This is a genomic window from Salinibacterium sp. NYA9b (assembly GCF_976973725.1).
In genome coordinates this window covers 2,446,942-2,501,250 of sequence record NZ_OZ333476.1, presented here as the reverse complement: position 1 = coordinate 2,501,250, position 54,309 = coordinate 2,446,942, and the positions used below count along the sequence as shown (strand labels likewise).

The window sequence follows — 54,309 nt, the reverse complement described above, 5'->3', positions numbered from 1 at the left end:
GTGTAGTGGCCGCGCGGGCTACGGCTGAGCAGCGCCCCGCGCTTGAAGTCTCGTTCGAACTGGTCAATGAAACGCTCATGGCCATTCGTGCCACGATCGCTTACTTTCAGAACGCGCGTAACAACCGTGCAATCGATCGGATCGTCATGACCGGTGGTGGCTCACAGCTCCTCGGCCTCGTCGAAACGGTTTCTGAGTTCACGAAGACGCCAGCATCGTTGCCTGATCCGTTCACCATGACCGCGGTATCTCGTGGGCTCAAGGGAACCGGATCGCCGTTCGACATGGCAGTGGCACTGGGACTGGTTACGGGGGTCTCGGCATGAGCGACGACAAGAAGAAGGCGCCCAAAGCTCGCAAGGAACTGAAAGTTCCCACTGCGTACCCGCCTTACGTTAGCCTGCTGCCGCCAGAAGTCGGCCAGAAAAAAGCTGCAGCTCGTGCACGTGGTCGGGCGATTTTTGTTGCGATCATCGCTATTGGTGTCGTAATTCTTGCGTCTGTAGGCATGAACTTGTATGCGTTGCAGCGCTACCTTGCGCTCGAGAATGCGCGTGCGCTGACATCGAGTTTGATCGAACAACAGGGTCAATACAATGATGTTCGAGTTGCTGGACAGTTGGTGCAGTCAACGACGAGTGCTCGTATTTTTGCGCTGTCAACCGAAGTGTCAGTACAAGACACCATTGCGGCCTTAGGGAAGAAGCTGCCTACTGGCGCGGCGGTGCTGTCCTATAGCTTCGAGACGTCGACGCCGTTTCAGCCGTATGGTGAAGACACATCAGTCCTGGACCCCGACCGCCTGGCCCAGTTCGGCATGGAAATTAGCTTCGCCAATCTAGCCGACGCTGATAAGTGGGTCCGCTCCACTTCGAGTATCGCTGGCGTTCTTGACGCAACCTTGGTGAATGCCGAATCCGAGCTAGATGGTTCGTTCACTGCGGATGTGGTGGTTTTCCTCGACCTAGAATCACTCGTTCATCGCTTCGATGGTGTTGAAGATGAGGCCGAGACGGAAGAGCCGGAACCAGAAAGCACGCCGGCTCCGTCTGAATCGGCAGAGCCCACGTCGACTCCCGCGCCGACTGAAGAAGCAACCGATGAAGGGAGCGGATCATGAGCATGACACGCTTGTGGACACTAATTGGCGCCTTGGCTGTGATCGTTATCCTGTTTGCGGGATATGCGGTTGGGGTTGGGCCCGCGTACAACGCGGCTGCAGACTCGGATGCACAGCTTGCCGAGGTCGAAATTCAGAACCAAGTCAAGGCTGCGGAACTGGCGCGATTGAAGACACTGTCAGAGAATTCTGATGAGCTGTTCGCTGAGCTAGAGGACCTCCAGCGCGCAATCCCGTCAGGGCACGACACGTCGGTTTTTGCCGCCCAATTGGAAGCCTTGGCTGCGAAGGCGGGGGTCAAACTCGCGAAAATCAGCTACATCAATGCAGAAGAAGCGGTGGCGCCACCTTCGGATACAGCCACGGCCGAGCCAGCAGAGGGTGACGACGCCGCAGCAGAGGACTCCACCACAGTCGACACAGAATCGCCAGCGATTGCGCAAGAGGTTTCCTCAGTGCCTGGTCTTGTCTCGGTTGCGGTGACCATTGAGGTTGTAGGCGACTACGAATCTGTTCACCGGTTCTTGGGAAGTGCTCAAGAGGGTATTCGGGTCTTCACACTAGAGACAGTAACTATCGATGGATCGACGAGTGCGGCAGAATATGAGCTCAAGGTGAGCGGATACGTTTATGTGCTGCCGGGCACGTTTGTTTCAACTGTTGACGCCGACACTGGCGCTGACGGCACCACAGTTGGCTAGTCTTTCCGCACGATGAAGAAGAACGCCACGACCTTTGGGTCGTGGCGTTCTTCTCGTTTCTGAGGGTTGCTTCGGTAGACTGAGCGGATCAGTCGCTGGCACGAGGAGGCATCAGTCATGACCGATCCATCTGTAGAGCGTGGTTCTTCACCGGAGAACGACGACAACATTGAGGATGCTGTGGTTGTCGACGAGACCCCCGCGGCTTCCGAACCCGTCGCACCTCTTGTCGACCCCGTTGAGGTGCCCACGGCATCCGCGGAGTCCGCTGCGTACGACGACGCCACCCTCGAAGCTGAGGCGGAGCCCGTTGTTGAGCCCGCGCTCGTTGTTGAGCCCGAAATTATCGCCGAGCCCGAGCCGGCCGTTGCCGAGACGACAGGAGCCGCAGCATCCAGTGAGCCCCGCGTCGTTTATGTGACTGCGCCGACGCCGCCCAAGGTGGCTGGCAACCGTGGATTCGGTATTTTCATTGCGCTGGCATCGACCGTCGCATTCGCGATCGTTTTCGCCATCGCTGTCGTCATCATCGGTGCAGCAGCATCCGGCCGAGTCGCGGTCGCTTTTGTGCAGGCGCCGTCGTTCTACGTTCCCGTCGCCTTCTTTGCACTTGGCGCAATCGTGATTGCGCTCATTGTGAACCGCGCAGGCTGGGCGGCGCACGTCTTTTCGAGCATCATCGTCGGGCTTGTCGTGTACTTCGGCACCGTCGGGGCGCTCCTGCTGATCAACGGAGTCATTCAGAACACTCCGGAACAAGCACATGCAATGTTCCTCGCAGCGCTGGCGGATCCACTAGTCATCGCAGCAGGTTTGCTTGGCCGTGAGGTCTCACTGTGGACGGGTGCGCTGGTCGCGAGACGAGGCCGCAAGGTCACGCAACGCAACGTGGATGCGCGTGCCAAGTGGGAAGCCGAGCTCGCGGAGAAAACTGCTGCTCAGCGCTAAAGTCTCTACCGTGCTCGCGTGCCCCGTTCTGGAGCCTGCGTGTGGGCTGTGACCATTTGACCCCGGCCTGTCCCGGGGGCTATTCTTTCTGAGGTGTGCGCTTTGTCGTGCGCTTAAGCCATGCCTCTCGAGGATTACCGCTCACGCGGGGTTTAGGTGCGAGTCACTCCACACCACAGGGTTCGACCTTCCGGTTGGCCCCCACGGCATACCCGCAAACCAACCGATCAGTTCGGTAGGGGCGTGGGTCCAGATGAACTCGGTGTTCTGAAAAGAACGTCGAATGCTAACCATCATGACGCTGTCACCGTGCAGCAAAATCAAGGAGTAATTTAGTGCCCACCATTCAGCAGTTGGTGCGTAAGGGACGCACGCCAAAGGTCGTCAAGACCAAGGCTCCCGCCCTTAAGTCCAACCCGCAGCAGCGCGGCGTTTGCACGCGCGTCTACACAACAACTCCGAAGAAGCCGAACTCGGCTCTTCGCAAGGTTGCTCGTGTCAAGCTTTCTAACGGCACCGAGGTCACGGCCTACATTCCCGGAGAAGGTCACAACCTTCAAGAGCACTCGATGGTGCTCATCCGCGGTGGTCGTGTAAAGGACCTCCCCGGTGTTCGCTACAAGATCGTTCGCGGAGCGCTCGACACCCAGGCCGTTAAGAACCGTAAGCAGGCTCGTAGCCTCTACGGCGCGAAGAAGGATAAGAAGTAATGCCTCGTAAAGGACCAGCACCAAAGCGTCCCGTAGTCGCAGATCCGGTTTACGGCGCACCCATTGTCAGCCAGCTTGTCAACAAGATTCTTCTTGATGGCAAGAAGGGCCTTGCTGAGCGCATCGTTTACGGCGCACTCGAAGGCGTAACCGAGAAGACCGGCCAAGACGCCGTTGTCACGCTCAAGAAGGCTCTCGACAACGTTCGCCCGACCCTCGAGGTCAAGTCGCGTCGTGTCGGTGGATCGACCTACCAGGTTCCTGTTGAGGTCAAGTCGCACCGTGCTAACACGCTCGCATTGCGTTGGCTCACGAGCTACGCAAAGGGTCGTCGTGAAAAGACGATGACTGAGCGTCTCACCAACGAGATCTTGGACGCATCGAATGGCCTTGGCGCCGCTGTAAAGCGCCGCGAAGACACCCACAAGATGGCCGAGTCGAACAAGGCATTCGCTCACTACCGCTGGTAGTCAGCACCTCGCAGTGAGGCGGGTCAGACGCTGTCTGGCTCGCTTCACTCTTGAGATTCTCGCTTCACCAACATACTTCGGAGGAACCTGTGGCACAGGACGTGCTCACCGACCTGACTAAGGTCCGCAACATTGGCATCATGGCTCACATCGATGCCGGCAAGACCACTACGACTGAGCGCATCCTGTTCTACACGGGTGTAAACCACAAAATTGGTGAAACTCACGATGGTGCGTCGACTACTGACTGGATGGAGCAGGAGCAAGAGCGTGGCATCACGATCACGTCCGCTGCTGTCACCTGTTACTGGAACAAAAACCAGATCAACATCATCGACACCCCCGGCCACGTTGACTTCACGGTTGAGGTGGAGCGTTCGCTCCGCGTTCTCGACGGTGCAGTCGCTGTGTTCGACGGTAAAGAGGGTGTGGAGCCGCAGTCGGAGACTGTCTGGCGCCAGGCCGACAAGTACGACGTTCCTCGCATCTGCTTCGTCAACAAGATGGACAAGATGGGCGCGGACTTCTACTACACGGTAGACACCATCGTGAAGCGCCTCGGTGCTCGTCCCCTCGTTATTCAGCTCCCCATCGGACTCGAGTCTGAGTTCGAGGGTGTTGTTGACCTCGTTGAGATGCGTGCACTCACGTGGCGCGGAGACTCCAAGGGTGACGTTCAGATGGGCGCTAAGTACGCCATCGAAGAGATCCCCGAAGACCTCAAGGAGAAGGCTGCGGAATACCGCACCGCTCTGCTCGAGGTTGTCGCTGAGACCGACGACGCCATCATGGAGCGTTACTTCGCCGGCGAAGAGATCAGCGTTGCTGAGATCAAGGCTGCGATCCGTAAGCTCACCGTCAACAGCGAGATCTACCCGGTTCTCTGTGGTTCTGCTTTCAAGAACCGTGGCGTTCAGCCGATGCTCGACGCTGTTATCGACTACCTTCCTTCGCCGGTTGATGTGCCTCCCATGGAAGCACGCGACCCCCGCGATGAAGACAAGATCATCATCCGCAAGCCTGACGCTTCGGAGCCGTTCTCGGCTCTGGCCTTCAAGGTTGCTGTGCACCCCTTCTTCGGTCGCCTCACGTACATTCGCGTGTACTCGGGACACCTTGACTCTGGTGGAGCTGTTGCTAACTCCACCAAGGGCAAGAAGGAGCGCATCGGAAAGATCTTCCAGATGGCTGCTAACAAGGAAATCCCTGTCGACAGCGTTACCGCTGGACACATCTACGCCGTCATTGGCCTCAAGGACACCACGACTGGTGACACGCTGTGTGACCCGAACGACCAGGTCGTTCTCGAGTCGATGACGTTCCCTGAGCCCGTGATCGAGGTAGCGATCGAGCCGAAGACGAAGGCTGACCAAGAGAAGCTTGGTATTGCTATTCAGAAGCTCGCTGAAGAAGACCCCACGTTCCGTACCGAACAGAACCAGGAAACTGGCCAGACGGTAATCAAGGGAATGGGTGAACTTCACCTCGACATCCTCGTAGACCGCATGAAGCGCGAATTCAACGTTGAAGCCAACGTTGGTAAGCCGCAGGTTGCGTACCGCGAGACCATCCGCCGCATTGTGGACAAGCACGACTACACCCACAAGAAGCAGACGGGTGGATCGGGACAGTTCGCTAAGGTCCAGATCTCGCTCGAGCCGATGGAGGTTGAAGGCGACAAGATTTACGAATTCGTAAATAAGGTCACCGGTGGCCGTATTCCTCGCGAATACATTGGCTCAATCGACCAGGGTTTCCAGGCATCGATGAACGTCGGAATCCTCGCAGGATTCCCGATGGTCGGCGTCAAGGGAATCATCCTCGATGGTGCTGCTCACGATGTTGACTCGTCAGAAATGGCGTTCAAGATCGCGGGAACCATGGCATTCAAAGAGGCAGCGCGCAAGGCTGACCCAGTTCTCCTCGAGCCGCTCATGGCGGTCGAGGTTCGTACTCCCGAGGAGTACATGGGAGATGTCATCGGTGACCTTAACAGTCGCCGCGGACAGATCCAGTCCATGGAGGACGCGACCGGCGTAAAGGTCGTTCGCGCCCACGTACCACTGTCGGAAATGTTCGGCTACGTCGGTGACTTGAGGTCCAAGACTTCAGGTCGTGCGGTGTACTCGATGACGTTCGACAGTTACTCTGAGGTTCCCCGCGCGGTAGCTGACGAGATTGTTGCAAAGAACAAGGGCGAGTAATCGCCGCACTACCAGCGCGCAACTAACATAGATACACACCAACTTGCGAAACATTCGGCAGTGAAAAGTCGTCGGGTGCAGAGCAACCGAGTCCTGAGGAGGACCCACAGTGGCTAAGGCCAAGTTCGAGCGGACCAAGCCGCACGTAAACATCGGAACCATCGGTCACGTTGACCACGGAAAGACCACGCTCACGGCAGCGATCTCGAAGGTACTTGCTGACAAGTACCCTTCGGCGACGAACGTGCAGCGCGACTTCTCGTCGATTGACTCGGCTCCGGAAGAACGTCAACGCGGCATCACAATCAACATCTCGCACGTTGAGTACGAGACCCCCAAGCGCCACTACGCACACGTAGACGCTCCGGGCCACGCTGACTACATCAAGAACATGATCACCGGTGCAGCTCAGATGGACGGTGCAATCCTCGTGGTTGCAGCGACCGACGGACCGATGGCTCAGACTCGCGAGCACGTTCTGCTCGCGAAGCAGGTTGGTGTTCCTTACCTGCTCGTTGCACTCAACAAGTCCGACATGGTAGATGACGAAGAGATCCTTGAGCTCGTTGAGCTCGAGGTTCGCGAACTCCTCTCCAGCCAGGGCTTCGACGGTGACAACGTTCCTGTTGTCCAGGTTTCAGGTCTCAAGGCTCTTGAGGGCGACGAGAAGTGGACCCAGTCCATCCTCGACCTCATGGATGCTGTTGACGAGAACGTTCCTGACCCCATCCGCGACAAGGACAAGCCGTTCTTGATGCCGGTTGAAGACGTCTTCACGATCACTGGTCGTGGAACCGTTGTTACGGGCCGCGCCGAGCGTGGAACGCTTTCGATCAACTCTGACGTTGAGATTGTTGGAATCCGTCCGACCCAGAAGACCACGGTCACTGGTATCGAGATGTTCCACAAGCAGCTCGACGAAGCATGGGCTGGCGAGAACTGTGGTCTGCTTCTCCGCGGAACCAAGCGTGAAGATGTTGAGCGTGGACAGGTTGTTGTTAAGCCTGGTTCCGTTACTCCTCACACGAACTTCGAGGGAACCGCATACATCCTGTCAAAGGATGAGGGTGGGCGTCACAACCCGTTCTACGCGAACTACCGTCCGCAGTTCTACTTCCGTACCACCGACGTCACCGGCGTCATCACGTTGCCTGAGGGCACCGAGATGGTTATGCCTGGCGACACCACTGACATGACCGTTGAGCTTATTCAGCCCATCGCCATGGAAGAGGGCCTCGGCTTCGCCATCCGTGAGGGTGGACGTACCGTAGGTGCCGGTAAGGTAACCAAGGTTCTGGCGTAAGCTCAGTAACTAATTACGACGAGGGTCGAGCCGAAAGGCTCGGCCCTTCGTCGTTTAACCAGCGCGGCCGGTGAGCCGCGAGGTGAGCGCGCGAGCGGCGGCCACGGTGGCCTGACCGAGCTCGTCCCACTGGTCATCGACGGCATCCGTTCTGAAGGTCAGCCCGATCGCTGCCGAAGGATAGCCGTTGCGGTCGAACGCGGCAGCGCCCACCGAGGCGTACTCCGCAGTGATGTCGCCCACTTCGCTGGCCCAGCCGCGCTCACGAGTCGCAGCCAGCAACTGGTCGAGTTCTGCCAGTGTGTTCGGCCCGGCAGTCTGGCGTCGAGTGAGGCTACTGCGTGAGGGATACAGCGCCCGCACTTGCGGAGCTGTCAGTTGCGCGAGCATGGCTCGACCGGTAGCGGTCAAATGCGCGGGAAGTTTCACGCCGACAGCCGAAACAGTAGTGGGCGCTCGGGTTCCTTGCACTCGAGCGGCGTAACTGACATCGGCACCGCTGAGCACGGCAAGGTGCGCGACGACAGGGATCGGGGCTTCAGCCGCGAGGCTCCGCATGAGCGGGCTAGCGAGTGCGGAGAGCCGTTCGCTACGCAGCGCAGATGTGCCGATCTCGGAGACGAGCGAGCTCAACCCATAGGTGCGGTCTTCCGGGTAATGCACCACGAAGCCTTCGTCGATCATGACGGTAAGCAGCTGGTAGACGGATGACCGGGGGAGCGCTAGCTCGCGCGCCAAAGCAGAGGCGGGCACGGGCCCTTTGCGGGTCGCGAGGTGACGCAGCACGGCCATGGTGTTGCGCGCGGCAGGAATGTTGGACACTCGACTCCTGTCTGGTATTTCAGACACCATATCGCGATATCCGCTCGTGGTGGAGGGTCGATGCGCGTTCACTGGGATCATGACCTCAGCCCCCAGCCAGACAGTGACCATCGGCGTCGGCGCCGTGAGCATCTCCGATGTTGTGGCGGTCGCGCGCTACGGTGCGCCGATTGCGATCTCGGTCGAGGCGACGAGCGCAATGGCTGCGTCGCGCGCGGTGATTGAAGCGTTGGCCGACGACGTTCGCCCGCACTACGGTGTCTCCACCGGTTTTGGCGCGCTGGCGACGAAACACATCGCCCCGGAGCAGCGGCTGCAGTTGCAGCGGTCACTCGTGCGCAGTCACGCCGCAAGTTCCGGTGCAGAAATTGCCGACGAAGTGGTGCGTGCGACGATGTTGCTGCGCCTCTCCACAATGGCCACCGGGCGCACGGGTGTGCGGCCCCTCGTTGCCGAAACCTATGCGGCAGTGCTCAATGCGGGCATCACCCCAATCGTGGGTGAGTACGGCAGCCTCGGCTGTTCCGGTGACCTCGCTCCGCTCGCGCACTGCGCGTTAGCGGTGATGGGCGAAGGCGACGTACGGGTTGCCGGCGAGCAGCTGCCGGCATCCGCAGCTCTCAGAGCTGCCGGCATTACCCCCGTTATCTTGCATGAAAAAGAGGGCTTGGCGCTGATCAACGGCACCGATGGGATGCTCGGCATGCTGTCGTTGGCGATTACTGATCTTGAGGCGTTGCTCACCACCGCCGACCTGTCCGCTGCCATGAGCGTGGAGGGCTTGGCCGGAACCGACCGAGTCTTCGCGGAGGATCTGCACGCCCTTCGTCCGCATCCGGGCCAGGCGCAGTCGGCGGCCAACATGCGCGCGGTGTTGCGCGACTCGGACACGATCGCGGCCCACGCCACGGGCGGCTTCACGCGAGTGCAGGATGCCTACTCGTTGCGGTGCGCGCCGCAAGTGCACGGAGCGGCGCGCGACACGGTTGATCACACGCGTCGGGTGGCCGAGCGCGAGCTTATGAGCGCGATCGATAACCCGGTGGTGACGGTGGATGGCCGGCTGGAATCCAACGGTAATTTCCATGGGGCGCCGGTGGGCTACGCTCTCGATTTCCTCGCGATTGTTGCCGCCGATGTTGCGAGCATGAGCGAGCGTCGCACTGACCGCTTCCTTGACAGCAATCGCAGCGGCGGGCTCAACGCGTTCCTGGCCGATGATCCCGGGGTGGACTCGGGGCACATGATCGCGCAGTACACCCAGGCGGGAATCGTCAGTGAGATGAAGAGGTTGGCGGCTCCGGCATCCGTTGATTCAATTCCGACGAGCGCGATGCAGGAAGACCACGTCTCCATGGGGTGGAGCGCTGGTTTGAAACTTCGCCGCAGTATCGATGGGCTATCACGAGTGATCGCCATTGAGTTGCTGACGTCGGCACGCGGGATCGAGATGCGTGGCGAGCGACCGTCACCGGTATCAGCGGCGGTGATCGCGAACCTGCGCCAGCACGTTCCCGCTGCAGGGCCCGACCGTTACTTGGCGCCCGACATTGCAGCGAGCGTTGCGCTTGTGCAGTCGGGTGCGCTCTTGTCCGCCGCACGCACTATTACTGAACTCAGTTAGGAGACGTCATGATTCAGGCACACCGCGGTTCCACACTCAACACTCTTGGCTGGCAGCAGGAGGGTGCTTTGCGCATGCTCCAGAACAACCTCGACCCTGAGGTCGCCGAGCACCCGGAAGATCTCGTCGTCTATGGCGGCACGGGCAAGGCTGCGCGTAATTGGTCCAGCTATCACGCGATTGTTCGTTCGCTCACGACCCTCAAAGGTGACGAGACGCTGCTGGTTCAATCAGGCAAGCCCGTCGGTGTGATGCAGACCCACGAGTGGGCTCCACGGGTGTTGTTGGCAAACTCCAACTTGGTTGGCGACTGGGCCAACTGGGATGAGTTCCGTCGGCTCGAGCAGCTTGGCCTCACCATGTACGGCCAAATGACAGCAGGATCATGGATCTACATTGGCACGCAGGGCATTCTGCAAGGCACCTACGAGACCTTCTCTGCAGTCGCGGCTAAGCGATTTGGCGGCACTCTCGCTGGCACCATTACCCTCACGGCTGGCCTCGGAGGCATGGGTGGGGCTCAACCGCTTGCCGTAACCATGAACGACGGTGTTGCGATTTGTGTTGATGTTGACCAGAGCCGCATCACGCGTCGCATCGATCACGGCTACCTCGACGTTGAGGCGAAGTCGCTCGCGCACGCGGTCGAACTCGCTGTTGCCGCGCGCGATGCGAAGAAGCCGCTCTCGATTGGGGTGCTCGCCAATGCGGCTGCTGCCGTCCCTGAGCTGTTGGCCATGGGTGCGCCGGTCGATATCGTCACTGACCAGACGAGCGCCCACGATCCTCTCGCGTACCTTCCTCTCGGCGTGGAATTCCACGACTGGCAGAGTGCCCGCAGCCATCCTGACTTCGCCCAGCGCGCCCGCGAGTCGATGGCGATCCACGTCGAAGCGATGGTGGGCTTCCAACGTCAGGGTGCCGAGGTCTTCGACTATGGCAATAACTTGCGTACCGAGGCGCTTGCGGCCGGGTATGCCGATGCGTTTGCTTTCCCCGGGTTCGTGCCGGCCTACATCCGTCCATTGTTTGCTGAAGGCAAGGGCCCGTTCCGGTGGGCCGCTCTCAGTGGCGAAGCCAGCGACATCCACAAGACAGACAAGGCGATTCTCGAGTTGTTCCCTGAGAACGAATCGCTCGCGCGCTGGATCAAGCTTGCGGGAGAGCGCGTGCACTTCCAGGGCCTTCCTGCCCGCATCTGTTGGCTCGGCTATGGCGAGCGCGACAAGGCTGGGCTGAAGTTCAATGAGATGGTGGCGTCGGGAGAGCTGGCCGCACCGCTGGCGATCGGGCGCGATCATCTCGATAGCGGCTCTGTCGCGTCGCCGTATCGGGAGACCGAGGCCATGAAGGATGGTTCGGACGCCATCGCCGACTGGCCGCTGCTCAACGCGCTCGTGAACACGTCATCGGGCGCAACGTGGGTCTCCATTCATCACGGTGGCGGTGTGGGCATCGGCCGGTCGATCCACGCCGGTCAGGTGACGGTCGCTGACGGCACCGAGCTCTCTGCCCAGAAGCTTGAGCGCGTACTCACGAACGATCCCGGTATGGGCGTGATCCGTCACGTCGATGCTGGCTACGATGAAGCTATTGCGGTCGCTGATGATCTCGGCGTTCGCATCCCCATGAACGAGGCTCCGCTCACGAAGGGTCACAATGCTCAACGCTGATCCGCTGTGGCCGCGTGCGGGGGATTGGCCTTCGCCGGTTGACGACGAGTGGGCGGATGTCGCACTCATCGGTATGCCGACGTCGCGCACGTCACTCTCGCCGACGCAGGCTCACACGACTCCCGCTGCGGTTCGTGAGGCACTTCGTCGTTATGCCGCGCTGTCTGATCTTCGGATCGTAGACGCCGGCACCGTGCGCGAGCCTGATCTGAATGAGCAGGGTGCGATTGATGCGGTGGCGCAGTTGCGGGCTGAGCTCGTTATCGCCCTGGGTGGAGACAATGCGGCGACGGTTCCGACGGCGTTGGGACGGTGGGGTTCAGAGATCGAGTCGGCTGGATTGATCACGCTCGATGCTCACTACGACCTACGAGACGGCACCAGTAATGGTTCACCCGTGCGTCGCCTTCTTGAGGCCGGCCTCGATGGAAGCCGTGTGGTGCAGATCGGTATTGAGCCGCTCGCGAACTCGCTGGCGTACGCCGAGCGGGCGCGCGAGGCAGGAATCACGGTCATTACTCGCGACGAGTTGCGTTCGCGCTCGATGGACGAGGTGATGGCGCAGGCGCTGGAGATTGCTGGCGCAGCGGGCGGGTCTATCCACGTCGATCTTGATGTCGATGTGTGTGATCGCTCGGTCACTCCCGGTTGCCCCGCGTCGGTGCCGGGTGGCATCTCGGCGATTGAGTTGCGCACGGCTGCACGGCTCGCTGCCGCGCATCCGGCAGTCTCCTCGATCGATTTGGTCGAGGTGGATGCCGCCGCTGACGCTCCTGACGAACGAACGGTGCGTCTGGTGGCGCTCTGCGTCCTCGAAGCAATCGCGGGAGTTTCGCTGCGATGACAAGCACGGTGATCGAGAACATTGGGCTTTTGCTCACGCATGATGAAGAGCGTCCCGAGATCTCCGCTGCCGCTCTGGTATTCGACGAGGGCCGGGTGGCGTGGTGGGGTGCTTCGGCCGATGCTCCTGCTGCCGACAGGCGAGTGGATGCCGCAGGCCGCTGTGTCCTTCCTGGTTTTGTCGACAGCCACAGCCACATCCTCTTCGCAGGGGACCGCTCGGATGAGTTTGAGGATCGCATGGCTGGCCGTCGCTACGAGGCGGGCGGAATCCGTCGCACGGTCGCACTTTCGCGCGCAGCGACTGACGCTGAGTTGCTCGCGAACGCGACCGCTCTGGTTGCGGAGATGCGCCGCCAGGGCACGACGACGGTCGAAATCAAGAGCGGCTACGGTCTGAGCGTTGCAGATGAGGCGCGGATGTTGCGGCTCGCGGCCACGCTCACTGACGAGACCACGTTTCTGGGTGCGCATGTCGTGCCGACCGAGTACGCGGACGATCGCGCCGCCTACGTGCACCTGGTCATGGGCGACATGCTCGAGGCGTGCGCTCCCCATTCGCGCTGGATCGACGTGTTCTGCGACAGCGGTGCCTTCACCGAGGCGGAGACGCGCGCCATCATCACGGCCGGGCAGGCGCGTGGCTTGGGCGCTCGTCTGCACGGTGCTCAACTGGCGGAGTCAGGTGCTGTGCAACTCGCGGTCGAGCTTGGCGCAGCGAGTGTCGACCACTGCACCTATCTCAGCGATGACGATGTGCAGGCGCTCGCCGGCAGCAGCACGGTCGCCGGACTTCTTCCCGGTGTCGAGTTCTCCACCAAGCATCCGTTCGTGGATGCCCGGCGACTCCTCGACGCGGGAGTGACCGTTGCGCTCGCCAGCGATTGCAATCCCGGCTCAAGTTTCACCTCATCCCTCCCGTTCTGCATTGCCCTCGCGGTGCGCGAGATGGGGATGACGTCGCTCGAGGCGGTGACAGCGGCGACGCTCGGGGGAGCCGAGTCGCTCCGCCGCGATGACGTGGGTCGTTTAGCGGTCGGTGCACGAGCGAATGCCCAGATTCTGGATGCCCCGCACTACCGTCATCTGGCGTACCGGCCGGGGGTCCCCCTGGTCTCCAGCGTCTTTGTGGATGGCGTTCACGAGTTGGTGCGGCCGTTGGCCTGAGGCTCCCCAAAAGTCCCGCTATCAGGCGGTAGCGGATGCTCACATCGAGGCATCACGCCGTCAGCAGGACGACACCGATCGGTGCCGTAAAAATCCGACACGCCCGGGTTGCAGTAAATGCGTGGATGTGACAAACTCTTCTAGTTCAACATTTCGCCGCCACGTGCGTGCGGATCACTTCCAGGCAGTGCATAGTTCCACATCGTATGACCCACGCAGAGCGTGAGTTATGCACCGTGTTGTAGCTAGGCCGCGGGGAGCAGAACCAAGCTTAACCAACTCCCCAATTCGATTCGAAAGAATTCGTGCTGCGGGAGACGCTTGTGCCAGTTCGCTGGCATGTGCTCCTCGCGGCTTCGCGGGTTGGTATCACAAGCAGTGACAGCAAGAACTTGACAGATAAATAGTGGTGCGAAAGCAAAAGTGCTGAGCGTCTTCGGGTGGCAACATCCGGTGTCGAACAGCCCAGGTGCACGCAGTGCAGCCAAAGTACTAAGGGAAGAGAGCCAGTCATGGCGGGACAAAAGATCCGCATTCGACTTAAGTCGTACGACCACGAGGTCATCGACTCGTCGGCACGCAAAATTGTTGACACGGTTACCCGCGCGGGTGCCACGGTAGTAGGCCCGGTGCCGCTGCCCACCGAGAAGAACGTGATTGCAGTTATCCGTTCTCCCCACAAGTACAAGGACAGCCGCGAGCACTTCGAGAAGCGCACCCACAAGCGGCTCATCGACATCATCGACCCGACGCCCAAGGCTGTGGATTCGCTTATGCGTCTCGACCTGCCGGCCGACGTCAACATCGAGATCAAGCTTTAGCTCGCGCAGTTATTGAGCGACAGAGCCGATAAGGAAAATAATGTCTACAACTAAGACGACTAAGGGTCTGCTGGGCACAAAGCTCGGCATGACGCAGGTTTGGGACGAGAACAACAAGCTCGTTCCCGTGACCGTTGTCGAAATCTCCCCGAATGTGGTTACGCAGCTGCGTAGCCCCGAGGTTGATGGATACAGCGCAGTCCAGATCGCGTACGGCCAGATCGACCCTCGTAAGGTCAACAAGCCGCTTACCGGTCACTTCGACAAGGCAGGTGTTACGCCTCGCCGTCACCTCACCGAGATTCGCACCCCTGACGCCGCGGAATACACCGTTGGCCAGGAGCTCGCAGTCGACATCTTCACCCCAGGCTCGAAGGTCGACGTTGTCGGCACGAGCAAGGGTAAGGGTTTCGCGGGTGTTATGAAGCGTCACAACTTCAAGGGTGTATCTGCAAGCCACGGTTCGCACCGTAACCACCGCAAGCCTGGTTCCATTGGCGCCTCGTCGACCCCCAGCCGTGTCTTCAAGGGCATGCGCATGGCCGGTCGTATGGGTGGTGACCGTGTAACGGTCATGAACCTCGCCGTCCACTCGATCGACCTTGAGAAGGGACTCGTGCTCATCAAGGGCGCTGTTCCCGGTGCTCGTGGCCGTATCGTCTTCGTCCGCAACGCAGTGAAGGGGGCGTAGTACACATGGCTACCTCCATCGACGTCATCGACGCCAAGGGCAAGAAGGTCGACTCTGTTGAACTTCCCGCCGAGATCTTCGACGTGCAGACCAACGTTCCGCTCATCCACCAGGTTGTTGTTGCACAGCGTGCAGCAGCACGTCAGGGTACGCACAACACCCTGCGCCGCGGTGAAGTTTCGGGTGCTGGTCGCAAGCCGTTCAAGCAGAAGGGAACCGGTCGCGCTCGTCAGGGCTCGATCCGTGCTCCTCAGATGAAGGGTGGTGGCATCGTTCACGGGCCGCACCCGCGTGACTACTCACAGCGCACCCCCAAGAAGATGATTGCTGCAGCACTTCGCGGCACGTTGTCCGACCGGGCTCGCGGTGAGCGCATTCACGTCATCGACGCTCTCGCTGTAGACGGCAAGCCTTCGACGAAGTCGGTCTTGGCTCTGCTGAACAACATCGCGCCGAGCAAGAACGTTCTCGTTGTTCTCCAGCGCGAAGATGCAACCAGCCTCAAGAGCATTCGCAACCTCGACACGGTTCACGTCTTGGCTTACGACCAGCTCAACGCCTACGACGTCGTCGTCAGCGACGACATCGTGTTCAGCAAGGGCGCCTTCGACGCGTTCGTTGCGTTCAACACCAAGTCTTCGAACAAGGAAGAGGTCAGCGCATGACCGTCACGTACAAGGACCCGCGCGACATCATCATCGCTCCCGTGGTCTCTGAGAAGAGCTACAACCTGATCGACATGGGCAAGTACACCTTCGAGGTAGACCCCCGTGCGAACAAGACCGAGATCAAGCTCGCTATTGAGAAGATCTTCAGCGTCAAGGTCGACTCGGTCAACACGTTGAACCGCACGGGCAAGACCCGTCGTACCCGTTTCGGTATGGGCAAGCGCAAGGACACCAAGCGCGCCATCGTCACGCTTAAGTCCGGTTCTATCGACATCTTCACGGCTGTCGGCTAGGGACCAAGGAGAAACTAATGGCTATTCGCAAGTACAAGCCCACGACGCCTGGTCGTCGTGGATCCTCGGTTGCAGACTTTGCTGAGATCACCCGTTCAACGCCGGAGAAGTCGCTTCTGCGCCCTCTGCCGAAGACTGGTGGACGCAACAACGCAGGTCGCATCACGACTCGTCACATCGGTGGTGGACACAAGCGCCAGTACCGCGTAATCGACTTCAAGCGCAACGACAAAGACGGCGTAAACGCCCGCGTTGCCGAGATCGAGTACGACCCCAACCGCACCGCACGTATCGCACTGCTCCACTTTGTTGATGGCACCAAGCGCTACATCGTTGCTCCGAACAAGCTCAATCAGGGCGACATTGTTGAGTCGGGTCCCGGCGCAGACATCAAGCCTGGTAACAACCTCCCGATGAAGAACATCCCCGTCGGTACGGTTATCCACATGATTGAACTTCGCCCCGGTGGCGGCGCCAAGATGGCCCGTTCCGCTGGTGCATCAGTTCGACTCGTTGCAAAAGAAGGCCCCTACGCGCAGCTGCGTTTGCCTTCCGGTGAAATCCGCAACGTTGACGTTCGTTGCCGCGCAACGATCGGCGAGGTCGGCAATGCCGAGCAGTCGAACATCAACTGGGGAAAGGCCGGCCGCATGCGCTGGAAGGGCGTTCGCCCGACCGTCCGTGGTGTTGCCATGAACCCTGTTGACCACCCCCACGGTGGTGGTGAGGGTAAGACGTCCGGTGGACGTCACCCCGTTTCCCCTTGGGGCCAGGCAGAAGGGCGCACACGTAAGCGCAAACTGCCCAGTGACCAGCTCATCGTTCGCCGCCGCAATGTCGGCAAGAAGCGCAAGTAGTAGGAGAGTCAGAAGATGCCACGCAGTCTGAAGAAGGGCCCCTTCGTCGACGACCACCTCCTACAAAAGGTTGTCAAGGCGAACGAAGCCAAGAGCAAGAACGTAATCAAGACCTGGTCGCGCCGCTCGATGATCGTTCCAGCAATGCTGGGTCACACGATCGCGGTGCACGATGGTCGCAAGCACATTCCGGTGTTCATCACCGAAACCATGGTTGGGCACAAGCTCGGCGAGTTTTCGCCCACCCGTACCTTCCGTGGACACGTGAAGGACGACAAGAAGGGTCGCCGCCGCTAACGCGGTGGTGGAGGAGGTAGAGAAATGGTGGAGTCGATCGCACGCGTGCGTCACATCCGCGTGACCCCCATGAAGGCTCGTCGCGTTGTCAACATGATTCGCGGCAAGCAAGCACAGGAAGCACTGGCAATTTTGAAGTTCGCACCTCAGGGCGCGAGCGAGCCGGTCTACAAGTTGGTTGCATCTGCAATCGCGAATGCGCGAGTCAAGGCAGACGCTTCGAACACGTTCCTGGACGAACAGGATCTGATCATCTCGAAGGCTTATGTCGACGACGGTGCAACGCTCAAGCGTTTCCAGCCGCGTGCCCAGGGCCGCGCGTTCCAGATCCTGAAGCGCACAAGCCACATCACGGTCGTGCTGGCCACGCCAGACCACGTCGTTGAAGCCGAGGCCGACAAGGCAGGGAAGAAGTAATGGGACAGAAGGTAAACCCCTACGGTTTCCGTCTGGGAATCACCACCGACCACGTGTCGCGTTGGTTCTCCGACAGCACCAAGCCGGGTCAGCGTTACAGCGACTACGTTGCGGAAGATGTAAAGATCCGCAACCTGCTCAAGTCGAACCTCGACCGCGCAGGTGTTGCTCGCATTGAAATCGAGCGCACCCGTGACCGCGTTCGCGTAGACATTCACACTGCCCGTCCGGGCATCGTGATCGGTCGCCGCGGCGCCGAAGCAGAGCGTATTCGTGGCGAGCTCGAGAAGCTCTCCGGTAAGCAGATCCAGCTCAACATCCTCGAGGTCAAGAACCCCGAGGCTGAAGCTCAGCTCGTTGCACAGGGAATTGCGGAGCAGCTTGCTGCTCGTGTCGCTTTCCGTCGTGCAATGCGCAAGGGTCTTCAGGGCGCCCAGCGCGTTGGTTCGGTCAAGGGTGTTCGCATCCAGGTATCGGGTCGTTTGGGTGGCGCAGAAATGAGCCGCTCAGAGTACTACCGCGAAGGTCGCGTTCCGCTGCACACGCTGCGCGCAAACATCGACTACGGCTTCTACGAGGCTAAGACCACGTTCGGTCGTATCGGTGTCAAGGTGTGGGTCTACAAGGGCGACATCACCAACAAGGAGCTCGCTCGCGAGCAGGCTAACCAGAAGTCGTCGCGTCCAGAGCGTCGCGATGGTGGCGACCGTGGCGGTCGTCGCACCGGTGGCCCTTCGTCCGCACCGAAAGCTGAAGCACCCAAGGCAGAAGCCCCCAAGGCCGACGCACCGGTTGCAGCAGGAGTTGAGGCATAACAATGTTGATTCCGCGTAAGGTCAAGTACCGCAAGCAGCACCACCCCTCCCGTAGCGGCCACGCTACTGGTGGAACCACGGTGTCGTTTGGCGAGTACGGTATTCAGGCTCTGACGCCCGCATACGTTACGAACCGCCAGATTGAGGCAGCTCGTATCGCAATGACGCGTCACATCAAGCGTGGTGGAAAGGTGTGGATCAACATCTACCCCGACCGCCCGCTCACCAAAAAGCCCGCTGAAACCCGCATGGGTTCCGGTAAGGGCTCGCCCGAGTGGTGGGTCGCCAACGTCAAGCCAGGTCGCGTGCTCTTCGAGCTCAGCGGCGTGGACGAGACGACTGCGCGCGAAGCACTCACTCGTGCAATTCACAAGCTGCCCCTCAAGGCACGCATCATCAAGCGCGAGGAGGGCGACGCATAATGGCGATCGGATCCAAGGAGCTAGCCCCTGTCGAGCTAGACACTTTTGAAGACGAACGACTCGTTGACGAGCTGAAGAAGTCGAAGGAAGAACTTTTCAACCTTCGTTTCCAGGCCGCAACTGGTCAACTGGAAAGCCACGGACGTATTCGCGCTGTAAAGCGCGACATCTCCCGCATCTACACGGTTATCCGTGAGCGCGAGCTGGGCATCCGTGCAACCCCCGCTGCCGTCGAGGCTCCCGCCAAGGAGACCAAGAAGCGCAGCACCAAGAAGGCAGACGCCGCGGTTGAGACTGCAGCAGACGCCGCTGACGAGACGAAGGAGGCGTAGTCATGGCCAAGGTTGAAGACAAGAAGACCGCGGAGACGACCGCCGAGGTCGCTCGTGGGTACCGTAAGACCCGTCGCGGACTGGTTACGAGCGACAAGATGGATAAGACCATCGTTGTCATCGTTGAAGACCGCGTAAAGCACCCGTTGTACGGCAAGGTTGTTCGCCGTAACTCCAAGGTGAAGGTTCACGACGAGGCCAACACGGCCGGCGTCGGTGACTCCGTACTTATCAGCGAGACCCGTCCGCTCAGCGCTACGAAGCGCTGGCGTCTGGTCGAGATCCTCGAAAAGGCTAAGTAATGCTTCAGCAGGAATCCCGAGTAAAGGTTGCCGATAACACCGGCGCCAAGGAGCTCCTCACGATTCGCGTTCTCGGTGGCTCAGGCCGTCGTTACGCAGGTCTCGGCGATGTCATCGTGGCAACCGTCAAAGACGCGATTCCTGGCGGAAACGTCAAGAAGGGTGAGGTCGTCAAGGCCGTCATCGTTCGCGTTATCAAGCAGACTCGTCGTCCAGACGGCTCATACATCAAGTTCGATGAGAACGCGGCTGTAATCCTCAAGTCCGATGGCGGAGACCCCCGTGGTACCCGCATCTTCGGGCCGGTTGGCCGCGAACTTCGTGACAAGAAGTTCATGAAGATCATCTCGCTCGCACCGGAGGTGCTGTAGATATGGCAAAGATTCGCAAGGGTGACCTCGTACAGGTCATCAGCGGCCCGACCGAAGAGCGTGGCGGAAGCCGCGGCAAGCAGGGTCGCGTAATCAGTGTTATCGCTGGAAAAGACCGCATTGTCGTGGAGGGTGTCAACTTCGTCACCAAGCACGTCAAGGTTGGCCAGACTCAGCGTGGAACCAAGACCGGTGGCATCGAGACGATGGAGGCATCAATTCACGTGTCGAACGTCGCCCTCGTTGACCCCGAGACCAAGCTCCCGGCTCGTGTTGGCTTTACCGTCGGCACCGATGACCGTGGCAAGACCACGCGCGAGCGCTTCTTCAAGAAGTCGCGCCGCGTAGAGACCAAGAAGTCAAAGGCAGCTAAGGCTGAGCCCAAGGCTTCGAAGAAGGATGCCGAGAAGGCAACCGAGAAGGACGCAGACTAATGACGACGACTGCACCTGCTGCTGGCAAAATCCAGCCGCGCCTCAAGCAGAAGTACCGCGATGAACTTGCGGCTCAGCTCAAGAAGGATCTTGGACTCACCAATGTCCACCAGGTTCCGGGGATCGTTAAGGTCGTCGTCAACACTGGTGTTGGTGAAGCTGCTCGCGACGGAAAGATCATCGATGGGGCCGTCAAGGACCTCACCGCGATCACCGGTCAGAAGCCGTACGTAACTAGCGCTCGCAAGTCGATCGCTCAGTTCAAGCTTCGTGAAGGACAGCCTATTGGCGCACACGTTACCCTCCGTGGTGACCGCGCTTGGGAGTTCCTCGACCGCCTGATCACGCTGGCGCTTCCGCGTATCCGCGACTTCCGCGGTCTGTCGGACAAGCAGTTCGATGGCAACGGTAACTACACCTTCGGCCTCACGGAACAGTCCATGTTCCACGAGATCGACCAGGACAAGATTGACCGCGTTCGTGGTTTCGATATCACTATCGTCACCACCGGTAAGAACAACGAAGAAGGTCGCGCATTGCTTAAGGCTCTGGGCTTCCCCTTCCGCACCGCTGAGAACGCATCTAACTAACCAAGTAACACCGATCGACCAGGTCGGCCTTCGTGTAACGGATGCCGAAACCAGTTGAGACAGGAAACACATAATGACAATGACAGATCCGGTCGCTGACATGCTGACCAGACTGCGCAACGCCAATTCGGCGCACCACGACAGCGTTTCAATGCCTAACAGCAAGCTGAAGTCGCGCCTGGCTGAAATGCTCAAGGCTGAGGGATACATCCTCAGCTGGAGCACCGAGGACGCTCGCGTGGGCCAGACCCTCACGATCGAACTCAAGTACAGCCCCACTCGCGAGCGTTCCATCAAGGGAATCAAGCGCGTCTCGAAGCCTGGTCTTCGTGTCTACGCTCGCTCGACCGAAATCCCCAAGGTTCTTGGCGGACTCGGTGTGGCTATTTTGTCCACCTCCTCCGGTCTTCTGACCGACAAAGAGGCGACTCAGAAGGGCGTAGGTGGGGAAGTCCTCGCCTACGTGTGGTAACCCAAAATGTCACGTATCGGAAGACTTCCTATTGATGTCCCCGCTGGTGTCACACTCACCATCAACGGCCAGGACGTCACTGTAAAGGGCCCGAAGGGTGAGCTTGCGCTCACCGTCAAGGCACCTATCGCTGTAGCACTCGAAGAGGGTCAGGTTCTCGTAACCCGTCCCGACGACGAGCGCGAATCGCGTTCACTGCACGGCTTGACTCGTACACTCATCGCTAACCAGATCATCGGTGTTACCGATGGTTACACCAAGGGCCTTGAGGTCGTTGGTACTGGTTACCGTGTCACCGCAAAGGGCAGCTCAATTGAGTTTGCTCTCGGGTACTCGCACTCGATCACCGTTGACCCGCCCGCAGGCATCAGCTTCGCGGTCGAGGGCAATAACAAACTAGTTGTCAGCGGCATCGACAAGCAGGCGGTTGGCGAAGTAGCAGCCAACATTCGTAAATTGCGCAAGCCAGAGCCCTACAAGGGCAAGGGTGTGCGCTACGCCGGCGAAGTTGTTCGTCGCAAGGCCGGAAAGAGTGGTAAGTAGACATGGCTCTCGGAACCAGAGGTAAGAGCAAGTCGGCCGCTAAGGGCCGCCGTCACGCACGTCTCCGCAAGAAGGTTGTGGGCACCGAGGTGCGCCCGCGTCTCGTGGTTACGCGCTCAGCGCGTCACGTATTCGTCCAGGTTGTTGATGACTCGAAGGGCGTTACCGTCGCTTCTGCATCGACCATGGAGTCGGACATGCGTACGTTCGATGGAGACAAGACCGCCAAGGCACGCAAGATCGGCGAAATGGTCGCCGAGCGCGCGAAGCAGGCCGGTGTTGAGGCCGTCGTATTTGATCGTGGTGGAAGCCGTTACGCAGGTCGCGTTGCAGCTATCGCCGACGGAGCGCGAGAGGGTGGATTGAACCTGTGAGCGACAACGTGGACAACAAGACAACAAACAAGGAGCAGGCCGTGGCCGCTGAGGCGACTAGCGCCATCTCCGTACCCGAGGTCGTCGTAGACGCCCCCGCGACCGACGTAACGAGCGAGCCCCGCGAGGCTCGTCGTGGCGGCCGTGAGCGTGGACCCGACCGTGGTGGCCGTGGTGGTAACAACAGCCGCGACAACGACAAGAACCAGTTCCTGGAGCGCGTCGTCACCATCAACCGTGTATCGAAGGTCGTCAAGGGTGGTCGTCGCTTTAGCTTCACCGCTCTCGTCGTCGTCGGTGACGGTAACGGAATGGTTGGAGTCGGATACGGCAAGGCTCGTGAGGTTCCTCTCGCGATCTCCAAGGGTGTCGAAGAGGCGAAGAAGAACTTCTTCCGCGTTCCTCGCGTCGGCGCTACTATCCCTCACTCGGTCCAGGGCGAGGCAGCTGCAGGTGTAGTCCTGCTGCGTCCCGCATCCGCTGGTACCGGTGTTATCGCTGGTGGACCCGTTCGCGCCGTACTCGAGTGCGCCGGTATCCACGATGTACTGAGCAAGTCGCTCGGTTCCTCGAACACGATCAACATCGTTCACGCAACGGTTGAGGCACTCAAGCAGCTCGAAGAGCCGCGTTCGGTTGCCGCTCGTCGTGGGCTCGATGCAGAACACGTTATCCCGGCTCGCTTGCTGCGCGCCGAGGCTGAAGCTAAGGCAGGTGTCTGATGGCTGGTCGCCTGAAGGTAACCCAGATCAAGTCCAAAATTAGTGAGAAGCAGAACCAACGCGACACGCTGCGCAGCCTTGGGCTCAAGCGCATCGGTTCCGTGGTTGTGCGCGAGGACAACTCGCAGAACCGTGGTTACGTCAACACGGTCGCTCACCTTGTCAAGGTCGAGGAGATTGACTAATGGCTGACGAGAAAGAAACCCCAAAGAAGGCCGCAGCTGCGAAAGCACCTGCTGCCAAGAAGGCTGCTCCTGCAAAGGCCGCAGCTGACAAGGCTCCTGCTGCGAAGGCATCCGCCACGAAGGCTCCTGCGAAGTCGACCGCTGCTAAGGCGTCGACCACCACGAAGTCCTCGAGCGATGATGTTGCAAGCCGCCCGCAGGTTCTGAAAATGCACCACCTCCGTCCCGCTGCCGGTGCTAAGAAAGACCGTATGCGTGTTGGCCGTGGTGAAGGCTCCAAGGGTAAGACCGCGGGCCGTGGAACCAAGGGAACCAAGGCGCGTTACAACATGCGCGTTGGTTTCGAAGGTGGAAACATCAACTTCGTAATGCGTGCGCCTAAGCTGCGCGGATTCAAGAACCCGTTCCGCGTCGAGTACCAGGTTGTTAACCTCGAAAAGCTCGCGGAACTTTACCCCAAGGGAGGCGACGTAACCGTTGCTGACCTCGTGTCCAAGGGCGCGGTTCGTAAGAACGAAAAGGTCAAGGTTCTTGGTCAGGGTGATATTACGGTTAAGCTGAACGTTGTAGTTGACAAGGTCTCCGGCTCTGCCGAGCAGAAGATCGTTGCAGCCGGCGGTTCGGTTCAGTAACTGTCACTACGACAAACGTTAGTGTCGCGTTGGTCACACCGGTGACAAACGCAGGCAGGTTGAGTGGGGAATCCCGCATTGGGATTCCCCACTCGCCCGTAGTACATAGATAAATCGGAGGCCTTGTGTTTAAAGCTGTCGCGCGGATAATCCGCACGCCTGACCTTCGCAGGAAGATCGGGTTCACGCTAGGCATCATTGCGCTGTTTAGACTTGGCTCCTTCATCCCCGCGCCGTTCGTTGACTTTGGTAACGTCCAGGCCTGTCTCGCAGCTAATGCTTCGAGTGGCGGATTGTATGACCTCATCAACCTCTTCAGTGGTGGGGCGCTCCTTCAACTTTCCGTATTTGCACTCGGAATCATGCCGTACATCACGGCGTCGATCATCGTGCAACTACTTCGTGTGGTCATCCCACACTTCGAAACTCTTCACAAAGAGGGCCAGTCTGGCCAGGCAACGCTGACTCAGTACACGCGTTACCTCACGATCGCTCTCGCGATCCTCCAGTCCACGACGCTGATCACGGTTGCGCGAAGCGGCGCACTGTTCCAGTCGGCTGGTACTCCAGAATGTAGCCAGCTCATCACTAACGATGCGTGGTACGCGATCTTGCTCATGGTGATCACCATGACCGCCGGAACCGGCCTCATCATGTGGATGGGTGAACTGGTCACCGAGCGCGGTATCGGTAACGGTATGTCGCTGTTGATCTTCACTTCGATCGCTGCAACCTTCCCGAGCGCGCTCTGGGGCATCTACGTAGCCAGCGGAATCGAGACGTTCGTTCTTGTGCTGCTCATGGGCATCCTCATTATGGCTGCCGTTGTATTCGTTGAGCAGTCGCAACGACGCATCCCCGTGCAGTACGCAAAACGCATGGTTGGTCGTCGCACCTACGGCGGCAACAACACCTACATCCCGATCAAGGTCAACATGGCCGGCGTGATCCCCGTGATCTTCGCTTCGTCGCTGTTGTACCTCCCCGCCTTGATCGCGCAGTTCAACCAGCCACAAGCTGGCGAAACTTCTTCAGCGTGGGTTGTCTGGGTCCAGAACAACTTGGTCTCCGGCGATAGCCCGATCTACATGATCGGTTACTTCCTGCTCATCGTGGGCTTCACCTACTTCTATGTAGCGATTACCTTCAACCCTGAAGAAGTCGCTGACAACATGAAGAAGTATGGCGGCTTCATTCCTGGTATCCGTGCCGGTCGACCGACCGCAGAGTACCTCGACTACGTCCTGACTCGCGTCACTTTGCCTGGTTCTTTGTACCTTGGCCTTGTGGCAATGATCCCGCTGATTGCGTTCGTAGTCATCGGGGCCAACCAGAATTTCCCATTCGGCGGAGCTAGCATCCTGATTATCGTTGGTGTCGGTCTTGAGACCGTCAAGCAGATCGATTCACAGTTGCAGCAGCGCCATTACGAAGGTTTGTTGCGTTGACACGACTTCTCTTGATTGGTCCCCCTGGTGCTGGAAAAGGCACTCAGGCTGCTCGTCTTGCCGAGATCTACGGCGTTCCTGCAATTTCGACCGGTGACATTTTTCGCAGCAATGTGAAGAATGGCACCGAACTCGGGAACAAAGCCAAAGCATTCATGGATGCCGGCGACAATGTTCCCGACTCGCTCACGAACGCACTGATTCGCGATCGTCTCGAGGAGCAGGATGCCAAGCAGGGCTTCTTGCTCGACGGTTACCCTCGCACGACTGATCAGGTCCGTGAGCTTGACGAATTCTTGGCGACCCACGGTGCCGCGCTCGATGTCGTCGTTGAGCTCGAGGCAGACCCTGACGTTGTTGTGGGGCGTCTTCGCAAGCGTGCTCTCGAACAGGGCCGCAGCGACGATACCGAAGAGGTAGTTCGTCATCGCCTCGAGGTGTACAGCGAGCAGACAGCTCCGCTCGTGAAGGTCTATGCAGACCGCGGCGTGCTCGTAACGATCGATGCTCTCGGTGAAATCGACGCGGTTACCGCGCGAATCACTGAGGGTCTGTTCGATCGCGGCATCTCTGCCACTGATGCGGGTTCTCGCTAGAACTCTGATCGGTGGCTAGCGCCACTAGCAGCTCTCGCTGCGCTGTGCGTTGTTACCCACCCCAACAACAAGGGGCTTGTGGATGTCGAACGATGTGTCGAACTCTCAGCAGGATCCTGAGCCTCTAAGTTCGCATGCCGTAGAGCCTGCGCCTGATGCCGCTACGGTCACTGATGCCGCTACAGTCGCGGATGTCCCTGGACAGCCGTCTCGGCGTCGCGGGCTCATCATCACCGTCGTTGTTCTTGCCCTCGCGTTCGTGGCCGCAGCCGTACTGTTCGTGCTTACCTTTGTTCGCCTTGAACAGGCTAGAGAAGCGATCGAGCAGAAGGATCGTGAGATCGAAGAGCAAATCGAACTCATCGATGAAAAGCAAACCTTCGGTCTCGCAATGGACGGCCTCATGGCGGTCGTCGCCGAGTTCGAAGGCGTGCGTGTGGGGGGAGTGGTGAACCTCGACCGCTATGAGGGTTGGGCGCAGCAGACTTGGAAAGACAGGTGGGATGCGCAGGAAGTGCGCGAGGATTCCCTCCGTGTCGAAGAGGCAACCGTGGCACTCCAAGAGACGCTTGCTGCCGCCGCCACAAACCTCGCCACTAATTCAACCGGCACGACTATGGAATCGGTTACTGATTCCTTGGGTCGCGGTTTCGCTCTCTCTGCTGTCGATGACGCGGACGCGTTGTGTGGGCAGGACGTTGCGGGGTGCGTGACCTCTGATGACCCCTATACGGCGCACTACGACGCGCAGTCCGACCAGCAGCCGTATATGAACACGTGGCAGCGCACAGGGCTCGCCTATCACGAGTACGCCCACGTGTTGCAGTTCACAAACTTCGACGAGACAGAGAAGGCTGTGGAAGCCTTCGTTGCGAATGCAACCGTGGATGCGCCGAAGTACGAGATCATGGCCGACTGCTTTGCTCTCACTTATCTCGACGGCTGGGCGGTCGAGCAAACCGTATGGGTGAGCGAGTATGAGTATTGGGAGCTCGGCGGCTACGGGTATACCTGCAACGCCTCACAAAAGCAGACTATTCGTGACTGGTACGCGGCGATCGCTTTCGCGCCCCGCACTATCTCGCAGTAGCCCGCTTGCCGCGTGCTAGCTTTCGATGCCGCGAACGAGTTCGTCAATAAAGGTGGGAAAGTCGACTGCTTTCTTGACGAGTTGCTGCACGTAATCGCGATCCGAAAATACGGTGACGAACTGATCGAACACCGTCTGGAACGTCGTGCGGCCGGCAGCGCTGAAGGCGATCAAAGCGATGACGTTAACTTTGTTCTCGCCCCACGGCATCGGCGTTTCATTAATGACGATGCTGATCGCGGTGCGATGGGCATTCATGGTCATCGCGTGGGGAACAGCCAGCGTGTCAGTGAACGCTGTCGATGACATACGTTCCCGTTCGATGGCGCCCGTGATGTAGCCGTGGTCGATCACGCCAGCTTCGATCATCCGATGACCGAGGGCAGCGATCATTGCCTCCTCGCTGGGAGCCGTGAAATTGCGCAAGAAAAGCGCAGGGTCGAAGAATCGCAAGAGCTCATCAGTAAGCTCTCGACGGCGACGTAGACGACGGATGCGACTGATCGTGCGGCGAATCGCATCGACATCGGTTTCGGTCAAGAACGGCTGGATGAGCACGACATTGTCGGCGAACGACCGCAGATCGATTGTCGTGAGCACGAGATCGGTTGAAAGTTCGGCGAGGTCGACATCGGTGCGCGTGATCACGATCCGAAGTTGCAACTCGTCGCCGAGCACTGCTTCAATGCGCTCCCTCAGGATGACGTGGAGATCGTGATAGTTGGGGCACACGAGCGCAGCGGTGAGCCGCACTTCGCGTTTCGCTTGACGTTCGAGGTGCGACCCAACGTGGAGGGCGATGTAGGAGATCTCATCGTCGTGGATCGTGATGCCCTCATCACGTTGCACTTCTGCGGCGATAAAGACGGCGAGCTCGTAAATCATCGGGTAAGTGGTCTTGATCGACCGAGTCATGGGGTTGCGAGAGTAAGAGAGATCTTGGGCGCGCAAGATGAGATTGCGCACGTGCAGGGACAACCTCATGATGAAGTCGTCATCGTCAAGATCGATGAGATATTCCTCGCCGACGTGTTTCACAGTGCGGCGCACGCGTGTCGTGAGTTCTTCTAGATCGACATCGGCGGGGGAGTCGGGGCTGGCAGCGCGGGTGATCACGCGCGTAGTGAGCAGCAGCTCGATCTCATTGAGGTCATCTTCGCGCAGGTTCGCACCGAAATGGGAGGTAATGAGCTCCGCAAGGTCGTCCGAGAACGCCGCGGCGTCTGTTGAGTGCACGGGCGCTGTACTCAACGCAGCCGCCGGTTCTGCCTCCGTTGTCTCGGAATCGCGAGGAAGCGTGCGGTCCGCCGCTATCGCGACGTGGAGCAAAACATGGTTGATCCCGTATTCGTTGACGAAGTATCCATGTGAGTCAAGAAGTTCGAGCAGCGAGGTCTTGAACGAGCGGAGGTCTGACGACTCGAACTCGCGCTGAATACTTTCGAGTTCAAGGAACCCCTGGGACTCTTCGTGGCGGAACATTTTGCTCAACAGGCGGCGCAGGTTCGGCTCGGTGCCCGACAAGATAACGAGCGGTCCTCGGCGGGCGAGGGTCAACCCCGACTCTTCGACTGCAGCCTTGATCTTTCGCAAGTCTGCCTCAATGGTGGACTCGCTCACGAAGAAGCTGTCGGCAAGAGCATGGATGTCGGTGCCTTCAGGGGCATCGCCAAGGCGACGAACAAGATGGTACTGCCGATCGCGGGGGCGCTCTGCCTCGCGATTCGAAGCGCCCTTCAGGAACTCCGCGTAGTTGTCGCGATTGAGGCGATAGCCCGAAGTCGACGACTCGATGACTTCCAGGGGGAGCGCTGAAGACTTGACCGCAGTGACATAACTGCGCACGCTGCGCGTAGTGACGCCGAGCTTGTCGGCGAGCTCGGCAGCGGTAACCCACGCCTCGGCCTGAGCGAGGTAGTCGATGAGTCGTGCGTGGTTCGCGAGCATAAGAACTCCATTCTCGCCTATGAACCTTTCCGCGGGGGCGGAATCTTCTCTATTGGAACTCAGGGGACCTTCCCAGCGAATATAGATAACGAAGGAATTGAGCAGGTTTATCGCGAGGAGGCGATCAGGTGACAACGGTGCTGGTCTTGTGCGGAGCAGGTGCCTCGAGCACCTTTTTGGCACACGCACTTCGTCGACAGGCGACTGTTCGCGGACTTCCCCATACCTTCGCCCCCGCGAGCGTTGCAGCGCTGAGCATGCCGCTCACCTCTGTGGATGTCGTGTTGGTGAGCTCCCACGTTGCCGACTTCTTCGATCAGGCAGCAATCGCGGCCCACGCGATTGGTGCGACGGCGATCCAGCTTCCCGCTCTGAACTTTGATGCGGCCGGCGCAAATATTGCCCTCGACCTTCTTGATTCCCTCCCTCAAGTAACGACAGAAAGCAGCAACAATGGCTGAACAGACTATTCGGGTGGCTTCGGCGCACGGGCTTCATGCTCGTCCCGCGTCACTCTTCACGCAGGCGGCAGCTGCCTCGGGCCTCGACATCACAATCGCCAAAGGCGACAAGTCGGTGAATGCGTCGAGCATCCTGAGCGTCATCTCGCTCGGTGTCTCCCACGGCGACGAGGTCACTATCGCCGCTGAAGGCGATGGCGCCGACGCTGTTATCGCCACCCTGACCGAAATTCTCAGTACCGATCACGACGAGAGCTAGTCGTGTTCGGTCGCTTCCCTCGCAGTATCCTCACATCACAGATATCGGAGTAAAACAATGACAACGTCGTCTACGACCGCCAAGAGTGGCGGTGCGCGCGTAGGGGTCCAGAAATTTGGAACCTTCGTTAGCGGAATGGTGATGCCGAACATCGCGGCATTCATCGCTTGGGGCTTTATCACTGCACTGTTCATCCAAACCGGTTGGTTGCCACTACTCGGCATCGACCCGGTCTGGGTTCAGCAGCTCGGTGGCTGGAGCCTTGACCCTGAGGTAACGAACACGGGCCTCGTCGGCCCGATGATCATTTACCTACTCCCCTTGCTCATTGCTAACACCGGTGGCCGCATGGTCTACGGAACCCGCGGTGGAGTTATCGGAACCATCGCGACGATGGGTGTCATCATCGGCGCCGGTATCCCGATGTTCCTGGGTGCCATGATCGTTGGTCCTGGTGCTGCATGGGTCATGAAGAAGATCGACTCGATCTGGGTTGGAAAGATTCGTCCCGGCTTCGAAATGCTCGTTGACAACTTCTCCGGCGGAATCGTCGGAATGCTGCTCGCGATTGCTTCGTTCTTCCTCATTGCCCCGATCGTTACGGCGATCAGCAACGGTCTCGAATCCGTCATCGCGTTCCTCGTTGACAACGGCCTGCTCCCGCTCGCCAGCGTTTTCGTTGAGCCTGGCAAGATCCTCTTCCTCAACAACGCCATCAACCACGGTGTCTTCACACCGCTCGGTACGGCAGAGTCGCTCGAAAAGGGCCAGTCGATCCTCTTCCTCATCGAAGCAAACCCTGGCCCCGGCCTCGGTATCCTGCTCGCCTTCCTGGTGTTCGGTGTTGGCCTGCTGCGCGCAAGCGCTCCCGGCGCCATCCTGATTCACTTCGTCGGTGGTATTCACGAGATCTACTTCCCCTACGTATTGGCTAAGCCGCTTCTCGTTGTTGCAGCAATTGCTGGTGGAGCAACTGGTGTTCTCACGAACGTCATCTTCCAGTCCGGTCTGCGTGCTCCGGCATCGCCTGGATCGATCATTGCGGTCATCGCGCAGACTCCTCCTGGAAGCATCGTCGGCGTACTGCTGTCGGTAGTGTTCTCGGCTGCCGTTTCGTTCGCTGTCGCTGCGGTCATCATCCGCGCCGGCCGTAAGCGTGACCTTGAGGCAATGGCTAACGGCGACGACGCACTTGCTGCTGCTGTTGCTAAGAACGCTTCCAACAAGGGCAAGGACAGCTCGGTAGGCGACCTGCTCGGAACCGGTGCTGCCGCTGCTGGCGCAACCGCTGGTGCCGCAACTGCTACGAAGATCCAGAACGTTGTGTTTGCGTGTGACGCAGGCATGGGATCGAGTGCCATGGGAGCAACCGTTCTCCGCAACAAGTTTGCGAAGGCCGGGATCGAGGGCGTCAACGTGACGAACAAGGCAATTGCGAACCTCGATGGTTCGGAAGACCTCATCATCACTCAGAATCAGCTGACTGACCGTGCGACGGAGAAAGTTCCCGGCGCAATCCATGTTTCAGTTGATAACTTCATGAACAGTCCGAAATACGATGAAGTCGTAAACATGGTTAGCGAATAACAGGAGAAATCATGAGCAAGGTACTCGAGCTAGACCAGATCAAAGCGGCTGGCACCGCTCGCACCAAAGAAGAAGCCATCGCTGAGGCGGCGGAGATTCTGATTGCTGCTGGCGCGGTAACGCCCGAGTACCTTGGCTTCATGAAGGCCCGCGAAGAGTTGACATCAACTTTCATGGGTAACTTCCTAGCCATTCCGCACGGCACGAACGAGGGCAAGGACACGATCTTGTCGTCTGCGCTCTCGTTCGTGCGGTACGCGGATCCCATCGATTGGGATGGCAACGAGGTTCGCTTCGTTGTCGGCATCGCAGGCAAAGACGGTGGCCACATGGACACCCTCGCCGCTGTTGCCACGATCTTTAGCGACAATGACGAAGTTCAGAAGCTCATTGACGCGTCAAGCGAAGACGAACTTCTCGCTCTTCTCGCTGAATTGAACAACGCATGAAGGCCGTACACTTCGGAGCCGGCAACATCGGTCGTGGCTTCGTTGGTCTGATCCTGCACAAGGCTGGCTATGAGATTGTGTTTGCGGATGTCGCCGCAGAGCTCATCGACAGCCTCGCCGCCGCAGACAGCTACCAGGTGCACGAAGTGGGCGCCGAGCCCCGCACCGAGACCGTCGACAACTTCCGCGCACTCAACAGCGCGAGCGACGAAGCAGGCGTGATCGAAGAGATCGCCACCGCCGACATGGTGACTACCGCTGTCGGCCCCAACATCCTCAAGTTCGTCGCTCCCTTGATTGCTCAGGCGATCAAGGCTCGCGCTGATGATCTGCCACCGCTGCAGGTGCTTGCGTGTGAGAACGCGCTCTACGCCACGAACAATCTGCGCGCCGAAGTTGCGGTCGCTGTCGACGCTGAAACGCTCGCCGCGAAAGCGATTTTTGCGAACACTGCTGTCGACCGCATCGTGCCGGCCCAGGATCCTGCTGCCGGACTCGACGTCACGGTGGAAGACTTTTTCGAGTGGGCTATCGAGAGCGCCCCGTTTGGTGACAACGTTCCCGACATTGCCGACGTGCATTTCGTCGACAACCTCGAACCCTACATCGAGCGCAAGCTCTTCACTGTCAACACCGGCCACGCCACTGTCGCCTACCACGGCTACCTCCGTGGGGCAGAAACTCTCTCTGCGGCGATGGCGATACCCGAAGTCTCCGCCGACGTCGATGCCGTCTTAGCTGAGACCAGCGCGATGCTCATCGCTAAGCACGGCTTCGACGCTGCTGAGCACGCTGCCTATGTCGCGACGTGCACTCGTCGATTTAGTAACCCGCACTTGCCAGATACTCCTGAGCGCGTTGGCCGTAGTCCGCTGCGCAAGTTGTCGCGCAACGAACGCTTCATCAGTCCTGCCAGCGAACTGGCAGCATCCGGAACGACTCCTCACGCGATCCTGCGTGCGGTCGGCGCCGCGATGCAGTTCAACGTGCCAGAAGACCCCGAAAGTGTGCGGATGCTGGAGCTGCGGTCATCCCTGACGGCCCCCGATTTCGTGACTGAAGTGATGGGACTTCGCGAGGGCGATGCTCTCTACGCCGCTGCCGTCGAAACGGTTAGCGCGCAATCTTAGCCCCAACTTGGTGAAACGCCCGGGATTAGCGTAGGCTTTCTCTTTGGTGTTTCAGGCCGATTTTTTCGCGCCTTGGCTTTCTCGAAAGTCACTCACCACAATCTACGCAGACCAGCGAACCCCACTTATAGCGACGAAGAGGCTATGGCCAAAAAAGACGGTGTCATTGAGATCGAAGGAGCAGTAGTCGAGGCTCTGCCCAACGCGATGTTTCGTGTTGAGTTGACGAACGGCCACGTTGTGCTCGCGCACATCTCGGGCAAAATGCGACAGAACTACATTCGAATCCTTCCGGAGGACCGTGTAGTTGTAGAGCTGAGCCCGTATGACCTGACTCGCGGCCGCATCACCTACCGCTACAAGTAGACCGCGCTGGAAAGTAACGTCCACGGTGCCCTTGCGGGCTAGTGGAACGACGACAGCGATTCACAAGGAAAAATAATGAAGGTTAACCCCAGCGTTAAGCCCATCTGCGACAACTGCCGCGTAATTCGCCGCAACGGTCGCGTCATGGTTATCTGCAAGTCGAACCCGCGTCACAAGCAACGCCAGGGCTAAGGTTCCGCGAGCAGATCGCACAGTTGCACGGGGTGGGGCGAGCAATCGCCACACACCGCAGCGCACATAACTAAATACAAGAACTAGCAACACCAGATCCGAGGCTTGTGAAAATGAGCAACGGGGACACCACCGGTTGGAGGCCGGTGCACAGGTGCTGTTACAGACCTCCACTCATCAAACAGGAGAAGCCACTATGGCACGTCTAGCAGGCGTCGACATCCCACGCGACAAGCGTGTAGAGGTCGCACTGACTTACATTTACGGTGTTGGCCGCACGAGGGCACTCAAAACCCTCGCCGACACCCAGATCAGCGGAGAGATCCGCGTTCAGGATCTCACCGATGACCAGCTCATCGCGCTGCGCGACTACATCGAAGGAAACTTCCAGGTAGAAGGTGACCTCCGCCGTGAGGTTGCAGCAGACATCCGCCGCAAGGTTGAAATCGGAAGCTACCAGGGTATCCGTCACCGCAAGGGACTGCCCGTTCACGGTCAGCGCACGAAGACCAACGCTCGTACCCGCAAGGGCCCGAAGCGCACCGTAGCCGGCAAGAAGAAGGCCCGATAGACCCTGGGTTCAACCCCAGTGTCGTCGCCATCAACGTTTTAGGAGAAAACAATGGCAGCACCAAAATCGGCCGCTCGTAAGCCGCGTCGTAAAGAAAAGAAGAACATTGCTGTGGGCCAGGCTCACATCAAGTCCACGTTCAACAACACCATCGTGACCATCACTGACCCCACCGGCGCAGTTCTTGCTTGGTCGTCGTCAGGTGTCGTTGGCTTCAAGGGTTCGCGCAAGTCGACCCCTTATGCAGCGCAGATGTCTGCTGAGTCGGCCGCGCGCCAGGCTCAGGAGCACGGTGTCAAGAAGGTTGACGTTTTCGTCAAGGGACCGGGTTCGGGTCGCGAAACTGCGATTCGCTCGCTGCAGGCCGCTGGCCTCGAAGTGGGTTCGATCAACGACGTAACACCGCAGACGCACAATGGTTGCCGTCCGCCCAAGCGTCGTCGCGTTTAGTTTCACGCCGTACTAGCGGGGCAACTCGTTAGTGCTGGCGTCGTGGCGAGGGCCCTTGTGGCCCTCGCTCACAGTTCCAGCGCACAACTCAATACAACGTCGGGCCAGCCACCCGTCGCCCACAAGTGTCATATAGCGGACACTTCGCCGAAAGGAATTACCAGTGCTGATTGCACAGCGTCCCACCCTTGCTGAGGAGAACATTTCCGAATTCCGTTCACGGTTCGTTATCGAGCCGCTCGAACCTGGTTTCGGTTATACCCTCGGAAACTCCCTCCGTCGCACCCTTCTTTCGTCGATCCCCGGAGCAGCTGTCACCAGCATCCGTATCGATGGAGTTCTTCACGAATTCAGCACCGTCGCCGGTGTCAAAGAAGACGTCACTGAGGTCATCCTTAACATCAAGAACCTCGTAGTCTCCAGTGAGCACGACGAGCCGATCACCGCTTACCTGCGCAAGCAGGGTGCTGGTGAAGTTACCGCAGCGGACATCTCAGCACCTGCCGGTGTCGAGATCCATAACCCGGAACTCGTCATCGCAACGCTCAACGACAAGGCCAAGTTTGAACTTGAGCTGACGATCGAGCGTGGCCGTGGCTATGTCACCGCAACCCAGAACCGCAGCGAGTTCAGCGAAGCCGGCCAAATTCCGGTCGACTCGATCTACTCGCCCGTACTCAAGGTCACCTACCGCGTCGAGGCAACTCGTGCCGGTGAGCGCACTGACTTTGACCGTCTGGTTGTAGATGTTGAAACCAAGTCGGCAATCACTCCTCGCGATGCAGTGGCTTCGGCCGGTCGCACGCTGACCGAACTGTTCGGACTCGCTCGCGAGCTCAACACGGCCGCAGAGGGTATCGAGATTGGTCCTGCACCGGTTGACGCCGTGCTTTCGACCGAACTCAGCATGCCGATCGAAGATCTTGATCTTTCGGTGCGTAGCTACAACTGCCTCAAGCGCGAAGGCATCAACACCGTAAGTGAACTGGTTGCTCTGTCGGAGACTCAGCTCATGAACATCCGTAACTTCGGTCAGAAGTCGGTTGATGAAGTGCGCGACAAGCTCGTCGAGATGGGACTGTCGTTGAAAGACAGCGTTCCCGGATTCGATGGAGCACACTTCTACGGCGGATACGCCGACGACGAGACCAACGCTTGAGCCACTGGCTCGAAACTTTGACACTGGAGAATTAGAAAATGCCTACACCTACTAAGGGCCCGCGTCTCGGCGGTGGACCGGCGCACGAGCGCCACATGCTTGCCAACTTGGCCGCAGCCCTGTTTACTCACAAGAGCATCAAGACAACGGAAATGCGTGCCAAGCGCCTGCGTCCCGTTGCTGAGCGCCTGATCACGTTCGCGAAGAAGGGTGACTTGCACAACCGTCGCCGCGCGCTCGGAATCATCGGCGACAAGACCGTCATCCACGAACTCTTCACGGTCATCGCACCGCAGGTTGAGAACCGCGATGGTGGTTACACCCGCATCACGAAGCTTGGATTCCGCAAGGGTGACAACGCTTCGATGGTTCAGATGGAACTCGTTCTTGAGCCCGTAACGCCCAAGAAGAAGGCTCCGAAGGCTGCCGCTAAGGCTGAGCCCAAGGCCGCTGCAGAAGAGCCCGCCGTAGAGGAAGCTCCCGTCGAAGAAGTAGCAACCGAAGACGTCGCCGTCGAGGATGCTGCTGCAGAGACTGCAGAAGAGAAGTAACTTTCTTCGTTCGAGAAAACCCCGGCTCCGCTTCGTGCGGGCCGGGGTTTTCTTCGTGAAATAGGGTTGGACTATGACTGAAACGGCACCCGCCATCCCGGCGCTAGAGTCGGATGCCGCGCCCTTTGCTCGTCTGCGACTAGATATCGCCTACGACGGTACGAATTTCTTTGGGTGGGGCAAGCAACCTGTGCTGCGCACCGTGCAAGGCACCATTGAAGACGCCCTGGCCGTCATCTTTCGGCGGTTTGGGGTTACACCGCAACTGGTCGTTGCCGGACGCACGGATGCCGGCGTACACGCGACAGGCCAAGTGGCTCACCTTGACCTCACTGAGACTCAGCTGCGCAGCCTCGACCGCCCGCGGCGCGGCAACATGGGCGGCCGGCGGTATGACGGACCAGCCTCTCTGGCGCGACGGATCAATGGCATCACGGGCCTTGAGTCCGACATCTTTGTTACCCAGTCAGTGATCGCAGCGGACGGGTTCGATGCCCGATTCTCGCCCCTCTGGCGACGCTACGAGTACCGTATTGCCGACAATGAGTCACCGCGCGACCCACGTCAACGCAATCACACACTCTGGTACCCGGCCACGCTCGACGTGGACGCGATGAATGTGGCGGCGAAAGAGCTTCTCGGGCTCCACGATTGGGCTGCCTATTGCAAGCCCCGCGAAGGTGCCACGACGGTGCGCAGCCTTGAGCGATTCAGCTTTACCCGCACCGATGAGGGCATCATCCTCGCTGAAGTGCGCGCCGATGCGTTTTGCCACAGCATGGTGCGGTCGCTGGTGGGAGCCGGAGTCTTTGTGGGACAGGGCAAGATTGATGCTTCGCGCCCCGCCGACATCCGCGATGAACGTTCGAAGGGCAGCGAATACAAGGTCATGCCTGCTAAAGGACTCACGCTTGTCGAGGTCGGTTATCCGCCAGATGAAGAACTGCACGCGCGTGCAGAACTCACGCGATCACGTCGTGAGTTGATCGACTAGTCACCGCTGTTGCCTCGTGCCTCGTCAGTGCTGCGCGGGCGCCCGAAGGTCGGTGGAGCGTCGCACGACGAGCTCGGGCGGGAGTACCTCTTGGCGGTGGGTGTGGGAATCTTCTCGCGCTGAGTGCTCAATGAGCAATCGTGCAGCGCGCGTGCCGAGTTTATCGATGGGTTGGCGCACTGACGTGAGCGGCACAACCCAGTCGCGGGCGAAGTCAATGTCGTCGTAGCCGACGAGGGCAACATCCTCTGGCACGCTGAGCCCCGCGTCAATAAGTCCGCGGTAGACGCCGAAGGCGAGCATGTCGTTACCGCAAAATACGGCGTCGGGGGTGTCTCCCTCGAGAAGAAGTTCTGCTGCTCGGCGGCCGTCTTGGATGCCGATCCCTGACGTGCTGACTTCAATCAACGACACTTCCGGATCCATGCCAGCCGCAATGATCGCTTCGCGTGCGCCTTGGGCGCGATCGGCGAACTGACGGAGCCCGGTTGGTCCTCCAACGACAGCGATGCGGGTGTGGCCTAGCTGCAGCAGGTGTTCGATTGCGAGGCGCCCGCCTGCGACGTTGTCGACGGAAATGGAGCAGTGTTCTGGACCGCCGTTGTAGTCGAGCAACACGACGGGCAGATCACCCGGGAGGTCTTTGTAGGGGTCGGAGTCTTCGTCGAGGCTCGCAGGTGCCAGTAGTACGCCCCGGACGCGCTGGGCGGCCAACATCGCGAGAAGTCCGGACTCGCGGGTGGTGTCACCTTCGGAGTTGCAGAGCATCACCACGTGGCCCGATTCGCGAACGGTGCGCTCGATGACGTGCGCGGCTTCCATGTAGAAGGGGCTTTCGATATCCAGAACAACAAGCCCGATGACGTTGCTGGAGGCTCCTGTGAGCACGCGGGCTTGCTGGTTGGGCACGAAGCCCAGTTCGGCAATCGCTTTCTCTACGGCGGCGCGGGTGCGAGGGTGGACGGTGTCGGGGCGGTTGATCGTATTCGACACGGTGCCGGTCGAAACCTGGGCCAGCGCGGCGACATCGCGGATCCCGGCGGGCGACTTCGATGTCGCAGTGTCGGGGGTACTCATGGATAGCTCACTTCTTGTGCATGGTTCGGGTGCTGCAGGTTTCTCACTCTAAGGGCATTGCTCGGGTGCGCCGCGTAAGGGTGCAGTCGAGGTTCTCGTAATCGCATCGTTGTGATCATCTCTGCCTAGCGGTTGCATATCGGTATTTGTCCAGTGTACGTTTGAACCGCTTTAAAAAATGAACCGGTTCAAAATTCTCGACCGGGCGCAATGACGCGAAAGTGCTGAGGCTCTAGGCGCTGCGTCCGCGCAACACTGCACTCACACCAAAAGGAGAAACACATGAAGCAACGTCGCTTTGCAGGCCTCGCGATCGGTCTCGTGGCCGTCGTAGGACTCGGCCTCGCCGGATGTTCCGCTGACGCCGACACTTCCACCGCATCCGGGGAAGACGCCTACACAATTGTTATCGTCCCCAAGGACTCGACTAACCCGTGGTTCGTTCGCATGGAAGAGGGCGTCAACAAGTTCGCCGCTGACTCCGGCAACGATGTTTACCAAAAGGGCCCCGCTGAGACGGATGCCACACTGCAGGTTCAGGTCATCCAAGACCTCATCGCTCAGGGTGTAGACGCTATCGGCGTCGTACCGGTTGACCCGGGAGCACTTGAGACCGTCTTGAAGCAGGCCATGGACGCCGGCATCGTTGTTGTCACCCACGAAGGTGCCAGCCAAGAAAACACGATGTACGACATCGAAGCCTTCAACAACACCCAGTACGGCGCATTCATCATGGACAACCTCGCTGAGGCAATGGGCGAAGAGGGCACCTACGCCACGATGGTTGGCCACGTAACGAACGCTTCGCACAACGAGTGGGCCGACGGTGCAGTTGCTCGTCAGGCTGAGGCGTACCCCAACATGACGCTGCTTGCTGCTGAGCCGCGCGTTGAGTCGCAAGACGATGGAGAGGTCGCCTACCAGGCTGCCAAAGAGCTCCTCAAGAAGTACCCCGAAGTAACCGGCATCGTCGGAACCTCGTCGTTCGACGCTCCTGGTGTCGCTCGTGCGATCGAAGAACTTGGCCTCACCGGCAAGGTCTTCGTCAGTGGAACCGGTATGCCGGCCGCTAACAAGTCGATCCTCGAAAAGGGCCTCGTCAAGACGCTGACCCTCTGGGACCCGGCCGACGCTGGTTACGCTCTGGCATCGCTCGCCGAGCAGATCCTCGATGGTGAAGACATCGCCGACGGTGTAAACCTCGGAGTCACCGGTTACGAGAACATGACGTTCGCTGAAGGTAGCGACAAGGTTCTCGAAGGTAACGGCTGGGTAGTTATCGACAAGGACAACGTAGATAGCTTCGGCTTCTAAGCAGTCCCGTTTTCGCGATCAGGGCAGAGCGAACATCCGTTCTGCCCTGGTCGCACCCCCACGATTTATTCACGCGCGGAAAGGACCGGACGATGGTAGATAACGTCATCGCGGTACGCGATATTGGTAAGGCTTTCGCTGGCGTTCAAGCGCTTGATGGCATCACCCTAGAGATCGCTCCCGGAGAGATCCACTGTCTCGCCGGAGAGAACGGCAGTGGCAAGTCCACGCTGATCAAGGTCATGTCTGGTGTGCACGCCCCCGATACCGGAACCATCGAACTGAACGGCAAAACGTTCTCGAAGCTGTCGCCCATCGAGGCGATCTCGAACGGTGTTCAGGTCATTTATCAAGACTTCTCCGTTTTTCCGAACCTTACGGTGATGGAAAACCTGGCGCTCAACGCCGAGCTCGCCGCCCACCGCACTTTCGTGAGTTGGAAGCGAATGCGGGCCGTCGCCGAAGAGGCGATCGCCAAAATCAACTTCACGATCGACCTTGACGAAAAGGTCGGCCAGCTTTCTGTCGCGCAGAAGCAACTCGTTGCTATCTCCCGCGCTCTCATGAGCGACGCAAAACTCATCATCATGGATGAACCAACGACGGCTCTGACGAAGCGAGAGGTTGACGCGCTCTTCGCCATCATCCTCGATCTCAAGGCCCGGGGAATTGCGACGCTGTTCGTGAGCCACAAGCTCGATGAAGTCTTCGAAATCAGCGAACGCTTCACGATCATCCGCAACGGTAAGTCAGTTATCACGTGCTTGCCAGAGGAACTCGATCACGCGACGTTCTCGCACCACATGACAGGTCGTGAATTCGACGACAACCATTTCGTTCCCGAGCACGTCTCAGACGAGCCCATCCTCGAAACCCGCGGCCTCGGCGTCAACGGCGCCTTCGCGGATGTCGACCTCACTCTGCGCAAGGGCGAGATCCTAGGAATCACCGGGCTGCTTGGTTCTGGGCGAACTGAACTCGCGCTCTCGCTCTTCGGTGCGAAGCCCGCTGACTCTGGTGAGATCCTGATCAATGGCGAAGTCGTCGATGTGAACAGCGTTCGCTCCGCCATCGCCCACGGGATTGGTTATGTTCCCGAAGACCGCCTCACAGAAGGTCTCTTCCTCGAGCGTTCCATTAGTTCCAACATTGTGATCTCCGAGCTCGATTCGTTCGTCTCGAAGTTGGGGGCGCTCGATCAGCGCAAGGCGGATGCCGAAGGCCAGCGCTGGGTAGACGAACTCAAGATCGCGACGCCCAACCCCGCTAACGCGGTGAACACTCTTTCGGGAGGAAACCAGCAACGCATCGTGCTGGCGAAGTGGCTCGCTACCCACCCGAAGATTCTGATTCTCAACGGCCCAACGGTCGGAGTAGATATCGGGTCGAAGCACGACATCCATCGCATCTTGCGCACGCTTGCGAGCGAAGGTCTCGGCGTCATCATCATCTCCGATGACATCCCTGAGGTCATCCAGAACTGCAACCGGGTCATGGCGATGAACGCAGGACGAATCGTGGCGGAAATCGACCCGCGCACGACGACCGAATCCGAGCTCGCCGAGCTCATGTCGAAAGACCCGAGCACTATTGACGGGAAGGGCTGAGATGGCCAAGTTAGTGCGAAAGCTCACTAAATCAAACGAGTTCTACCTCTTGCTCGTGATCATTGCCGTGAGCATTGTCATCCAGTTGCGGAGCGGTCAGTTCTTCTCCGCTAATAACCTGGTCGACCTTGCGAACGCGATGGTTGTTCCCGGCATCTTTGCGGTTGGTGCCTTCATGGTGCTGGTGGCCGGCGGAATCGATGTTTCGTTTCCGGCGCTGGCTTCGCTCTCGGTCTACGCGACCACCCGCGTGCTCGTGGATGCGGGCTATTCCGGGGGAGTCTGGCTCCCGTTCCTGCTAGTCATTGTGGTTGGCGCGATCCTCGGAGCGTTCAACGGACTCTTCACCTCGAGGTTCGTGGTGCCCGTGCTCATCATCACTCTCGGTACCGCGAGCGTCTTCTCCGGAGTCATGCAGGGCGTTTTCAAGTCGGTGCAGATTCCGAACCTGCCGCAGGGGATGAGTGACTTCGGCCGGTCAACACTGTTCGTGGCGACAAACCCCGAATCTGGGCTTACGTCCAACATGCCGATGGCCTTCCTCATCTTGGTTGCCGTTGTTGCCGTTGCCTTCGTCGTGATGAGATACACCACCTTCGGCCGTGGTCTCTACGCGATTGGTGGTGACGAAAGTGCTGCCGCTCGTGCCGGCTTTAAGGTGCGCAAGATCAAGTTCTGGCTCTTCGTCATCGTGGGAATCATCGCGAGCCTCGCCGGACTGGTGCGTACGAGCATGATGGACCAGATGCATCCGACGAACCTGCTCGGTATGGAGCTCATGGTCATCGCGGCGGTCGTGCTCGGCGGCGCCTCCATTACAGGAGGAACCGGAACACTGACCGGCACGATGCTGGGAACGCTTCTGATCGTGATTGTGCAAAACAGCATGATCTTGGTCGGCATCCCCACCTTCTGGCAAGGCTTCGCGCTCGGCACCCTGATCCTCGTCGGAACAGGTATCTCGGCCGTGCAACTCACCCGATCACGCAAACGCGCACCTGCGCTGGTTCAAGGATAGGGACGGCAATGTCAGCTCTTACGACTCTTACGCCTCTTCGGGATCGCCTCACTCGCGATCCGCACGTCACGCGCCTCGCCGTGATTCTCGTTCTGCTCTTGACGTTCTTCATGCTCGTCAAGACCAAGAACTTCTTTGGAATCGCGACGTGGCAGTCGATGGCTGTTCAGTTCCCCGAGTTCGGCCTCATGGCTCTCGGGGTGATGCTCACCATGATCATTGGAGGAATCGACCTCTCCGTGGTCGGTGTCGCCAACATGACGGCCATTGGCAGCGCGACCCTCATGATGTCAATCGCGCCCACCGGCGCCGACAGCCCCCAGGGCTACTTGGCTGTTGTCGCGGCGATCGCGTTCTCGCTCATTGTGGGAGCGATAGCCGGCGCCTTCAACGGGTTCTTGATAGCCAAAGTGAAGATCCCCGCCATTCTGGTGACGCTCGGAACGTTCGAGCTCTTCACCGGTATCGCAGTCATCATCACGGGAGGAAAGCCCGCAAGTGGCCTTCCCGCGCAGTACGGCGAGATCATGGCGCAGCGCGTCTTCGGGATCATCCCGATGCCGCTCATCATCTTCATCCTTGCCACTGTCGTGATCGCTCTGATCATGTACAAGACAGCATTCGGCACCAAGCTCTACATGCTGGGATCGAATGAGACGGCGGCACGGTTCAGCGGGCTCAAGACCGACAACCTCATCATCCGTACGTACATGACCTCGGGCATTTTTGCCGCCGCTGCCGGTCTCGTGATGCTCGCCAACTACAACTCGGCGAAGGCTGACTATGGCTCCACGTACACCCTGCTCGCCGTGTTGATCGTGGTGTTGGGTGGCGTGAACCCGAACGGTGGATCAGGTCGACTGTCTGGTGTGATTCTCGCGGTCGTCGTGCTGCAGGTTCTCTCCTCGCTGCTCAACACTTTCCCGAACATCAGCAACTTCTACCGCCCGCTGATCTGGGGTGGAGTGCTGCTTCTCGTCATCGTGGTGAATCAATGGACTAAAAAGAACAGGCTCTCTCGTCTGTTCGGTGTGAAAGGAAACAAATCATGAAGCTAACCAAGGACCGCCATGTAGTTGTGGGCGCTGACTTTGCCGGATTCCCGCTCAAAGAGGCCGTCAAGCGCCACTTGGAAGCACGGGACTGGACCGTCACTGACCTGACGCCAACGCTCGACGACATCCCGATGTACCACCGTGCCGGTTTCATGCTCGGAGCCAAAATCGCCGAGGGCGAGTTCGAGAAAGCTCTCGCGTTCTGTGGCACCGGAATGGGCATCCACGTTGCTGCCAGCAAGGTGCCTCACGTGCACGCCGCCGTCTGCGAAAGCGCTCCGGCAGCGCTTCGTGCAGCCACAGCCAATAACTGCAACCTCATGGCCATGGGCGCCTTCTACATTGGCCCGCGCCTCGGAATGGCGATGGCGGATGCGTTCCTTGAGAACAACTTCGGTGACGGTTACGAAGACTGGGAAGGCTTCGCTGACTACCACATGGTCGGTTACGAGGAATGCGAAAACTTCGACTACCAGGCGTACAAGGACAACGGCTTCGAGGTCGTAGGGGAGCGCAACGTTTCCATGGGGCCTGAGCCTCGCGGCCTCGCTTACTAACCGAACGAATAGCCACAGGGAGAGACATGGCGAAGGTATTACTCGCAGGAGAGTCATGGTCGACGACGTCGATCCACACGAAGGGCTTTGACTCTTTTGTCACTTCCGCGTACGCCGAGGGGGCAGATGACTTCATCGCTGCGCTGAAGTCGGCGGGTAACAGTGTTGAGTTCCAACCCAACCACGTTGCGGCCGAACGATTCCCGACTACCGCTGAGGAACTCAGCCAGTACGACGTTGTCGTGCTCAGCGATATCGGCGCGAACACGCTCTTGCTGCCCAACGGCGTCTTTGCCAAGGGCGAGCGGATTCCTCATCGCCTCGAAGTATTGGCCAAGTGGGTGCGCGACGGTGGATCGCTCTTGATGGTTGGCGGCTACCTCAGCTTCCAAGGCATCGAAGCGAAAGCGAACTACCGCAACACAGCTCTCGCGAGCATTCTTCCCGTCGAAATGGAAATCGGTGACGATAGGGAAGAGACTCCGCAGGGCGTCGAAGCGACCTCACTCGGTAATCACCCCGCGACCGCAGGGCTGCCGACCTCCTGGCCAGCAGTACTCGGTCATCACCGTTTGGCGGCACGGGGCAGCGCGCAGACCCTTGCGACCGTCGGCGACTTTCCCCTTCTCGTCGTGGACGGAGAAGGGTTAGGTCGTGTCGCGGCCTTCGCCAGCGACATGGGCCCGCACTGGTTGCCGACCGAGTTCTTGGAATGGGACGGCTTTGCCCCCATGTGGAACCAGCTCATCTCGTGGCTCGCTCGCGAGTCAGACTAAGCACGGGGCGAGTGAGATTTGATGGTGGGCCATGTTGTTGCTCTCGATTGTGGCGCGACTAGCGGCCGAGTAATTCTGGGCGAAGTCGGCCCCAACCAGCTGCGCACGGCAACGCACGCGCGCTTCGCTAACCGTCCGGTGAGCGTGCGCGGCCGCCTGCACTGGGATGTGCTCTCGCTATGGCAGGGCGCGCTCGACGGACTCACCTCCGCGATCCGTGAAGTGCCGACGATTTCGTCGATAGCGACCGATACGTGGGGCGTCGACTACGGGCTGCTGCGCGACGGGCAACTGCTCGGCAATCCACGGCACTACCGCGATGAACGAACCGGCGCCGCGATCGAGCACGTGGAGTCGATGAGCTCGCAGGCTGAGCAGTACGCGGCAACGGGCATCCAGTTCATGCCGATCAATACGATCTACCAACTTGCAGCCGACGCGGCAGAAAATCGGCTCGGGCTAGCTGACACCGTTCTTCTCATGCCTGACCTCTTTACCTACTGGCTGAGTGGGACCAGCATCGCCGAGACCACAATGGCCTCAACGACCGGACTGCTCGATGTGCACACTCGGCAGTGGAGTGACAGTCTGCTTGACGTCGCCGGAGTGCGGCGCGAACTGTTGCCCGAGCTCGTGATCCCGGGTACTCGCGTTGGCGAGCTGGACACGGATGTCGCTACCCAGGTGCGCGCAGAGTCACCCATCGAGGTGGTTGCGGTTGGTTCGCACGATACGGCCTCGGCGGTGACGGCGATTCCGATGCAACCGGAGACGGCAGCATTTATTTCGTGCGGAACGTGGGGACTGGCCGGTGTCGAGTTGGAGAGCCCCGTTGTTACCGAGGCGGCCCGTACCGGTGGGTTCACCAACGAGGTCGGCGTCGATGGACGCATTCTTCTCATGCGCAACGTCATGGGGTTGTGGATTCTGAGCGAAGCAGTGCGCCAGTGGGAACGCGACGGCGAAGCGATCAGTTTGCCCGAGCTTATTGAGGCAGCCTCCGCTGTCTCCGACGCGATGCCCGTAGTCGACGTCGACGATCCTCGATTCTTGGCGCCAGGCAATATGCCTCGACGAATTACTGAGTGGTGCACGGAACGCGGCATCCGCCCACCGGGCAATCGCGCCGAAATGGCCCGCTGCATTATCGAATCGCTCGCCCAAGCTTTCGCGGATGCCGTGCTCAGCGCTGGCTCGCTCGGTGACGTCCCCGTAAAGACGATCCACATCGTTGGCGGGGGATCCCTCAACCGGTTGCTGTGTCAGCGCACCGCTGACCGCGCGGGAATCCCCGTTCTCGCGGGCCCGGTCGAGGCGACAGCACTCGGCAGTGTCCTCGTTCAAGCGCGCGCGATGGGGCACATCTCGGGCAGTCTCGACTCGCTCCGCGATCTCGTGCGACGCACGCATCATCCCGTCAGCTATACGCCTCGCTGACACCCCAACTTTCTCTGAATTCGCCTCACCCCTGAATTCGCCCAACAAAGGACTGAAAAGATGACCGCACGAATTGCTCCCGACCTCGTTAGTGCCGACCTGCTGGGACTCACCACCCGCCTCGGCCTGCCCGAGCGCGACCTCGTGATTCTCGCTGAAGGCAACACGAGTGAACTGATCGCTGATGGCACGATTATCGTCAAGACGTCGGGTTCATCGATGCAGAACGCAACGGCAGCAAACTTTGTCAGTGTCGAAATCGAGCCTCTCCTCGAGGTGCTGCGTGATCCGAATGCCAGCCAGGACCGATTGACAGCCGAACTGGATGCCGGTGAGGTCGACGGTCAGCGGGTGCGGGCATCCATTGAGACCCTCATTCACGTTGCGGTGCGTGCGTATGCCCCGGCGCGGTACGTGGCTCATACCCACCCGACCGCTGTTGTCTCGCTACTCGCGAGCGTTCACGCGGAGACTTCATTTGCGGATGCGGTCTACTCTGACGAACTCATGGTCTTGGGTCGCAGCCTCTACATTCCTTATGCTCAGCCCGGTATCGAGCTCGGCCAGTTGTTCCTCACGCGACTCGGTGAGCACGTTGAGCAGCATGGTGAGGTGCCGTCGCTGATCCTGCTCGGCAACCACGGCATTGTTGCCATCGCTGACACGGCGGAGGGTGCTGAAGCGATTTCCCTCATGGCTGTGAAGAGTGCACGGGTGCGCCTCGGTGCGTTGCAAGCCGGCGGAATCGCTAGTCTGAGTGCGGAAGTGACCGCCCACTACTTCGATCGCCCCGATTTCCGTGAGCGCCGCGCTGCTCTCACCGGCACCACTAAATAGTCGCATTGGCGTTTGCCGCCGGGCCACAGTTCCGCTAGAGTTGACCCTTGGTGTCTGCACTATAGGGTGCGGCATCCGATCATGAGCCCTCCAACCGGCATTGTTTCTTCTGAAACAACCATCGGAGCGGGATTCACGAACACCTCACTCGATCAATGAAAGCAGCACTATTGTGACGCGTACATATTCGCCCAAGCCCGAAGACGTCAAGCGGGAATGGGTCATCATCGACGCCGCCGACATCGTTCTCGGTCGTCTCGCCAGCCACGCAGCCATCTTGCTCCGTGGAAAGCACAAGGCCACCTTTGCTCCTCACATGGACATGGGTGACTTCGTCATCATCATCAACGCTGAGAAGGTTGCCCTCACCGGTTCCAAGCTCGCGCAGAAGAAGGCTTACCGCCACTCCGGTTACCCGGGTGGGCTCACGGCCACCACGTACTCCGAGCTGTTGGAGAAGCACCCCACGCGCGCCGTTGAAAAGGCCGTCCGCGGAATGCTCCCCAAGAATTCACTCGGTCGCGCTCAGCTGTCCAAGCTGAAGGTTTACGCGGGTACTGAGCACCCTCACGCTGCTCAGCAGCCGACTCCGTACACCCTCACCCAGGTCGCTCAGTAGCGCCCGCGCTTTACTAAGCAAAGATAAAAGGACTTATTACAGTGGCTAAGATCGAAGATTCAATCACCGAGGGTGCACCCGAGTCGTACACGACCGAGTCGGCAGCAGTTGAGGCGCCCAGCGCACCTCGCCCCGTTCTCACCGTTCCCGGCGCAGCCGTCGGACGTCGCAAGCAGGCAATCGCCCGCGTGCGTCTCGTTCCCGGTTCGGGCACCATCACGGTCAACGGCCGTGAGCTCGCCGAGTACTTCCCCAACAAGCTTCACCAGCAGCTCATCAACGACCCGTTCAAGGTCCTTGACCTGCTCGGCGGTTACGACGTAATCGCACGCATCACCGGTGGCGGCCCCTCGGGTCAGGCCGGCGCACTGCGTCTCGGTATCTCTCGTTCGCTCAACCAGATTGACGAAGAGAACAACCGTGCGATCCTCAAGAAGGCTGGCTTCCTTACCCGTGACGCTCGCGTCAAGGAGCGTAAGAAGGCTGGACTCAAGAAGGCCCGTAAGGCTCCGCAGTTCTCGAAGCGCTAACCCGCTTTCCCTGCTAGCGGCAACGCATGGCACGTCTTTTTGGTACAGATGGTGTTCGCGGATTAGCGAACAGTGATCTTACTGTCGAGCTTGCACTCGGCCTGGCTCAGTCGGCAGCAGTCGTACTGGGTCAGGGTCGAGTTGCTGATGGTCGGCGCGCTTCAGGCCGCCGTCCCGTCGCAGTTGTTGCACGCGACCCCCGCGTATCCGGCGAATTCATTTCCGCCGCAGTATCCGCGGGGCTCGCGAGCTCGGGCGTCGATGTCTTCGACGCCGGAGTAATTCCCACCCCGGCAGCAGCGTTCCTCGTTGCCGATTTCAAAGCCGACCTCGGAGTCATGATCTCCGCGTCGCACAATCCCGCCCCCGACAACGGAATTAAGTTCTTTGGTCAGGGCGGCACGAAACTTCCCGATGAGGTCGAAGACCGCATCGAAGCAGCCCTCGCCGCACCGAGCCTGGCTCCCACCGGCATCGAGGTTGGTCGCATCCGCCGGTTCGCCGATGCTGAAGATCGTTACGTCGTCCACCTGTTGTCGACGCTGCCCAATCAGCTAGCGGGCATCCACGTCGTTCTCGACTGCGCTCATGGCGCCGCGGCCGGCGTCTCACCGCAGGTATTCACGGATGCCGGTGCCAAGGTCACCGTGATCGGTGCAGACCCCGACGGCATCAACATCAATGAGGGCGTCGGCTCGACGCATCTCGACAACCTTGCCTCTGCAGTCCTCGCTCACGGTGCCGATGTCGGCATCGCCCACGACGGTGACGCTGACCGTTGCCTCGCCGTGGACAAAGAGGGCAACATCGTCGATGGCGACCAGATCATGGCAATTCTTGCCGTCTCGATGGCAGAGCGCGGTGTGTTGCAGGACCGCACACTCGTCGCGACCGTCATGAGCAACTTGGGGCTCCGCCGCGCAATGGCTGAGCACAACATCAAGATGCTCGAGACGAAGGTCGGCGACCGCTACGTGCTCGAAGCTCTGGGAGAGCATGGGCTGTCCCTTGGTGGAGAACAATCTGGCCATGTCATCATGACCAAGTTTGCTACCACCGGCGACGGCATCCTCACTGGTCTTCATCTGGTGGCCGAAATGGCGCGCACCGGCAAAACGCTGGCTCAACTAGCCGCTGTGATGACGGTTTACCCGCAGGTTCTTGTGAACGTTCGCGGGGTTGACCACCACTCGCTCGGTTCCAACGCCGCTATCGCTGACGCGGTAGCTGCTGTGGAAGTCGAACTGGGTGACACGGGGCGCGTACTTTTGCGGGCATCTGGCACCGAACCCATGGTCCGCGTCATGGTTGAAGCCGAGCACCACGAGGTCGCTCAGCAGATGGCGGATCGTCTTGCCGCCGTTGTGCTCGCTCAACTCGGCTACTAACGAGCGTTCTCACGGCACGTCGTCGTTACCTGCGTGTGCACCCGGCGTGACCGCGATTCTCTAGGTCTTGCGCAGCAAAACCTTTGAGACTGCATGGTCGGCATCTTTGCGAAGAATGAGCGATGCCCGTGGTCGTGTGGGGCGAACGTTCTGGATGAGGTTGGGCTCGTTGGTGCGTTTCCACACTTCTTGAGCGCGTGCGCGGGCTGCACTCTCGCTGAGGTCGGCAAAGCGGTGAAAGTAGGATCGCGGGTTGCTGAACGCACCGCGCTGGAGTCTCAGGAAGCGCTCCTCATACCAGTGCGCAATGTCGCTCGTGCGGGCATCCACATAGATGGTGAAGTCGAAGAGGTCACTGACGGCGAGGCTATTTCCGGCGCTTGGTGGTTGCAGCACGTTGAGGCCTTCGACGATGAGTACGTCGGGTTTGCGCACAGTCACGGCCGCATCCGGAATGATGTCGTAGGCCAGATGAGAGTAGAAAGGGGCGCGCACCACAGGCTCGCCGGCTTTGATCTTGCTCACGAAGCGGAGCAGCGCTCGGCGGTCGTAGCTTTCGGGAAACCCTTTGCGTTCGAGGATGCCGCGGCGTTCGAGTTCTGCGTTGGGGTGCAGGAAGCCATCGGTGGTGAGGAGTTCGACGCGTGGTGTGCCTTCCCAGCGGGAGAGCAACTCGCGGAGCAGCCGGGCGATCGTGGACTTTCCGACGGCGACCGACCCTGCGACACCAATGACAAATGGGGTGCGCCCGGTGGATGCTCCCAAGAACTGGGTGGTCGCGGAGTGCAGCTGTTGGGCGTTCTCTGCATACAGATTCAAGAGGCGACTGAGGGGGAGATACACCTCAGCAACTTCGGTGAGGTCGAGTTCGTCGCCGAGTCCGCGCAACTCAATGAGCTCCGCCTGGGTCAGGGGAACTTTCATTTTCGGGGCAAGTTCAGCCCAATCGCTCCGATCGATTTCTAGAAAGGGAGAGATGTGACCGTGTCCGGAGCCATGTTCATGCATCCCGAACATCCTATCTGCGCACGGATACCCAGCTTGGGGAACTAAACTCGTCTCCATGTGTGGAATCGTCGGTTACGTTGGTAACGAAAAAAGCCTTGAGGTTCTCCTCGGCGGTCTAAAGCGTCTCGAATACCGGGGTTACGACTCCGCCGGTGTTGCAATCATTGATGAGGCTGGAGTGCTCGGAACGCGCAAGCGTGCCGGCAAGCTGCAGATGCTCTTGGATGACCTCGAAGCCGAGCCTCTGAGCAACGGCGCCACCGGTATCGGCCACACTCGCTGGGCGACCCACGGTGGCCCCACCGATGTGAACGCGCACCCGCACTTGAGCCGTGATTCAAAGCTCGCGCTCATTCACAACGGCATCATCGAGAACTTCTCTGAGCTGAAGAACGAGCTGCTGCTTGAGGGCGAAACTTTCATCAGCGAGACCGACACTGAGGTGGCGGCGCTCTTGGTTGGGCGCGAGTACGACAAGACGGGAGACCTCACTGCAGCGATGCAGAGCGTTGTTGCGCGTCTCGAGGGTGCCTTCACTCTTCTTGCCGTGCACCAAGACCAGCCTCGGGTTGTTGTCGGCGCTCGCCGCAACTCGCCCCTCGTTATCGGTTTGGGCGACGGCGAAAACTTCTTGGGCTCTGACGTTGCGGCTTTCGTGGAGTTCACCCGCCGCGCGGTTGCGATCGGCCAAGACCAGATCGTGACGATCCGTCCTGACTCCGTTGATGTCATCGACTTCGATGGCAACCCTGTTGAGGTCGAAGAATTCGATATCGCGTGGGACGCATCAGCATCCGAAAAGGGTGGCTGGTCGAGCTTCATGGCTAAGGAAATCAGCGAAGAGCCGGATGCCGTAGCCAACACCATTCTTGGTCGTGTTCAGGATGGGCTGGTCAAGCTCACCGAATTCGAGCCCCTCGGAGACGATGTCATTGCGAACATCGATCGCATCGTCATCATTGCGTGTGGAACCGCGGCCTACGCGGGAATGCTCGGCAAGTACGCCATTGAGGCGTGGGCGCGCGTTCCTGTTGATGTTGAGCTCGCTCACGAGTTCCGCTACCGCAACCCGATTTTGACGGACCGCACTCTCGTGATCTCGATCAGCCAGTCGGGCGAGACCATGGACACGCTGATGGCGGTCAAGTTCGCTATGGAGTCCGGCGCGAAGGTTGTCTCGGTGTGCAACACGCACGGCGCAACGATTCCGCGTGAATCGCACGCTGTTGTCTATACGCACGCTGGTCCTGAAGTTGCTGTGGCATCCACGAAGGCTTTCGTTGCCCAAGCGACCGCGCTGTACTTGATTGGTCTGCACATCGCGGGCGTGCGCGGCACGCTCAGCGAAGAAGAGATTCGCGACAATGTGACCGAGTTGCAGGCTATTCCCGACAAGATCTCTGAGGTCTTGGTGACCTCGCAGTCGATCAAGCAGCTTGCGCACTGGATGACGGATACCCAGTCGGTGCTCTTCCTCGGTCGCCACGTTGGCTACCCGATCGCGCTTGAGGGTGCACTCAAGCTCAAGGAACTCGCGTACATCCACGCTGAGGGGTTCGCCGCAGGCGAGCTCAAGCACGGTCCGATCGCGCTCATTGAGCCCGGTCAGGTTGTCTTCGTGATCGTTCCGAGCCCGCGCGACCCCAACTCCTTGCACAAGAAGGTTGTCTCCAACATTCAGGAGATTCGTGCTCGGGGCGCTCGCGTTATCGCGATTGCCGAAAAGGGCGACGCTGCAGTGCTGCCGTTCGCCGATGAGGTTATTCCGATTCCGCTGGCTGGTTCGTTCTTTGAACCGCTGCTTGCTGTCATTCCGTTGCACATCTTCGGCATGGAGCTTTCTGCTGCGAAGGGACTCGACGTCGATCAGCCTCGCAACCTCGCGAAGTCTGTCACCGTCGAATAGGTTTCACCGTGATTGTGGGGATCGGTGTGGATGTCGTCGATATCGCCCGCTTCGAGCGAGCGTTGCAGCGCACACCGACCCTCACATCGCGCCTGTTCTCTGAGAGCGAACAGCTCAAGGATGGCAAACCTCGCCCCCTGCGCTCCCTAGCGGGGCGTTTTGCGGCGAAAGAAGCACTCATCAAGGCGCTCGGCGACTCTTCCGGAGTCACCTGGCACGACATGCGGGTGGTTTCCGATCAGCTCGGTAATCCTTCGCTTGAGCTCCACAATTCGACCAAAGCCATTGCCGAACGTCGCGGAATCACCTCGGTGCACCTGTCGATGAGTCACGACGCCGGAATCGCGATCGCCTATGTCATCGCGGAGGCACACCATGGCTGATCTTCGACTCGCCACCATCAACACGGCGGCCATCACCCACAACGTTGCGACCCTGCGTGCGCTCGTTGCGCCGGTGCAGGTGATGGCTGTTGTCAAAGCCAATGGGTACGGCCACGGTGCTATCGAGAGTGCCCGTGCGGCTCTCGCGGGAGGCGCCGACTGGCTCGGCGTTGCTGACCTGACCGAGGCCTTTGCCGTGCGCGGCGCCGGCATCGACGCTCCGCTGCTGGCGTGGTTGCACCAGCCGGGGGCTGCGTTTGGCGAAGCGGTTCGCGCGAACATCGACCTCGGCGTGAGCAGCACTGAGCAGCTGCATGAGGTTGCCGCGACATCCGATACTGCGTTCGTGCATTTGAAAGTCGATACAGGCTTGCATCGCAATGGCGCCTTCCTTGAAGAGTGGCACCAGTTCTTCGAAGCGGCGGTTGTTCACGAGCTCGCGGGTCGCATTCGCGTGCGGGGTCTGTGGAGTCACCTCGCCAATGCGGGCGCCGAGCACGACGCTGACCAGATTGAGCAGTTCTCGGCCGCGGTCGCCATGGCAGAGTCGGTAGGGCTCCGCCCCGAGCTGCGCCACCTGGCCGCGTCAGAGGGCGCGATCAAACATCCTTCTGCCCGGTTTGACCTCGTTCGTGTCGGCATCAGCAGCTATGGCCTGTCGCCCGCCGACGACGTGGATGCCGCGGCTCTCGGCCTTATGCCGGCAATGACTCTCAGCGCTCCTGTCGTGTCGGTGAAGCGTGTTACGACCGGTTCTGGGGTTTCCTATGGTTATGCCTATCGCTGCGAGCAGGACACGACGCTCGCGCTTGTGCCGCTTGGCTACGGCGATGGTGTTCCTCGTCACGCCTCCAATCGCGGGCCAGTTTCCATCAACGGTGTCGTTGGTCGGGTCGCGGGGCGAGTTGCGATGGATCAGATTGTTGTCGATATGGGCGATGCGAACGTTGCGGTCGGCGACCGGGCAATTCTTTTCGGTGACCCAGCACAGTCAGTTCCGACAGCGGATGACTGGGCTGCGGCCGCGGACACCATCAATTACGAAATCGTGACCCGCATCGGTTCTCGTGTTACCCGCAGGTATGAGTCGTGACCACTCTGACAATCGCTTCTCCCGACAGCATGGCCGAGCTCGGGGCCATTATTGCCGCGCAACTCGTGGCCGGTGATCTGGTGATGCTCAATGGTGAACTTGGCGCGGGAAAGACAACGCTGACGCGGGCGATCGGGGAGACTCTCGGCATCCGGGGCACGGTCACGAGCCCCACTTTTGTTCTGGCGCGCACGCATCCGCGACTCGACGGCTCGGGAGCAGAAGTCTCGCACACCGAGGCGCCTCCGCTCGTGCACGTGGACGCGTACCGCCTCGGTAGCGCCGTTGAACTCGACGACCTCGACATCGACTTTGAGGCATCCATCGTCGTTGTCGAATGGGGTGCAGGCCTGCTCGATGGAGTGAGTGAGAGCTGGCTCACTGTCGATATTGTGCGCCCGGTGGGTGCTGGGGCGGCAGATGAAGATCCCGCTTCAGGCGGCGACAGTGCCGCCATCGATCACACCGATGACTTTGCCGAAGAAGCGATCGAACCACGCACCGTTACCGTGACCGGAAACGGCCCGAGGTGGGCAGACATGGAGTGGCTTAATGCTGTTAGCGATTGATACCTCGGCGGGCACGAGTGTCGCGATCGTTGACGCTCAGGGTGTGATGCATGCGGAACGTA

Annotated in this window: 66 protein-coding genes and 1 pseudogene (2 of these 67 cut by a window edge); 63 read left to right on the top strand and 4 right to left on the bottom strand. The window is 59.6% G+C overall.

Translation table 11 applies throughout. The annotated features are described in order from the left end of the window. The 8 genes from pilM to tuf all read left to right on the top strand — a co-directional run. Window positions 1–326 carry the 3' portion of a type IV pilus assembly protein PilM gene (pilM, locus tag ACWFSR_RS12090; protein WP_447522453.1) on the top strand. It extends 715 nt beyond the left edge of the window, so the window shows 326 of its 1,041 coding nt (coding positions 716–1,041); the start codon falls outside the window, past its left edge; the stop codon is at window positions 324–326. Then, window positions 323–1,120, top strand: a complete 798-nt coding sequence (locus ACWFSR_RS12085; protein WP_447522452.1) for a fimbrial assembly protein — start codon at window positions 323–325, stop codon at window positions 1,118–1,120. Before pilM ends, ACWFSR_RS12085 begins: the two co-directional genes overlap by 4 nt. Next, window positions 1,117–1,821, top strand: coding sequence for a hypothetical protein (locus ACWFSR_RS12080; protein WP_447522451.1), 705 nt, complete (start codon window positions 1,117–1,119; stop codon window positions 1,819–1,821). Before ACWFSR_RS12085 ends, ACWFSR_RS12080 begins: the two co-directional genes overlap by 4 nt. A gap of 117 nt (window positions 1,822–1,938) precedes the next feature. Beyond that, window positions 1,939–2,769: a hypothetical protein gene (locus tag ACWFSR_RS12075; protein ID WP_447522450.1), complete on the top strand. Its 831-nt coding sequence runs from the start codon at window positions 1,939–1,941 to the stop codon at window positions 2,767–2,769. A 335-nt stretch (window positions 2,770–3,104) separates the two neighbouring features. Continuing rightward, window positions 3,105–3,479, top strand: a complete 375-nt coding sequence (gene rpsL, locus ACWFSR_RS12070) for a 30S ribosomal protein S12 (RefSeq protein ID WP_197106470.1) — start codon at window positions 3,105–3,107, stop codon at window positions 3,477–3,479. Continuing rightward, window positions 3,479–3,949: a 30S ribosomal protein S7 gene (gene rpsG / locus ACWFSR_RS12065; protein WP_009773140.1), complete on the top strand. Its 471-nt coding sequence runs from the start codon at window positions 3,479–3,481 to the stop codon at window positions 3,947–3,949. Before rpsL ends, rpsG begins: the two co-directional genes overlap by 1 nt. An 89-nt stretch (window positions 3,950–4,038) precedes the next feature. Continuing rightward, window positions 4,039–6,153: an elongation factor G gene (gene fusA / locus ACWFSR_RS12060; RefSeq protein WP_197106469.1), complete on the top strand. Its 2,115-nt coding sequence runs from the start codon at window positions 4,039–4,041 to the stop codon at window positions 6,151–6,153. Window positions 6,154–6,262: 109 nt separating this feature from the next. Then, window positions 6,263–7,456: an elongation factor Tu gene (gene tuf / locus ACWFSR_RS12055; RefSeq protein ID WP_197106468.1), complete on the top strand. Its 1,194-nt coding sequence runs from the start codon at window positions 6,263–6,265 to the stop codon at window positions 7,454–7,456. A gap of 54 nt (window positions 7,457–7,510) precedes the next feature. Here the strand turns inward: tuf and ACWFSR_RS12050 are convergent, their stop codons facing one another. Continuing rightward, window positions 7,511–8,278 carry an IclR family transcriptional regulator gene (locus ACWFSR_RS12050; RefSeq protein WP_447522449.1) on the bottom strand — a complete coding sequence of 256 codons (768 nt, stop codon included), beginning with the start codon at window positions 8,276–8,278 and terminating at the stop codon, window positions 7,511–7,513. A gap of 79 nt (window positions 8,279–8,357) precedes the next feature. Between ACWFSR_RS12050 and hutH the strand changes: the two genes are divergently transcribed. The 27 genes and pseudogenes from hutH (at window position 8,358) to ACWFSR_RS11915 (ending at window position 26,957) form a co-directional block, all read left to right on the top strand. Further along, entirely contained in the window at window positions 8,358–9,902 is a 1,545-nt protein-coding gene (hutH, locus tag ACWFSR_RS12045) for a histidine ammonia-lyase (protein ID WP_447522448.1), read from the top strand. A gap of 8 nt (window positions 9,903–9,910) precedes the next feature. Continuing rightward, the gene (gene hutU / locus ACWFSR_RS12040; RefSeq protein WP_447522447.1) at window positions 9,911–11,575 is read left to right on the top strand and encodes a urocanate hydratase; all 1,665 of its coding nucleotides are present in this window, start codon (window positions 9,911–9,913) and stop codon (window positions 11,573–11,575) included. After that, entirely contained in the window at window positions 11,562–12,419 is an 858-nt protein-coding gene (locus ACWFSR_RS12035) for an arginase family protein (protein ID WP_447522446.1), read from the top strand. The genes hutU and ACWFSR_RS12035 overlap by 14 nt, the downstream gene beginning before the upstream one ends. Continuing rightward, entirely contained in the window at window positions 12,416–13,585 is a 1,170-nt protein-coding gene (hutI, locus tag ACWFSR_RS12030) for an imidazolonepropionase (RefSeq protein WP_447522445.1), read from the top strand. Before ACWFSR_RS12035 ends, hutI begins: the two co-directional genes overlap by 4 nt. 512 nt (window positions 13,586–14,097) lie before the next feature. After that, a complete protein-coding gene (gene rpsJ, locus ACWFSR_RS12025) occupies window positions 14,098–14,406 on the top strand; it encodes a 30S ribosomal protein S10 (protein WP_009773132.1) in 309 nt (102 codons plus the stop codon). 40 nt (window positions 14,407–14,446) lie between these two features. Continuing rightward, window positions 14,447–15,097, top strand: coding sequence for a 50S ribosomal protein L3 (gene rplC, locus ACWFSR_RS12020; RefSeq protein WP_197106462.1), 651 nt, complete (start codon window positions 14,447–14,449; stop codon window positions 15,095–15,097). A 5-nt stretch (window positions 15,098–15,102) separates the two neighbouring features. Further along, window positions 15,103–15,762, top strand: a complete 660-nt coding sequence (gene rplD, locus ACWFSR_RS12015) for a 50S ribosomal protein L4 (RefSeq protein ID WP_197109484.1) — start codon at window positions 15,103–15,105, stop codon at window positions 15,760–15,762. Next, window positions 15,759–16,058, top strand: coding sequence for a 50S ribosomal protein L23 (gene rplW / locus ACWFSR_RS12010; RefSeq protein ID WP_010203832.1), 300 nt, complete (start codon window positions 15,759–15,761; stop codon window positions 16,056–16,058). The genes rplD and rplW overlap by 4 nt, the downstream gene beginning before the upstream one ends. A 17-nt stretch (window positions 16,059–16,075) precedes the next feature. Continuing rightward, window positions 16,076–16,915: a 50S ribosomal protein L2 gene (gene rplB / locus ACWFSR_RS12005; protein ID WP_197106460.1), complete on the top strand. Its 840-nt coding sequence runs from the start codon at window positions 16,076–16,078 to the stop codon at window positions 16,913–16,915. A 15-nt stretch (window positions 16,916–16,930) separates the two neighbouring features. Beyond that, window positions 16,931–17,212, top strand: a complete 282-nt coding sequence (gene rpsS, locus ACWFSR_RS12000) for a 30S ribosomal protein S19 (protein ID WP_009773127.1) — start codon at window positions 16,931–16,933, stop codon at window positions 17,210–17,212. A gap of 24 nt (window positions 17,213–17,236) precedes the next feature. Further along, window positions 17,237–17,629: a 50S ribosomal protein L22 gene (gene rplV / locus ACWFSR_RS11995; RefSeq protein ID WP_197106459.1), complete on the top strand. Its 393-nt coding sequence runs from the start codon at window positions 17,237–17,239 to the stop codon at window positions 17,627–17,629. After that, a complete protein-coding gene (gene rpsC / locus ACWFSR_RS11990) occupies window positions 17,629–18,444 on the top strand; it encodes a 30S ribosomal protein S3 (RefSeq protein ID WP_197106458.1) in 816 nt (271 codons plus the stop codon). Before rplV ends, rpsC begins: the two co-directional genes overlap by 1 nt. Window positions 18,445–18,446: 2 nt before the next feature. Then, a complete protein-coding gene (gene rplP / locus ACWFSR_RS11985) occupies window positions 18,447–18,866 on the top strand; it encodes a 50S ribosomal protein L16 (RefSeq protein WP_009773124.1) in 420 nt (139 codons plus the stop codon). Continuing rightward, complete coding sequence (gene rpmC, locus ACWFSR_RS11980) at window positions 18,866–19,198, top strand: 50S ribosomal protein L29 (protein WP_197106457.1); 333 nt, start codon at window positions 18,866–18,868, stop codon at window positions 19,196–19,198. Before rplP ends, rpmC begins: the two co-directional genes overlap by 1 nt. Before the next feature lie 2 nt (window positions 19,199–19,200). Continuing rightward, window positions 19,201–19,500: a 30S ribosomal protein S17 gene (gene rpsQ, locus ACWFSR_RS11975; protein WP_197106456.1), complete on the top strand. Its 300-nt coding sequence runs from the start codon at window positions 19,201–19,203 to the stop codon at window positions 19,498–19,500. Continuing rightward, window positions 19,500–19,871 carry a 50S ribosomal protein L14 gene (gene rplN, locus ACWFSR_RS11970; protein ID WP_100388198.1) on the top strand — a complete coding sequence of 124 codons (372 nt, stop codon included), beginning with the start codon at window positions 19,500–19,502 and terminating at the stop codon, window positions 19,869–19,871. The genes rpsQ and rplN overlap by 1 nt, the downstream gene beginning before the upstream one ends. Window positions 19,872–19,873: 2 nt before the next feature. After that, window positions 19,874–20,209, top strand: a pseudogene (rplX, locus tag ACWFSR_RS11965) (50S ribosomal protein L24); the annotation flags it as partial. A gap of 95 nt (window positions 20,210–20,304) precedes the next feature. After that, a complete protein-coding gene (gene rplE / locus ACWFSR_RS11960; protein WP_197106454.1) occupies window positions 20,305–20,895 on the top strand; it encodes a 50S ribosomal protein L5 in 591 nt (196 codons plus the stop codon). Between the two features lie 73 nt (window positions 20,896–20,968). After that, a complete protein-coding gene (gene rpsH, locus ACWFSR_RS11955) occupies window positions 20,969–21,367 on the top strand; it encodes a 30S ribosomal protein S8 (protein ID WP_197106453.1) in 399 nt (132 codons plus the stop codon). 6 nt (window positions 21,368–21,373) lie between these two features. Continuing rightward, the gene (gene rplF / locus ACWFSR_RS11950; RefSeq protein ID WP_197106452.1) at window positions 21,374–21,910 is read left to right on the top strand and encodes a 50S ribosomal protein L6; all 537 of its coding nucleotides are present in this window, start codon (window positions 21,374–21,376) and stop codon (window positions 21,908–21,910) included. Between the two features lie 2 nt (window positions 21,911–21,912). Further along, window positions 21,913–22,284 (top strand): 50S ribosomal protein L18, encoded by a 372-nt coding sequence (rplR, locus tag ACWFSR_RS11945; RefSeq protein WP_100388203.1) that lies wholly within the window; start codon window positions 21,913–21,915, stop codon window positions 22,282–22,284. Further along, window positions 22,281–23,006, top strand: a complete 726-nt coding sequence (gene rpsE / locus ACWFSR_RS11940) for a 30S ribosomal protein S5 (protein ID WP_197106451.1) — start codon at window positions 22,281–22,283, stop codon at window positions 23,004–23,006. Before rplR ends, rpsE begins: the two co-directional genes overlap by 4 nt. Next, window positions 23,006–23,191, top strand: a complete 186-nt coding sequence (rpmD, locus tag ACWFSR_RS11935; RefSeq protein ID WP_009773114.1) for a 50S ribosomal protein L30 — start codon at window positions 23,006–23,008, stop codon at window positions 23,189–23,191. Before rpsE ends, rpmD begins: the two co-directional genes overlap by 1 nt. Further along, window positions 23,191–23,823: a 50S ribosomal protein L15 gene (gene rplO, locus ACWFSR_RS11930; RefSeq protein ID WP_197106450.1), complete on the top strand. Its 633-nt coding sequence runs from the start codon at window positions 23,191–23,193 to the stop codon at window positions 23,821–23,823. The genes rpmD and rplO overlap by 1 nt, the downstream gene beginning before the upstream one ends. A gap of 125 nt (window positions 23,824–23,948) precedes the next feature. Next, a complete protein-coding gene (gene secY / locus ACWFSR_RS11925; RefSeq protein WP_197106449.1) occupies window positions 23,949–25,271 on the top strand; it encodes a preprotein translocase subunit SecY in 1,323 nt (440 codons plus the stop codon). Next, window positions 25,268–25,867 (top strand): adenylate kinase, encoded by a 600-nt coding sequence (locus tag ACWFSR_RS11920; RefSeq protein ID WP_197106448.1) that lies wholly within the window; start codon window positions 25,268–25,270, stop codon window positions 25,865–25,867. The genes secY and ACWFSR_RS11920 overlap by 4 nt, the downstream gene beginning before the upstream one ends. Before the next feature lie 82 nt (window positions 25,868–25,949). Next, window positions 25,950–26,957, top strand: coding sequence for a hypothetical protein (locus ACWFSR_RS11915; RefSeq protein WP_197123236.1), 1,008 nt, complete (start codon window positions 25,950–25,952; stop codon window positions 26,955–26,957). Window positions 26,958–26,972: 15 nt separating this feature from the next. On the opposite strand, the gene ACWFSR_RS11910 is transcribed toward ACWFSR_RS11915, so the two are convergent. Continuing rightward, complete coding sequence (locus tag ACWFSR_RS11910) at window positions 26,973–28,904, bottom strand: BglG family transcription antiterminator (protein WP_197106446.1); 1,932 nt, start codon at window positions 28,902–28,904, stop codon at window positions 26,973–26,975. A 128-nt stretch (window positions 28,905–29,032) separates the two neighbouring features. On the opposite strand from ACWFSR_RS11910, the gene ACWFSR_RS11905 reads away from it, so the two are divergent. The 12 genes from ACWFSR_RS11905 (at window position 29,033) to ACWFSR_RS11850 (ending at window position 37,073) form a co-directional block, all read left to right on the top strand. Further along, window positions 29,033–29,365, top strand: a complete 333-nt coding sequence (locus tag ACWFSR_RS11905; RefSeq protein ID WP_447522444.1) for a PTS sugar transporter subunit IIB — start codon at window positions 29,033–29,035, stop codon at window positions 29,363–29,365. Beyond that, a complete protein-coding gene (locus ACWFSR_RS11900) occupies window positions 29,358–29,624 on the top strand; it encodes an HPr family phosphocarrier protein (RefSeq protein WP_197106444.1) in 267 nt (88 codons plus the stop codon). The genes ACWFSR_RS11905 and ACWFSR_RS11900 overlap by 8 nt, the downstream gene beginning before the upstream one ends. A 57-nt stretch (window positions 29,625–29,681) precedes the next feature. Next, window positions 29,682–31,211, top strand: coding sequence for a PTS mannitol transporter subunit IICB (locus ACWFSR_RS11895; protein WP_197106443.1), 1,530 nt, complete (start codon window positions 29,682–29,684; stop codon window positions 31,209–31,211). A gap of 11 nt (window positions 31,212–31,222) precedes the next feature. Further along, entirely contained in the window at window positions 31,223–31,660 is a 438-nt protein-coding gene (locus ACWFSR_RS11890; RefSeq protein WP_197106442.1) for a PTS sugar transporter subunit IIA, read from the top strand. Further along, on the top strand, window positions 31,657–32,790 hold the full coding sequence (locus ACWFSR_RS11885; protein WP_447522443.1) for a mannitol-1-phosphate 5-dehydrogenase: 1,134 nt from the start codon (window positions 31,657–31,659) through the stop codon (window positions 32,788–32,790). The genes ACWFSR_RS11890 and ACWFSR_RS11885 overlap by 4 nt, the downstream gene beginning before the upstream one ends. 144 nt (window positions 32,791–32,934) lie before the next feature. Next, on the top strand, window positions 32,935–33,156 hold the full coding sequence (infA, locus tag ACWFSR_RS11880; RefSeq protein ID WP_010203795.1) for a translation initiation factor IF-1: 222 nt from the start codon (window positions 32,935–32,937) through the stop codon (window positions 33,154–33,156). Window positions 33,157–33,231: 75 nt separating this feature from the next. Beyond that, window positions 33,232–33,348, top strand: coding sequence for a 50S ribosomal protein L36 (gene rpmJ, locus ACWFSR_RS11875; protein WP_197106440.1), 117 nt, complete (start codon window positions 33,232–33,234; stop codon window positions 33,346–33,348). 196 nt (window positions 33,349–33,544) lie between these two features. Next, complete coding sequence (gene rpsM / locus ACWFSR_RS11870; RefSeq protein WP_197106439.1) at window positions 33,545–33,919, top strand: 30S ribosomal protein S13; 375 nt, start codon at window positions 33,545–33,547, stop codon at window positions 33,917–33,919. 51 nt (window positions 33,920–33,970) lie between these two features. Further along, a complete protein-coding gene (rpsK, locus tag ACWFSR_RS11865; RefSeq protein ID WP_197106438.1) occupies window positions 33,971–34,369 on the top strand; it encodes a 30S ribosomal protein S11 in 399 nt (132 codons plus the stop codon). A 163-nt stretch (window positions 34,370–34,532) separates the two neighbouring features. Continuing rightward, on the top strand, window positions 34,533–35,528 hold the full coding sequence (locus tag ACWFSR_RS11860) for a DNA-directed RNA polymerase subunit alpha (protein WP_129072180.1): 996 nt from the start codon (window positions 34,533–34,535) through the stop codon (window positions 35,526–35,528). Window positions 35,529–35,566: 38 nt separating this feature from the next. Then, the gene (gene rplQ, locus ACWFSR_RS11855) at window positions 35,567–36,079 is read left to right on the top strand and encodes a 50S ribosomal protein L17 (RefSeq protein WP_197106437.1); all 513 of its coding nucleotides are present in this window, start codon (window positions 35,567–35,569) and stop codon (window positions 36,077–36,079) included. Window positions 36,080–36,152: 73 nt separating this feature from the next. After that, entirely contained in the window at window positions 36,153–37,073 is a 921-nt protein-coding gene (locus tag ACWFSR_RS11850; protein WP_197106436.1) for a tRNA pseudouridine synthase A, read from the top strand. A 24-nt stretch (window positions 37,074–37,097) separates the two neighbouring features. On the opposite strand, the gene ACWFSR_RS11845 is transcribed toward ACWFSR_RS11850, so the two are convergent. Further along, complete coding sequence (locus ACWFSR_RS11845) at window positions 37,098–38,150, bottom strand: LacI family DNA-binding transcriptional regulator (protein WP_197106435.1); 1,053 nt, start codon at window positions 38,148–38,150, stop codon at window positions 37,098–37,100. Between the two features lie 282 nt (window positions 38,151–38,432). Between ACWFSR_RS11845 and ACWFSR_RS11840 the strand changes: the two genes are divergently transcribed. The 11 genes from ACWFSR_RS11840 to glmM all read left to right on the top strand — a co-directional run bounded on the left by ACWFSR_RS11840 (window position 38,433) and on the right by glmM (window position 49,288). Then, window positions 38,433–39,464 carry an autoinducer 2 ABC transporter substrate-binding protein gene (locus ACWFSR_RS11840; protein ID WP_197106434.1) on the top strand — a complete coding sequence of 344 codons (1,032 nt, stop codon included), beginning with the start codon at window positions 38,433–38,435 and terminating at the stop codon, window positions 39,462–39,464. Between the two features lie 92 nt (window positions 39,465–39,556). Continuing rightward, a complete protein-coding gene (locus tag ACWFSR_RS11835; protein ID WP_197106433.1) occupies window positions 39,557–41,071 on the top strand; it encodes a sugar ABC transporter ATP-binding protein in 1,515 nt (504 codons plus the stop codon). Window position 41,072: 1 nt separating this feature from the next. After that, window positions 41,073–42,089, top strand: coding sequence for an ABC transporter permease (locus ACWFSR_RS11830; protein WP_197106432.1), 1,017 nt, complete (start codon window positions 41,073–41,075; stop codon window positions 42,087–42,089). Between the two features lie 8 nt (window positions 42,090–42,097). After that, entirely contained in the window at window positions 42,098–43,141 is a 1,044-nt protein-coding gene (locus ACWFSR_RS11825) for an ABC transporter permease (protein ID WP_197106431.1), read from the top strand. Continuing rightward, window positions 43,138–43,701, top strand: a complete 564-nt coding sequence (locus ACWFSR_RS11820) for an RpiB/LacA/LacB family sugar-phosphate isomerase (protein WP_197106430.1) — start codon at window positions 43,138–43,140, stop codon at window positions 43,699–43,701. The genes ACWFSR_RS11825 and ACWFSR_RS11820 overlap by 4 nt, the downstream gene beginning before the upstream one ends. Before the next feature lie 26 nt (window positions 43,702–43,727). Next, complete coding sequence (locus tag ACWFSR_RS11815; RefSeq protein WP_197106429.1) at window positions 43,728–44,477, top strand: glutamine amidotransferase; 750 nt, start codon at window positions 43,728–43,730, stop codon at window positions 44,475–44,477. A 21-nt stretch (window positions 44,478–44,498) separates the two neighbouring features. After that, window positions 44,499–45,914, top strand: coding sequence for a rhamnulokinase (locus ACWFSR_RS11810; RefSeq protein WP_447522442.1), 1,416 nt, complete (start codon window positions 44,499–44,501; stop codon window positions 45,912–45,914). Window positions 45,915–45,974: 60 nt separating this feature from the next. Next, window positions 45,975–46,751, top strand: coding sequence for a class II aldolase/adducin family protein (locus tag ACWFSR_RS11805; protein ID WP_197106427.1), 777 nt, complete (start codon window positions 45,975–45,977; stop codon window positions 46,749–46,751). Window positions 46,752–46,923: 172 nt separating this feature from the next. Next, the gene (rplM, locus tag ACWFSR_RS11800) at window positions 46,924–47,370 is read left to right on the top strand and encodes a 50S ribosomal protein L13 (protein WP_197106426.1); all 447 of its coding nucleotides are present in this window, start codon (window positions 46,924–46,926) and stop codon (window positions 47,368–47,370) included. Window positions 47,371–47,411: 41 nt separating this feature from the next. Then, complete coding sequence (gene rpsI / locus ACWFSR_RS11795) at window positions 47,412–47,900, top strand: 30S ribosomal protein S9 (protein ID WP_010203784.1); 489 nt, start codon at window positions 47,412–47,414, stop codon at window positions 47,898–47,900. Between the two features lie 26 nt (window positions 47,901–47,926). Further along, complete coding sequence (gene glmM / locus ACWFSR_RS11790; RefSeq protein WP_447522441.1) at window positions 47,927–49,288, top strand: phosphoglucosamine mutase; 1,362 nt, start codon at window positions 47,927–47,929, stop codon at window positions 49,286–49,288. A 60-nt stretch (window positions 49,289–49,348) separates the two neighbouring features. Here glmM and coaA read toward each other — a convergent pair whose 3' ends face one another. Further along, complete coding sequence (gene coaA, locus ACWFSR_RS11785) at window positions 49,349–50,296, bottom strand: type I pantothenate kinase (protein WP_231600380.1); 948 nt, start codon at window positions 50,294–50,296, stop codon at window positions 49,349–49,351. 55 nt (window positions 50,297–50,351) lie between these two features. Here coaA and glmS point away from each other — a divergent pair, with 55 nt between their 5' ends. The 5 genes in view from glmS to tsaB are tightly spaced (at most 8 nt apart) and all read left to right on the top strand, a layout consistent with a single transcriptional unit that may run on beyond the window. Beyond that, window positions 50,352–52,202 carry a glutamine--fructose-6-phosphate transaminase (isomerizing) gene (gene glmS / locus ACWFSR_RS11780; protein ID WP_197106423.1) on the top strand — a complete coding sequence of 617 codons (1,851 nt, stop codon included), beginning with the start codon at window positions 50,352–50,354 and terminating at the stop codon, window positions 52,200–52,202. Between the two features lie 8 nt (window positions 52,203–52,210). Beyond that, window positions 52,211–52,585: a holo-ACP synthase gene (locus ACWFSR_RS11775; RefSeq protein WP_197106422.1), complete on the top strand. Its 375-nt coding sequence runs from the start codon at window positions 52,211–52,213 to the stop codon at window positions 52,583–52,585. Then, window positions 52,578–53,678 (top strand): alanine racemase, encoded by a 1,101-nt coding sequence (gene alr, locus ACWFSR_RS11770; RefSeq protein ID WP_447522440.1) that lies wholly within the window; start codon window positions 52,578–52,580, stop codon window positions 53,676–53,678. The genes ACWFSR_RS11775 and alr overlap by 8 nt, the downstream gene beginning before the upstream one ends. Next, window positions 53,675–54,247 carry a tRNA (adenosine(37)-N6)-threonylcarbamoyltransferase complex ATPase subunit type 1 TsaE gene (gene tsaE, locus ACWFSR_RS11765; protein WP_447522439.1) on the top strand — a complete coding sequence of 191 codons (573 nt, stop codon included), beginning with the start codon at window positions 53,675–53,677 and terminating at the stop codon, window positions 54,245–54,247. Before alr ends, tsaE begins: the two co-directional genes overlap by 4 nt. Beyond that, window positions 54,231–54,309, top strand: the start of a protein-coding gene (gene tsaB / locus ACWFSR_RS11760) for a tRNA (adenosine(37)-N6)-threonylcarbamoyltransferase complex dimerization subunit type 1 TsaB (protein ID WP_447522438.1). 542 nt of this gene lie beyond the right edge of the window; only the first 79 of its 621 coding nucleotides appear in the window; it begins with the start codon at window positions 54,231–54,233; its stop codon lies beyond the right edge, outside the window. Before tsaE ends, tsaB begins: the two co-directional genes overlap by 17 nt.

What these genes read in the sequence shown, in the direction of transcription:
- ACWFSR_RS12085 (WP_447522452.1), top strand. Translation starts at nt 323, where the DNA reads ATGAGCGACGACAAGAAGAAGGCGCCCAAAGCTCGCAAGGAACTGAAA.
- ACWFSR_RS12080 (WP_447522451.1), top strand. Translation starts at nt 1,117, where the DNA reads ATGAGCATGACACGCTTGTGGACACTAATTGGCGCCTTGGCTGTGATC.
- ACWFSR_RS12075 (WP_447522450.1), top strand. Translation starts at nt 1,939, where the DNA reads ATGACCGATCCATCTGTAGAGCGTGGTTCTTCACCGGAGAACGACGAC.
- rpsG (WP_009773140.1), top strand. Translation starts at nt 3,479, where the DNA reads ATGCCTCGTAAAGGACCAGCACCAAAGCGTCCCGTAGTCGCAGATCCG.
- hutH (WP_447522448.1), top strand. Translation starts at nt 8,358, where the DNA reads ATGACCTCAGCCCCCAGCCAGACAGTGACCATCGGCGTCGGCGCCGTG.
- hutU (WP_447522447.1), top strand. Translation starts at nt 9,911, where the DNA reads ATGATTCAGGCACACCGCGGTTCCACACTCAACACTCTTGGCTGGCAG.
- ACWFSR_RS12035 (WP_447522446.1), top strand. Translation starts at nt 11,562, where the DNA reads ATGCTCAACGCTGATCCGCTGTGGCCGCGTGCGGGGGATTGGCCTTCG.
- hutI (WP_447522445.1), top strand. Translation starts at nt 12,416, where the DNA reads ATGACAAGCACGGTGATCGAGAACATTGGGCTTTTGCTCACGCATGAT.
- rpsJ (WP_009773132.1), top strand. Translation starts at nt 14,098, where the DNA reads ATGGCGGGACAAAAGATCCGCATTCGACTTAAGTCGTACGACCACGAG.
- rplC (WP_197106462.1), top strand. Translation starts at nt 14,447, where the DNA reads ATGTCTACAACTAAGACGACTAAGGGTCTGCTGGGCACAAAGCTCGGC.
- rplD (WP_197109484.1), top strand. Translation starts at nt 15,103, where the DNA reads ATGGCTACCTCCATCGACGTCATCGACGCCAAGGGCAAGAAGGTCGAC.
- rplW (WP_010203832.1), top strand. Translation starts at nt 15,759, where the DNA reads ATGACCGTCACGTACAAGGACCCGCGCGACATCATCATCGCTCCCGTG.
- rplB (WP_197106460.1), top strand. Translation starts at nt 16,076, where the DNA reads ATGGCTATTCGCAAGTACAAGCCCACGACGCCTGGTCGTCGTGGATCC.
- rpsS (WP_009773127.1), top strand. Translation starts at nt 16,931, where the DNA reads ATGCCACGCAGTCTGAAGAAGGGCCCCTTCGTCGACGACCACCTCCTA.
- rplV (WP_197106459.1), top strand. Translation starts at nt 17,237, where the DNA reads ATGGTGGAGTCGATCGCACGCGTGCGTCACATCCGCGTGACCCCCATG.
- rpsC (WP_197106458.1), top strand. Translation starts at nt 17,629, where the DNA reads ATGGGACAGAAGGTAAACCCCTACGGTTTCCGTCTGGGAATCACCACC.
- rplP (WP_009773124.1), top strand. Translation starts at nt 18,447, where the DNA reads ATGTTGATTCCGCGTAAGGTCAAGTACCGCAAGCAGCACCACCCCTCC.
- rpmC (WP_197106457.1), top strand. Translation starts at nt 18,866, where the DNA reads ATGGCGATCGGATCCAAGGAGCTAGCCCCTGTCGAGCTAGACACTTTT.
- rpsQ (WP_197106456.1), top strand. Translation starts at nt 19,201, where the DNA reads ATGGCCAAGGTTGAAGACAAGAAGACCGCGGAGACGACCGCCGAGGTC.
- rplN (WP_100388198.1), top strand. Translation starts at nt 19,500, where the DNA reads ATGCTTCAGCAGGAATCCCGAGTAAAGGTTGCCGATAACACCGGCGCC.
- rplE (WP_197106454.1), top strand. Translation starts at nt 20,305, where the DNA reads ATGACGACGACTGCACCTGCTGCTGGCAAAATCCAGCCGCGCCTCAAG.
- rpsH (WP_197106453.1), top strand. Translation starts at nt 20,969, where the DNA reads ATGACAATGACAGATCCGGTCGCTGACATGCTGACCAGACTGCGCAAC.
- rplF (WP_197106452.1), top strand. Translation starts at nt 21,374, where the DNA reads ATGTCACGTATCGGAAGACTTCCTATTGATGTCCCCGCTGGTGTCACA.
- rplR (WP_100388203.1), top strand. Translation starts at nt 21,913, where the DNA reads ATGGCTCTCGGAACCAGAGGTAAGAGCAAGTCGGCCGCTAAGGGCCGC.
- rpmD (WP_009773114.1), top strand. Translation starts at nt 23,006, where the DNA reads ATGGCTGGTCGCCTGAAGGTAACCCAGATCAAGTCCAAAATTAGTGAG.
- rplO (WP_197106450.1), top strand. Translation starts at nt 23,191, where the DNA reads ATGGCTGACGAGAAAGAAACCCCAAAGAAGGCCGCAGCTGCGAAAGCA.
- ACWFSR_RS11915 (WP_197123236.1), top strand. Translation starts at nt 25,950, where the DNA reads ATGTCGAACGATGTGTCGAACTCTCAGCAGGATCCTGAGCCTCTAAGT.
- ACWFSR_RS11910 (WP_197106446.1), bottom strand. Translation starts at nt 28,904, where the DNA reads ATGCTCGCGAACCACGCACGACTCATCGACTACCTCGCTCAGGCCGAG.
- ACWFSR_RS11900 (WP_197106444.1), top strand. Translation starts at nt 29,358, where the DNA reads ATGGCTGAACAGACTATTCGGGTGGCTTCGGCGCACGGGCTTCATGCT.
- ACWFSR_RS11895 (WP_197106443.1), top strand. Translation starts at nt 29,682, where the DNA reads ATGACAACGTCGTCTACGACCGCCAAGAGTGGCGGTGCGCGCGTAGGG.
- ACWFSR_RS11890 (WP_197106442.1), top strand. Translation starts at nt 31,223, where the DNA reads ATGAGCAAGGTACTCGAGCTAGACCAGATCAAAGCGGCTGGCACCGCT.
- ACWFSR_RS11885 (WP_447522443.1), top strand. Translation starts at nt 31,657, where the DNA reads ATGAAGGCCGTACACTTCGGAGCCGGCAACATCGGTCGTGGCTTCGTT.
- infA (WP_010203795.1), top strand. Translation starts at nt 32,935, where the DNA reads ATGGCCAAAAAAGACGGTGTCATTGAGATCGAAGGAGCAGTAGTCGAG.
- rpmJ (WP_197106440.1), top strand. Translation starts at nt 33,232, where the DNA reads ATGAAGGTTAACCCCAGCGTTAAGCCCATCTGCGACAACTGCCGCGTA.
- rpsM (WP_197106439.1), top strand. Translation starts at nt 33,545, where the DNA reads ATGGCACGTCTAGCAGGCGTCGACATCCCACGCGACAAGCGTGTAGAG.
- rpsK (WP_197106438.1), top strand. Translation starts at nt 33,971, where the DNA reads ATGGCAGCACCAAAATCGGCCGCTCGTAAGCCGCGTCGTAAAGAAAAG.
- rplQ (WP_197106437.1), top strand. Translation starts at nt 35,567, where the DNA reads ATGCCTACACCTACTAAGGGCCCGCGTCTCGGCGGTGGACCGGCGCAC.
- ACWFSR_RS11850 (WP_197106436.1), top strand. Translation starts at nt 36,153, where the DNA reads ATGACTGAAACGGCACCCGCCATCCCGGCGCTAGAGTCGGATGCCGCG.
- ACWFSR_RS11845 (WP_197106435.1), bottom strand. Translation starts at nt 38,150, where the DNA reads ATGAGTACCCCCGACACTGCGACATCGAAGTCGCCCGCCGGGATCCGC.
- ACWFSR_RS11840 (WP_197106434.1), top strand. Translation starts at nt 38,433, where the DNA reads ATGAAGCAACGTCGCTTTGCAGGCCTCGCGATCGGTCTCGTGGCCGTC.
- ACWFSR_RS11835 (WP_197106433.1), top strand. Translation starts at nt 39,557, where the DNA reads ATGGTAGATAACGTCATCGCGGTACGCGATATTGGTAAGGCTTTCGCT.
- ACWFSR_RS11830 (WP_197106432.1), top strand. Translation starts at nt 41,073, where the DNA reads ATGGCCAAGTTAGTGCGAAAGCTCACTAAATCAAACGAGTTCTACCTC.
- ACWFSR_RS11825 (WP_197106431.1), top strand. Translation starts at nt 42,098, where the DNA reads ATGTCAGCTCTTACGACTCTTACGCCTCTTCGGGATCGCCTCACTCGC.
- ACWFSR_RS11820 (WP_197106430.1), top strand. Translation starts at nt 43,138, where the DNA reads ATGAAGCTAACCAAGGACCGCCATGTAGTTGTGGGCGCTGACTTTGCC.
- ACWFSR_RS11815 (WP_197106429.1), top strand. Translation starts at nt 43,728, where the DNA reads ATGGCGAAGGTATTACTCGCAGGAGAGTCATGGTCGACGACGTCGATC.
- ACWFSR_RS11810 (WP_447522442.1), top strand. Translation starts at nt 44,499, where the DNA reads ATGGTGGGCCATGTTGTTGCTCTCGATTGTGGCGCGACTAGCGGCCGA.
- ACWFSR_RS11805 (WP_197106427.1), top strand. Translation starts at nt 45,975, where the DNA reads ATGACCGCACGAATTGCTCCCGACCTCGTTAGTGCCGACCTGCTGGGA.
- glmM (WP_447522441.1), top strand. Translation starts at nt 47,927, where the DNA reads ATGGCACGTCTTTTTGGTACAGATGGTGTTCGCGGATTAGCGAACAGT.
- coaA (WP_231600380.1), bottom strand. Translation starts at nt 50,296, where the DNA reads ATGCATGAACATGGCTCCGGACACGGTCACATCTCTCCCTTTCTAGAA.
- glmS (WP_197106423.1), top strand. Translation starts at nt 50,352, where the DNA reads ATGTGTGGAATCGTCGGTTACGTTGGTAACGAAAAAAGCCTTGAGGTT.
- alr (WP_447522440.1), top strand. Translation starts at nt 52,578, where the DNA reads ATGGCTGATCTTCGACTCGCCACCATCAACACGGCGGCCATCACCCAC.